Source organism: uncultured Aquabacterium sp., assembly GCF_947366995.1.
Classification (GTDB): domain Bacteria; phylum Pseudomonadota; class Gammaproteobacteria; order Burkholderiales; family Burkholderiaceae_C; genus Aquabacterium.
Genome location: NZ_CANBCC010000023.1, coordinates 1 through 51,637, shown reverse-complemented (window position 1 = coordinate 51,637; position 51,637 = coordinate 1). Strand labels below are relative to the sequence as shown.

The 51,637-nt window shown below is 62.4% G+C and carries 46 protein-coding genes and 1 pseudogene; 28 read left to right on the top strand and 19 right to left on the bottom strand.

What is annotated here, in order from left to right; genetic code table 11:
• From Q0Z44_RS08530 to Q0Z44_RS08515, 4 genes are all read left to right on the top strand, one after another.
• The coding region (locus tag Q0Z44_RS08530) for a hypothetical protein (RefSeq protein ID WP_298011756.1) at positions 1-1,319 on the top strand (1,319 nt) is incomplete at its 5' end.
• Positions 1,316-2,560 carry a WcaI family glycosyltransferase gene (locus Q0Z44_RS08525; protein WP_298011755.1) on the top strand — a complete coding sequence of 415 codons (1,245 nt, stop codon included), beginning with the start codon at positions 1,316-1,318 and terminating at the stop codon, positions 2,558-2,560. The genes Q0Z44_RS08530 and Q0Z44_RS08525, both read left to right, overlap by 4 nt.
• Before the next feature lie 9 nt (positions 2,561-2,569).
• Positions 2,570-3,706 carry a glycosyltransferase gene (locus tag Q0Z44_RS08520; protein WP_298011754.1) on the top strand — a complete coding sequence of 379 codons (1,137 nt, stop codon included), beginning with the start codon at positions 2,570-2,572 and terminating at the stop codon, positions 3,704-3,706.
• Position 3,707: 1 nt separating this feature from the next.
• Entirely contained in the window at positions 3,708-4,274 is a 567-nt protein-coding gene (locus tag Q0Z44_RS08515; protein WP_298011753.1) for a putative colanic acid biosynthesis acetyltransferase, read from the top strand.
• A 128-nt stretch (positions 4,275-4,402) separates the two neighbouring features.
• Here Q0Z44_RS08515 and Q0Z44_RS08510 read toward each other — a convergent pair whose 3' ends face one another.
• From Q0Z44_RS08510 to Q0Z44_RS08465, 11 genes are all read right to left on the bottom strand, one after another.
• Positions 4,403-4,633 (bottom strand): hypothetical protein, encoded by a 231-nt coding sequence (locus tag Q0Z44_RS08510; RefSeq protein WP_298011752.1) that lies wholly within the window; start codon positions 4,631-4,633, stop codon positions 4,403-4,405.
• Between the two features lie 185 nt (positions 4,634-4,818).
• Entirely contained in the window at positions 4,819-5,097 is a 279-nt protein-coding gene (locus tag Q0Z44_RS08505) for a hypothetical protein (RefSeq protein ID WP_298011751.1), read from the bottom strand.
• A 217-nt stretch (positions 5,098-5,314) separates the two neighbouring features.
• Positions 5,315-6,322: an acyltransferase gene (locus Q0Z44_RS18305; protein ID WP_366517590.1), complete on the bottom strand. Its 1,008-nt coding sequence runs from the start codon at positions 6,320-6,322 to the stop codon at positions 5,315-5,317.
• A gap of 5 nt (positions 6,323-6,327) precedes the next feature.
• Positions 6,328-7,395, bottom strand: a complete 1,068-nt coding sequence (locus Q0Z44_RS08500; RefSeq protein ID WP_298011750.1) for a hypothetical protein — start codon at positions 7,393-7,395, stop codon at positions 6,328-6,330.
• Between the two features lie 246 nt (positions 7,396-7,641).
• The gene (locus Q0Z44_RS08495; RefSeq protein ID WP_298011749.1) at positions 7,642-8,463 is read right to left on the bottom strand and encodes a glycosyltransferase family 2 protein; all 822 of its coding nucleotides are present in this window, start codon (positions 8,461-8,463) and stop codon (positions 7,642-7,644) included.
• A complete protein-coding gene (locus Q0Z44_RS08490) occupies positions 8,460-9,830 on the bottom strand; it encodes a hypothetical protein (RefSeq protein WP_298011748.1) in 1,371 nt (456 codons plus the stop codon). Before Q0Z44_RS08490 ends, Q0Z44_RS08495 begins: the two co-directional genes overlap by 4 nt.
• Before the next feature lie 182 nt (positions 9,831-10,012).
• Positions 10,013-11,485, bottom strand: coding sequence for a DUF1501 domain-containing protein (locus Q0Z44_RS08485; protein WP_298011747.1), 1,473 nt, complete (start codon positions 11,483-11,485; stop codon positions 10,013-10,015).
• Positions 11,486-11,493: 8 nt separating this feature from the next.
• A complete protein-coding gene (locus Q0Z44_RS08480) occupies positions 11,494-13,323 on the bottom strand; it encodes a DUF1800 domain-containing protein (protein WP_298011746.1) in 1,830 nt (609 codons plus the stop codon).
• Positions 13,324-13,403: 80 nt separating this feature from the next.
• A complete protein-coding gene (locus Q0Z44_RS08475; RefSeq protein WP_298011745.1) occupies positions 13,404-14,582 on the bottom strand; it encodes a glycosyltransferase in 1,179 nt (392 codons plus the stop codon).
• Positions 14,583-14,676: 94 nt separating this feature from the next.
• The gene (locus tag Q0Z44_RS08470; protein ID WP_298011744.1) at positions 14,677-15,690 is read right to left on the bottom strand and encodes an NAD-dependent epimerase; all 1,014 of its coding nucleotides are present in this window, start codon (positions 15,688-15,690) and stop codon (positions 14,677-14,679) included.
• A 30-nt stretch (positions 15,691-15,720) separates the two neighbouring features.
• Positions 15,721-16,824, bottom strand: coding sequence for an NDP-sugar synthase (locus Q0Z44_RS08465; protein WP_109037460.1), 1,104 nt, complete (start codon positions 16,822-16,824; stop codon positions 15,721-15,723).
• A 221-nt stretch (positions 16,825-17,045) separates the two neighbouring features.
• Here Q0Z44_RS08465 and Q0Z44_RS08460 point away from each other — a divergent pair, with 221 nt between their 5' ends.
• From Q0Z44_RS08460 to Q0Z44_RS08435, 6 genes and pseudogenes are all read left to right on the top strand, one after another.
• A complete protein-coding gene (locus tag Q0Z44_RS08460; RefSeq protein WP_159098982.1) occupies positions 17,046-18,143 on the top strand; it encodes a glycosyltransferase family 1 protein in 1,098 nt (365 codons plus the stop codon).
• Positions 18,144-18,202: 59 nt separating this feature from the next.
• Positions 18,203-19,294 (top strand): annotated as a pseudogene (locus tag Q0Z44_RS08455) (glycosyltransferase family 4 protein); the annotation flags it as partial.
• 67 nt (positions 19,295-19,361) lie between these two features.
• Positions 19,362-20,777 carry a chain length determinant protein EpsF gene (gene epsF / locus Q0Z44_RS08450; RefSeq protein WP_109037463.1) on the top strand — a complete coding sequence of 472 codons (1,416 nt, stop codon included), beginning with the start codon at positions 19,362-19,364 and terminating at the stop codon, positions 20,775-20,777.
• Positions 20,778-20,792: 15 nt separating this feature from the next.
• On the top strand, positions 20,793-21,662 hold the full coding sequence (locus tag Q0Z44_RS08445) for a polysaccharide biosynthesis tyrosine autokinase (RefSeq protein WP_109037464.1): 870 nt from the start codon (positions 20,793-20,795) through the stop codon (positions 21,660-21,662).
• A 10-nt stretch (positions 21,663-21,672) separates the two neighbouring features.
• Positions 21,673-23,061, top strand: a complete 1,389-nt coding sequence (locus Q0Z44_RS08440) for a hypothetical protein (protein ID WP_298011743.1) — start codon at positions 21,673-21,675, stop codon at positions 23,059-23,061.
• Positions 23,062-23,064: 3 nt separating this feature from the next.
• On the top strand, positions 23,065-24,420 hold the full coding sequence (locus tag Q0Z44_RS08435; RefSeq protein ID WP_298011741.1) for a hypothetical protein: 1,356 nt from the start codon (positions 23,065-23,067) through the stop codon (positions 24,418-24,420).
• Positions 24,421-24,424: 4 nt separating this feature from the next.
• On the opposite strand, the gene Q0Z44_RS08430 is transcribed toward Q0Z44_RS08435, so the two are convergent.
• Positions 24,425-26,452 (bottom strand): cellulase family glycosylhydrolase, encoded by a 2,028-nt coding sequence (locus Q0Z44_RS08430; RefSeq protein ID WP_298011740.1) that lies wholly within the window; start codon positions 26,450-26,452, stop codon positions 24,425-24,427.
• A gap of 253 nt (positions 26,453-26,705) precedes the next feature.
• Between Q0Z44_RS08430 and Q0Z44_RS08425 the strand changes: the two genes are divergently transcribed.
• From Q0Z44_RS08425 to Q0Z44_RS08415, 3 genes are read left to right on the top strand one after another with little or no spacing between them, the layout of a single operon-like run.
• Positions 26,706-27,779 (top strand): hypothetical protein, encoded by a 1,074-nt coding sequence (locus tag Q0Z44_RS08425; RefSeq protein WP_298011739.1) that lies wholly within the window; start codon positions 26,706-26,708, stop codon positions 27,777-27,779.
• Positions 27,780-27,798: 19 nt separating this feature from the next.
• On the top strand, positions 27,799-29,295 hold the full coding sequence (locus tag Q0Z44_RS08420; protein ID WP_298011738.1) for a lipopolysaccharide biosynthesis protein: 1,497 nt from the start codon (positions 27,799-27,801) through the stop codon (positions 29,293-29,295).
• Positions 29,285-30,286, top strand: coding sequence for a polysaccharide pyruvyl transferase family protein (locus tag Q0Z44_RS08415; RefSeq protein WP_109037470.1), 1,002 nt, complete (start codon positions 29,285-29,287; stop codon positions 30,284-30,286). Before Q0Z44_RS08420 ends, Q0Z44_RS08415 begins: the two co-directional genes overlap by 11 nt.
• Here Q0Z44_RS08415 and Q0Z44_RS08410 read toward each other — a convergent pair.
• Both Q0Z44_RS08410 and Q0Z44_RS08405 read right to left on the bottom strand, forming a co-directional pair.
• Positions 30,267-31,646 carry a hypothetical protein gene (locus tag Q0Z44_RS08410; RefSeq protein WP_298011737.1) on the bottom strand — a complete coding sequence of 460 codons (1,380 nt, stop codon included), beginning with the start codon at positions 31,644-31,646 and terminating at the stop codon, positions 30,267-30,269. The genes Q0Z44_RS08415 and Q0Z44_RS08410 overlap by 20 nt on opposite strands.
• 36 nt (positions 31,647-31,682) lie before the next feature.
• Entirely contained in the window at positions 31,683-32,711 is a 1,029-nt protein-coding gene (locus tag Q0Z44_RS08405; protein WP_298011736.1) for a hypothetical protein, read from the bottom strand.
• A 206-nt stretch (positions 32,712-32,917) separates the two neighbouring features.
• Here Q0Z44_RS08405 and xrtB point away from each other — a divergent pair, with 206 nt between their 5' ends.
• The 12 genes from xrtB to Q0Z44_RS08345 all read left to right on the top strand — a co-directional run bounded on the left by xrtB (position 32,918) and on the right by Q0Z44_RS08345 (position 44,800).
• Positions 32,918-33,808 carry an exosortase B gene (gene xrtB, locus Q0Z44_RS08400; RefSeq protein WP_109037473.1) on the top strand — a complete coding sequence of 297 codons (891 nt, stop codon included), beginning with the start codon at positions 32,918-32,920 and terminating at the stop codon, positions 33,806-33,808.
• Positions 33,805-34,497, top strand: coding sequence for an exosortase C-terminal domain/associated protein EpsI (locus Q0Z44_RS08395; RefSeq protein WP_109037474.1), 693 nt, complete (start codon positions 33,805-33,807; stop codon positions 34,495-34,497). The genes xrtB and Q0Z44_RS08395 overlap by 4 nt, the downstream gene beginning before the upstream one ends.
• Before the next feature lie 8 nt (positions 34,498-34,505).
• A complete protein-coding gene (locus tag Q0Z44_RS08390; protein ID WP_298011733.1) occupies positions 34,506-35,528 on the top strand; it encodes a glycosyltransferase family A protein in 1,023 nt (340 codons plus the stop codon).
• Positions 35,529-35,546: 18 nt separating this feature from the next.
• Complete coding sequence (gene rfbB, locus Q0Z44_RS08385; RefSeq protein WP_109038408.1) at positions 35,547-36,632, top strand: dTDP-glucose 4,6-dehydratase; 1,086 nt, start codon at positions 35,547-35,549, stop codon at positions 36,630-36,632.
• Between the two features lie 11 nt (positions 36,633-36,643).
• Positions 36,644-37,561, top strand: coding sequence for a dTDP-4-dehydrorhamnose reductase (gene rfbD / locus Q0Z44_RS08380; protein ID WP_298011731.1), 918 nt, complete (start codon positions 36,644-36,646; stop codon positions 37,559-37,561).
• A 5-nt stretch (positions 37,562-37,566) separates the two neighbouring features.
• Positions 37,567-38,454 carry a glucose-1-phosphate thymidylyltransferase RfbA gene (gene rfbA, locus Q0Z44_RS08375; protein WP_298011730.1) on the top strand — a complete coding sequence of 296 codons (888 nt, stop codon included), beginning with the start codon at positions 37,567-37,569 and terminating at the stop codon, positions 38,452-38,454.
• Between the two features lie 13 nt (positions 38,455-38,467).
• On the top strand, positions 38,468-39,031 hold the full coding sequence (gene rfbC / locus Q0Z44_RS08370; RefSeq protein WP_298011728.1) for a dTDP-4-dehydrorhamnose 3,5-epimerase: 564 nt from the start codon (positions 38,468-38,470) through the stop codon (positions 39,029-39,031).
• Positions 39,032-39,101: 70 nt separating this feature from the next.
• Complete coding sequence (locus Q0Z44_RS08365) at positions 39,102-40,073, top strand: lysylphosphatidylglycerol synthase transmembrane domain-containing protein (protein WP_298011727.1); 972 nt, start codon at positions 39,102-39,104, stop codon at positions 40,071-40,073.
• Positions 40,070-41,494, top strand: a complete 1,425-nt coding sequence (locus tag Q0Z44_RS08360) for a UbiA family prenyltransferase (RefSeq protein ID WP_298011726.1) — start codon at positions 40,070-40,072, stop codon at positions 41,492-41,494. The genes Q0Z44_RS08365 and Q0Z44_RS08360 overlap by 4 nt, the downstream gene beginning before the upstream one ends.
• A gap of 6 nt (positions 41,495-41,500) precedes the next feature.
• On the top strand, positions 41,501-42,847 hold the full coding sequence (locus Q0Z44_RS08355; protein WP_298011724.1) for an FAD-binding oxidoreductase: 1,347 nt from the start codon (positions 41,501-41,503) through the stop codon (positions 42,845-42,847).
• A complete protein-coding gene (locus tag Q0Z44_RS08350; protein ID WP_298011722.1) occupies positions 42,844-43,581 on the top strand; it encodes an SDR family oxidoreductase in 738 nt (245 codons plus the stop codon). Before Q0Z44_RS08355 ends, Q0Z44_RS08350 begins: the two co-directional genes overlap by 4 nt.
• 25 nt (positions 43,582-43,606) lie before the next feature.
• Entirely contained in the window at positions 43,607-44,800 is a 1,194-nt protein-coding gene (locus Q0Z44_RS08345) for a glycosyltransferase (protein ID WP_298011720.1), read from the top strand.
• Between the two features lie 19 nt (positions 44,801-44,819).
• Here the strand turns inward: Q0Z44_RS08345 and Q0Z44_RS08340 are convergent, their stop codons facing one another.
• The 4 genes from Q0Z44_RS08340 to Q0Z44_RS08325 all read right to left on the bottom strand — a co-directional run bounded on the left by Q0Z44_RS08340 (position 44,820) and on the right by Q0Z44_RS08325 (position 48,880).
• Positions 44,820-45,911 (bottom strand): NDP-sugar synthase, encoded by a 1,092-nt coding sequence (locus Q0Z44_RS08340; RefSeq protein ID WP_298011719.1) that lies wholly within the window; start codon positions 45,909-45,911, stop codon positions 44,820-44,822.
• A gap of 157 nt (positions 45,912-46,068) precedes the next feature.
• Complete coding sequence (locus Q0Z44_RS08335) at positions 46,069-47,511, bottom strand: HAMP domain-containing sensor histidine kinase (protein ID WP_298011717.1); 1,443 nt, start codon at positions 47,509-47,511, stop codon at positions 46,069-46,071.
• Positions 47,508-48,224 (bottom strand): response regulator transcription factor, encoded by a 717-nt coding sequence (locus Q0Z44_RS08330; RefSeq protein ID WP_109038409.1) that lies wholly within the window; start codon positions 48,222-48,224, stop codon positions 47,508-47,510. The genes Q0Z44_RS08335 and Q0Z44_RS08330 overlap by 4 nt, the downstream gene beginning before the upstream one ends.
• A 26-nt stretch (positions 48,225-48,250) precedes the next feature.
• On the bottom strand, positions 48,251-48,880 hold the full coding sequence (locus tag Q0Z44_RS08325; protein ID WP_298011716.1) for a Spy/CpxP family protein refolding chaperone: 630 nt from the start codon (positions 48,878-48,880) through the stop codon (positions 48,251-48,253).
• A gap of 325 nt (positions 48,881-49,205) precedes the next feature.
• Between Q0Z44_RS08325 and Q0Z44_RS08320 the strand changes: the two genes are divergently transcribed.
• The 3 genes from Q0Z44_RS08320 (at position 49,206) to Q0Z44_RS08310 (ending at position 51,400) form a co-directional block, all read left to right on the top strand.
• Complete coding sequence (locus Q0Z44_RS08320) at positions 49,206-50,420, top strand: site-specific integrase (protein WP_298011714.1); 1,215 nt, start codon at positions 49,206-49,208, stop codon at positions 50,418-50,420.
• 90 nt (positions 50,421-50,510) lie between these two features.
• Entirely contained in the window at positions 50,511-50,822 is a 312-nt protein-coding gene (locus tag Q0Z44_RS08315; RefSeq protein WP_298011713.1) for a hypothetical protein, read from the top strand.
• 242 nt (positions 50,823-51,064) lie between these two features.
• Positions 51,065-51,400 carry a hypothetical protein gene (locus tag Q0Z44_RS08310; protein WP_298011711.1) on the top strand — a complete coding sequence of 112 codons (336 nt, stop codon included), beginning with the start codon at positions 51,065-51,067 and terminating at the stop codon, positions 51,398-51,400.
• Between the two features lie 22 nt (positions 51,401-51,422).
• Here Q0Z44_RS08310 and Q0Z44_RS08305 read toward each other — a convergent pair.
• Positions 51,423-51,637: hypothetical protein (locus tag Q0Z44_RS08305; RefSeq protein ID WP_298011710.1), on the bottom strand; the 215-nt coding region annotated here is incomplete at its 5' end.

Sequence of the window (51,637 nt, the reverse complement as noted above, 5' to 3'; positions counted from 1 at the left end):
TTGAACCGTTTGCGAAAAATCTCAGAGCGCCGGAGTTAACGTTTCAGACGCTGGCGGTGATGCACATAGTCGCTGCTTTAGGTCATTCGCTCTCGCTTAACTTTCGGCCATTAAACCGCATTTCAGATTTCGTGTCTACGAAGCTACTCCTGCCTTTGGGCGCGCTGAAGACGAGAGAGCCGCTATACCTTTGGCTTTTGGCTCTACCGGGCCTATTTTCGCTGGTGGGACAGACTGCGTCTTTCGGAAACGTTTTTGGCAAGTTTCTCGAGGCAACAGAATTCCTTACATGGCTCCCTTTTCTCATAGTGGCATACTACAAAGCAGAGGGAGATACATATTGTGATATTCGACGGCAAGCTCCGCTACTGATTGGTTATGCCCTTCTCATTGCGGCACTTGGTTTAGCGCGTAATGCCCGAGGACTGATGTTCACCGGCCCCGCTACCGTGACGTTGATTTATCTTGTCATCAGCCTCCGCGCGCCTCAGGGGATGACACGAAAGTCTCTAGCGCGGTGGCTGATCGCGCTTTCGGTCTTAATAGTATCCGTTTTTTCCCTTTCCAACCTAGTGACGGCAATGGCAATTGCACGGGAAAATCGGGAAGATGCCACCCGCGTCGAAATGATCCGGCTTACGGCCGAAGCGTTGATGGACGATCAGAAGATGCAACAGCATCGGGATACTGGGTATCTGAAGCGGCTCACCACCATGTACGATGAGACATATCTTGAGAACCCAATTATGTCTCGCCTTACAGAGACAAAATTTCATGACAACATTTTCTTCCTCGGCGGGCTAATGGGGGACGAGCAAATATCGCGCATAGTCGATGAGGAGATAAGAAGCATCATTGTCTTATTACCTCAACCAATGCTCGACGCCCTTGATATCGACATACAGAAGTTTGAGCACCTCTACTCGATCGGCGATGTCTATATACACCTCGCGTATGGATACCCATTAGGCGGCTTCGTCACGGGGTCGGTGTTTGGTGACGTTTACACATTGTGCGGACCATACTGGCCAGTTGCTGCGCTATTGCTCTTCACGGTTACCTTTATTGCATTGAACTCGCTCAACACGCCGACGGGTCTTCATATATCGCCGGTTGCATTATGCTTGGCGTGGCCCATCTTCCTCTACGGGGTAGGGGGCGAATCTATAGCGGCGAAAGTTGGCTTCCTCCTTCGCGCGTTGCCGCAAAAAGTGCTGGTATTTGTTGTGCTTGTGGGAACACTGAACGCGATCGCAGCACTGTTTCGCACGACACCCTACCAAGTTAAGACGACAGATTCGGGAGCAAAGGCGCCGTGAAGATTCTTATATATTCCGCGAATTTCTTCCCTGAAGAGACCGGCATCGGAAAGTATTCCGGGGAAATGGCGCTCTGGTTAGCGAAGAGTGGGCATGAGGTCCGCGTCATCGCTGCCCCGCCGCATTATCCTAGCTGGAAGATTAAAGGCGAATACTTGCTCCGCCCGTTTGCCACCGATCGATTAGGTGATATCACGGTATACCGGGCCCCTCTTCTCCTCTTTGGCAAGCCTCGTGGAGCATCCCGAGCACTGAGCATGCTGAGCTTCTCATTGCTATCCATCCCACAGCTTCTTAGGCAGGTTATATGGCGCCCCGATTTGGTTTTTACTGTCGCCCCTTACATCTCCTGTGCGCCTGGCGGGCACGTCTTTGCGAAACTCGTGAGAGCACGCTCCTGGCTCCACGTCCAAGACTTCGAAGTAGACATTGCTTTTGGAATGGGGCAACTCAGGGGAAAGCGACTCGAACGGCTTTCTAAGCGAATCGAAACGGCAATATTCAAGCGCTTCGATAGGGTTTCAACGATATCTTCGGCAATGCTCTCACGACTTCATGCGAAAGGCGTGGAGGCGTCCAGAACAGTTCTGCTGCCCAACTGGGCCGACACGGAGGGCATCAGGCCGCTCCAGAGCCGGAGCTCATACAGAGATGCTCTTTGCATCAGCGCGGAAGCAAAGGTTTTTCTTTTCTCCGGGACATTGGGTGAAAAGCAAGGTTTGGACATTATCCCTGCGGCCGCTGAGATACTATCTCATCGCACAGACATTATTTTTGTAATCTGCGGCGACGGTGTGATGAAGCCTTTTTTGCAGGAGAAAGCAAAATCGTTAACGAACATACGAATGCTGCCCTTACAGCCAGTGAATAAGCTGGGAGAACTGCTTGGGCTGGCAGACGTACATCTCCTTCCGCAGTCAGGCAATGCGGAGGATCTCGTACTTCCTTCGAAAATAACGGGGATGCTCTCAAGTGGACGCCCCGTGGCAGCCGCTTGCTCGCCTTCATCAGAGATCGCAAAAGTTATATCCGGGTGTGGGCTTATCTCCCCACCAGGGGATGCTGCATCCCTTGCGAGAAACCTAGTGCGACTTGCTGACGATCATAAGCTTTGCGTTGATTTCGGTGCGAAGGCCCGACACTATGCTGAGCGACACATATCTATTTCCTCCGTGTTGGGGTCTTTTGTCGACGAGGCGACCAGATTAATAATGGACCCTCGCGAAAGCCTAGCCGAGTGAGGTTAACGAGTGCGCGACTATATCTTCTTTCTGCCTAACCTTGCGCGGGGTGGGGTTGCTCGTACTGTTGCTTGTCTGGCGGAAGGACTAGCTGCAAAAAATATTAATGTCACGGTAGTGATTCTCCATGAGCAGCTCGAACAGCTAAACGAACTTAAGCCAGGGCGGATACGATGCCTACTTCCAGGCATTCCAGCCTATGCGAAGGCTTTAGTTTTTGCGCCCCTTGCGCTGGTCCGTCTGTTTAAGCTGCTTAAGGCGCAGCCAGGAGCAACCGTGTCTGCCCATGGCCTTCTTCCCAACTTGATGGTGGCAGCGTGCAAACACCTGTTAGGGGCACAACTTGACTACGTCGGCTTCCAGCACGATAGCCCTTCCGGCCACTATGCCTCTGCAAGCGGATTGGTAAAGAAGCGAATACTCCAGTGGAGCTTCCGAAGAAGCAAGATGGTTGCATGTGTCTCAAGCGGAGTTTCAGAGGAGCTAATTAAGGAGCGCGTTTGCTCTGCGAGCAAAACCGTTGTCCTTTATAACGGACACAATATAACTCGCATAAGAGAGCTTGCCCACGGCGGTGTGTCCCCGGCATTCCAGGAACTTCGCTCACATTATTCTCATGTGGCTTTAATGATTGGGCGTCTAGCTCCTCAGAAAGATTACGACACTGCGATTCAGGTCGCCAGAATACTTGCTCCGGAGCGTTTCGCCATCGCGGTTATTGGCGATGGACCGGAACTCAGCAGACTTCAGGAAGTTGTCCAGCAGGCGGGCGTCTCGAACTTTTACTTTCTCGGGGCAAGAAGCAATCCTTTCCCAGAGTTGGCCAACTCCGACCTATTGCTCTTAACCTCGCTGCACGAGTCGTTTGGGAATGTCATCGTGGAGGCCCTTGCATTAGGCAAACCAGTCGTCTCCACCGACTGCCCTTCGGGCCCGCGCGAGATCCTTGACGGCGCACGTTATGGAGCGTTGTGCCCCGTTGGCGACGCCGAGGCTCTTGCGAATGCAGTGAAGCTTACTGTTCAGTCCAATAGTCTGCAGTCCGACGCCCGCCGCCGCGCGATTTTGCAAAGATCGCAAAGTTTTGACGTCAGTCGCCAAGTGGAGCGCTATATCCAGTTGCTCGGCCTTCAACAACAAGTATGAGATGAGCGATCCTGCAAAGCCATTACAGGTTGATTTACGGAAAAGCCGAACCAAGTGGGCAAAGGCCACACTTTTAAAGCGCATTGCGTGGAACGTGCTGGGTCAGCCCTGGCTACTCGTTCTTCCTAGACCGCTTCACCGTGTCAACTCCTACATTCTCAGATTGTTTGGCGCCAATCTGGGGAAGAAGTGTCTTGTGATGCCAGGCGTTCGTGTTTTAATGCCTTGGAATCTCACTGTAGGGGACTATTGTGCGATTGGCAGGGATGCAGAAATTTACAATTTTGCGACCGTGACGATCGGGAATATGGCGGTCATTTCCCAATACGTTTTCCTATGTACTGGCACGCACGACTTCACCGATAGTGCCATGCCGTTGACGTACAAGCCAATTTCGATCGGCTCACATAGCTGGGTGGCAGCTGGCGCATTTGTAGGGCCCGGCGTCTTCATCGGCGACGGAGCCGTCGTTGGAGCGCGCTCAACCGTAGCTAAAGACGTTCCCCCTTGGACTGTTGTGGCGGGCTCCCCTGCTCGCGTCTTGAAGCGCCGCGAAATTCTCCGGTAAAGAACAACTGCAAGCAGGCGCGCGAGCTGCAAGTCTTGATAGAAGCGGTCATTTCAGCGGCTTGCTGTATTGACCCAGCGCTTTCTGCGCAAATCAGGCAACCAAAGTATAAGCCTCAGCGGGGGTCTTCATGCCCAGCGCCTGTTGAGGGCGCCGGTGGTTGTAAAAACCGATCCCGTCGCCATTACGTGGCTGGCGTGCTGTTGGGTCTCGCCCCGGTGGCAGTACACGCGTTGGTCTTTGAGCGTTTTGATCACGGGCTCGACCAAGCCGTTTTGCTCCGGGCTGCACGGGGTGATGAATTCCTGCTGCAGGCCATAGCTCTTGACCCGGGCCGTGTAACTGCGGCTGGTGAACACCACTCCGTTGTCTGACCTCAACAAGAACGGATGCTTGACCTCGCCCCGGTCAGCCGTAGCGGGCGATCAGGGCTTGCTAGAGGGCCGCCTCAGCGGTTTGGATCGGCCGCTGTGGCTGAGAGGTGGCAGCTCTACAGTTCGCGGCTCTAGCAGTCAATCAGCAGGGCCACAGCGAAGCATACCCATCACGCAACGTCCATACGCGGCACAGATCTGTCGCGGACCGCTCGTATTGTACTTTGGCTACCGATGGCAAGGCCCGGATGCGAAGTCGAAGCCCACCGGGCGCTTGCGCACTGCCATCCATTAAGCTGGAAGACGCGCTGCACGGTGTTCTTGTTCAAGCTAAGCAGGCGCGCCACGGTGCGATAACCGAACAACGGGTTCTCTTCCATCATCGCCTTGATTGGCTTGACGGAGTGATCCTGAACCTTCGGCGCGGCCTTGGTGCTGCGGTAGTACACCGTGCGCCGAGGCATATCGCACGACCGCCACTGCTCGATCAGGCTGAAATTTTGCGCCTTGCAGACCGGCGCCTAATGGCGTCTTCCGTGAAAGTGCACATCGTCGTTTCGGTCAACGTTTGCACCAGAGAGGGCCGCGCCGCTGCGACTAAACCGCCTTTTTCCAGTGAAAATAACAGCCCCGTCCATATGCCAATACTTCGTTAGGCCGATGCCTTTAGGTTCTCGCTCGGGCCGGACTCGTCGTGTCACGGTTAAACCCTGCGCCTCGCATGAGAAATCGCAGCGCAAACTTATGAAGACGCTCATCCAATATTTTGTGGACCGCATAACCAACCATGATCGCCAGCGTTAACGCGACCGGCTTACTTAGCCACGCCTTTTGAGAAAAAAACACTTGTTGCCATAAATAGACACTATAAGAAGCTAGGCCGACCTCTGCAACGAACCTGTTATTAAAAAACGAAATATGATGGGGAGCGTTCCGCAGCTGCACACAGGCGATCGCAATCAAACCGGAACCGAAAGTGTATCTGACTGCGTCTGGCACCAAGTCAACAAAAAATAGACACCCTAAAAATAAAAAAACCCACCATGGCGGCAACCGCCGAATTCGGGAAACGCCATAGCTGACCAAGGCAGCCGCCAACAGCATTGAGGTGCATCTGAACTCGAATCTCCAAAATGTACTGTAATACTCCAACGTTCCATTTAGAGCAGCGATACACACGGTCAACCACGAGAAGGCAACCAGCGTAGAAATAACAAAGTGCGCGACGAGCCGCGAGGATCTACATATATAGGCCACCAATCCCAAGACAACGTACCCCTGCATTTCGACGGACACAGACCAGAGGTGTTGAAACGTAAGCGTATGTGGCCTGTGATAATTCGCAAATCCCAGACCCGCGGAAAGCACGTCGATCCAAGGAAATGATATGTTGAACCACCAAGATCCGACGGAAATCAACGCAAGAAACACCCACAGTGAGGGGACTATTCTGGCAAAGCGCTTCAATGCGTATGCCGCTAGAGCGTCCCTTTTCACGAAGAGGATGTCACCTATCAAACTTCCCGAGAGCGCAAAAAACAACTCGACGCCCAACCTCCCAAAATTTATGCCACTCGCAACCACGAAGTGGCCCACCAGAACGCTAATAATTGCCCAGCCTCGCCAGGCATCCAAATAACTTACCCTTTGGCCGGAATCATGAGCGTCTCTCATAGGCATCAATTCGGCGCCTCTAATGGAGCCACTGTGTTCCGCCTAATGAAGGCGAGGAGATATAAAACGGCAGGAAGCGCGAGGACGCTTACGTGCCGCGTGTACGCGAAACCGACGAGGTATGGGAGCAGCAATCCCCCGACAAATAGAATATATGCGATCCCAAGCGCTCTCTGTCGTCGAACAAACGAATCGGCAACTGCGGCGCCTAAGCTCAGCCAAAAAACAACCCTAAAAAGTATCATGCTGCCCAGTTCGTAGTATTTACGGACACCTTCCGATGAAGTGGACCCGTACTTCTCAACCGAGAAAAAACACACCCAAAACTTTTTCTTAAGGGCCGCGACCGCCTTCTCCTTGTTATTTAAAATATAAGCAAAAGACTTTTCCCTGTAAAAATCGTTCACAACCCACTCCCCACCGGCAGGGGAATCCTTAAACAGATCGTCATCGTACATATCCAGGCTGGTACCCGGAGTCGGCGGATACCGTTCCAAAAAATAAGGATTGTTCCCTTTGTATAAATTCCATCCATCCAAACTGGTCCCGATTGTGAATCTTCCGGATCCTGCGTACTGATAAGACGCCCAGGCCACTCCTGAAGTCGCAACAACTAGGAGACATGCGAGGAAATACCGAAGGCCGAACTTATAACCGAAAGCAACGAGCAACACAGCGACACACAGCACAAATGAACTCTTGGACAGCAGTGCAATTGCGGCCGAGCATCCGAAGAGGATTGCAATAGAGTGCTTATGGTATCCGCGTCCTCCGAGGTGGCCTTTTCTTTCGGGTGATGCGCCATAAAGCAGCACGGCCCAGCAGACGGCCAGCCCCACGAAACCGAACCCTTCTTCAACTTGGATATTGACAATATTGGCTACCGTGTAGGACGACGTACTGATGAGGAGAAGCGCGAGAAAATCAAGGATCGACTTCTCCCCGCGGCTTCGAAACACAAGCCACGCAATCCAGGCTAAAGCCGCAACTACCAACAGAACCTTAAGAAAAATTATGTATGCCACCTTATCGCCAAAGGCGATGTACCCTAAAACGGCGTACAACGTTGCCACGGGCATCCTAGCTCCGTAGTACCCTGGCATCGCCTCCATCCATCCGTTTGCCAAAAAGCTGCGGACCGTCGGACCGACAAGATTGGCCAAATCAAAAACTGAGTAGTGGTTCAATCCACTTCTTGACGCGCCGTACAGCGCTACTACCATAGTGGTTACAACGTAACCGATGATCGGCCACAACGTCGCGCGATCTCTTACGCACATTTCCCCCTCCTTATATCCGTCATTGAGAAAGTTCGTAGATTAGCGATCAGCGGCCGCCTTTCGTTCCTCGGTCTTAAGGACAATCAGGTACTCGTAAATCGACTGCAGAATGGCGTACCTGAGACCCGCCCGCCCGTCCATAAAGCCTCTCTTGGCAATATACAGCAGGGCAAACTTGACTAGTGGGCGGAGAGGCAACCGGTAAAAAAGCTCCTTTTGGTGATATCGCTTAGTGTGGAAGTCTGCTGCCGTAAACGCCTTTACGACAGAGAACGGTTCACGAGACGCAGCATTCGCCACTATCTGCTCTGCCTCCAAATCACTATATGAGTTGTGTCTTGCCACCCAGTGCGCAATTCCCTTGCTGAACGGAAAGTGATCGAGATATCCATGCAGTGTACCCACCGGTCCACTAGCGATCGAAACCGGATTTACCAGTCGCTCATACCTTATGGCCTCCGGCTTAAACAGTCGCATATAGTACGGCGACGCTTGGACGTGCCTAAGCCAAGTTCCCATGAAAAAGTCGCGACGCTGGACGCTGAAGGCAACAACACCGCTCTCTTCTGCGACCGCCAGTTTAACGTTCAACGCAAGTTCCGGCGTAACCCTCTCATCGGCGTCTATATAGAAAACCCAGTCATGTTTGAATTTTATGTTCTTGAGACCCCAATTTTGATGTGCGGCCCAGTTATCAAAAGTGCGCTGCGTCACAGTTGCACCAAAATCTTTAGCTATTTCGACCGTTTTATCTGTGCTAAAGGAATCGTAAACGTGGATATCGTCGCTCCAAGCAACGGATCGTAGGCAACCGGGCAAATCGGCTTGCTCATTTTTCGTCAGCACAAGCACTGAAATCATGTTTTTTTCCTTTTAAGAACCACACCCATTGAAGCTCTCTTCAATGCTGTGGACGGCAAAGCGAGGATGAAATCCCAAAGGTAATCTCGCGTCAGATTGAGCACTGACAAAAGAGCGCAGACTAGCAAAACTACTTCGACGAGCCAAAGAGAAGTCAGAAGACCTAGCCAACCAGAAAGAGAAGCTAGCAACCCGGCCAATATTAGGCCGACTGAATTCGTCACAACATAAAGCAGGCCAAACTTAGCATGCAAGTTCACGGCAGAAAGAAAAACTGCGCTAGCGTTCCATAAAGAAGAAGTTGTGGCGATAAGCAGCAACCCAGCGAGAAGCGATCTATCCACGGAAATGGCGCGATGTAACCAAATCTCAGCCATCATAGGCCCGAATATGCACAATATTGTTGCGGCCACCATAGCCACGATGGCAGTTATCCCCCACGAGGCCCTGTGCATTTCACGAAGCATGGACTCGTCGGACTCACCATAAGCCTTGGATATCTCCGGCCATATGGAGAAGCTCAACACATTTGTAATCTGATTAGGTACACGGGCGACCGTCCTCAGCGCGGCAAAGGTGGCCGATGAAGCTGGCCCCATGACTACACCGATTAGCATGAGCGGCCCCTGCAATGCAAGTGCGTTGCCCAAAGGGTAGGCCATGAAGCCCAGCGCTGGGCGCAGCAATCGGCGAACGGCACCTCGTTCCCTCTTGGCGCCCGGCAATATTAGCCATTGACTAATCCTCCCAATATGCCAGCGTTGAATAATCAACGACGCAGTGCGGATAAAAAGGCCGCATAGACACAAGTCTATCGGACCAGCACCAAGGAGGAGCAAAATACCTAGTGCAGATATCTCCACCATGCGGGCCAGGTTAGCGATTAATACACCCGCGGCATTTCTCCCCACCGCCCTGTATACACCCGAGGCCACACTCGAAAAGAAACCTACCCCTACACCTACCCCTAAGAGCGCAGTTGCGGCAGAGGCCTCTCTTACCGGGATTTGGCTGGTGTGCAGAAAGGGTATTGACCAAATCAAGCCACCCGCGAAAACACCGACCGCTATAACCGCTGCCGCTGCACAAGCACTGATGTACAGCATAGCGCGAAGCACTGATCTAGCTCCTTCTTTGTCGCCAGCCGCCACCTTCATTGCCATGTCGTTGCCAGCTGCAGAGCCAATCCCTAAGTCCGCCATCACCAGATATGCAGGTATGGTCGAAAGCATCAACCATTCGCCGTACATCGCCGCGCCCCAAGACTTGAAATAGAGTGGCGTTAAAGCAATTTGACCAAAGATCGTTACTAATTGGCCGAACGCGTGAGCGCCAAGCCCTGCGATAATGCGGTTCCTAGCGGACATGGCGAGCGAGGTGAGGTGAGGTCGTTTTCGATAAAGTCACAGACGTAACCATAATATAACGGGGGCCGATGTGCGACCTGACCCGGCTTCAGAAGTTCCCAGGAACGCGCCAACCCCCTTAATCGAGGGGTAAAAAAAAGCGCGCCTACGGCGCGCATGAGATCGAGCAGATGAGATCTAAGTTACAGCCCAAATGGTCGCGGAATCCCGCCTCCCGCGAAATTTCCGAGATTAGGAAAGACCGTTGTAAGCTGTGAATCAGTGAGCCCCATCCACCGGCCCAATGAAGCACCGTATTGCTCCACGGACGTGGTCGGGAGCAAGGCACCGTTATAAACTTGGTTAGGGCTAGAGTCGAACCAGTTATCCTTGGTGTTCTTTACGCCAATAACCGGGAAGTCCCCCAGGACTCGGCCGCCTTTTACCGCTCCACCAACGATAAAATGATGGCCGCCCCAACCATGGTCCGTCCCGTCGCCGTTGCTGGTGAAGGTACGACCGAAGTCCGACGCGGTAAAGGTCGTGACCGACTCCCGTACGCCAAGCCGCCCTAATGTCTCGTCGAAATAGTTCACCGCGTGATCTAGCGCGGCCATCAACTCGGCGTGACGGCTAATCTGCCCGTCGTGAGTGTCAAAACCCGTGGCTTGGACGAAAAAGACTTGTCTCTTAAGACCGAGCGTATCTCTAGCGCCCAGCATTCGGGCAACAACTCGGAGCTGTTTAGCTAACCCGCTAGCCTTACTCTGCCCTGTCACTGGCGAGATATAACTCATATCAGACTCCGCCCCCAGCCTAGCATCAGATGCTGAGAGCAAAGCGTTGCTGAGAGACTGTTCAGCGGCGATACTTCTGGCTGCTGTCGCAGAAAGATCCGCACCAAACGGACCGACGTTAGCGCGCTTTGCAATTCTAAGCATTGCGTCTGCAGCGACAGTCGAATTTTGGATCACGGGCCTTCCCTCATTATTGAGGCGGTAACCATATCGAACCGGGCCGTTCAGCGAAAGCTGATATTGCTTAATTGATGTCCCGGAGAGCCAAACCGCGTTCCCGGCAGCTGATACAGCAGTGAAAAGACTTCCGGAGTTGCTTCCAGCTAAAACATCTGCGATTTTCCCGCCCCAGCCAACTGACGTTCCTTCGGGCCCTAGCGCCTGCCAAGTAGTCGCCTGATCGTTATGCGAAAAGAGCTTACTGGGTATACGGCGCGTCTTCTCTACGTACTGAGCTTTGGTGAGCGGTTCTATCAGGGTTCCGACGTTCGGGAGGATCGCCAGTCTTCGATCGGTGTTAAACAGACGCTGCAACTGCTTCAGTTGGGGGTTTAGTGCCAAGGGTCTGCCGTAGCCGTCGGCGGGGGTCAGCGACAGTAGCCGATCCCTTGGGAGCACGATGCTCTCGGGCACTTGATTGCGGACTGCGTTGTAGCTGGCCCAAGACGATTCATCGGTCGCAAGCACCGTATTGAACGCGTCATTACCGCCTGCCAGAAAGATGCAGACAAGAGCTTTGTAATCCGTTGCGGATTGAGCAGATGCACTTCCGATCGCGGCCAAATTCAGTGCTACCCCGCTGCCTGCCCCAAGACCCATGGATGCGAGCGCTCCAGCCTGCTGAAGGAAGAGCCGACGTGACTGTTTATTGCTGCTCATTGGGGAACTCACTTTTGAACGATGTACTCAGGGGATGCTACGGCGAGCGCGAGTGCTGACCAGATCCGAGCTTTAAAAGTTGATTCGATTTGAGATGGGGTCGGATTCACCTGCGCGCGGTATTCAATGGAGTTCATAGCTGCAGAGATATCGTTCTTGAGGTCTACAGACATGGTGCCGCCGAAGAGCTTGCGGTTGATGTCGTCGATCAACGCGCTAGGGCTACCAGCCAGTTTTAGCGTGTCGTTAGCCGGGTCGATCGTAAAAGGGAATTGAATGTCGGCCCTCGCTGCAGTGCCGTTATAACCATTCCGCCCGACCCCAGCCCAGAGCGATGTGGAAGCGAATCCGACATAGCCCGCCATGCTCGTTTCGTCCGCAATCTGAAGCTCTGGCGCAACCATCCCTGCAGCAGCTGTAGCGGAACCTGGCAACGTGTAGCCCGGCCGATAGAAATTGAAGACCGAAGGTGCGAACAGCGGACTCTGATTCAAGCCAAACGCTGCCTCACGTGTATCGCCGATGAGGTAATAGCCAGAATCGGACTTCGCGCCATAAGCTCTAAGGAGAGCTGAGAACCGTACGATAGGCTCTTTAACCTTACCGAAGTTGGAACGGGTCACAAAATCCGGATTGCGGGCTTCGTCATCAAGGAGAACCGCCTTGACGGTCTGGCCGATATTCCCGCCGGAACTGATGAACTTGGCCGCAACACGAGCGACGTATTCCTTGGAAGGATTGCTCGTCACGAAACGCTGGATCAGCTGCTTGCTTATAAAAGGGGCGACGTTGGGGTGAGACGCTATGATGTCCAACGCCTGCTTCAAAGTTGCAGCCGGATCTGTCTGCGCAGAAACCGATTTGCCCAAAACCACCTTGGCGGCACTATCATGAAATTTCGGGTAGCCCCGCATCGGAACGGTCCAAGGATCAGCGTAGCCTGGCCGACTTGTAGCACCCCAATATTTGAAACAGTTGTCTGCCGGGTAATCCGGGCAGTCCCAGCTAAACCCCGTGAAAACCCGCGCCAACTCTGCAACATCCGAAGGGCTGTATGTCTCAACTTCCCGTCCCTGTGCATCCCTCTTCGGCGTACCGTCAGAGTTAAGCTGGACCAGTCCAATAGAGAAAAGTTGAAGAATCTCACGGGCGAAGTTTTCGTCCGGCACACGCCCGGTGATTGGATCGGCCTTCTGGTTGCGCAGGTGGGACAGGTAGCAACCCATCATAGGGTGTAACGCGACTGCTTGCAGCAAGTCTCGGTACGAGCCGAAAGCCTGCTTGGTGAGCATGTCGTAGTAGGACGCCATGCCCATCGCGGAACTGAGTCCGCACTGGTCGGCAAACGAGACAACAAATATCTGCGATAGCGCAAAAGCGGTTCGCTGACGCAGCTGGTCAGGGGCTGTCAAAGCCTTTTGCCAGAACCCAAAGAAAAATTGATGCTTCCCACCCGTGGCCGCATTCCGCTCCGTGGCGAGTTGTTGATGACTGATGCCAGTGGGGGTAGCAAGTTGACTGTCGATCCACGCGCCATAGGTGGAAGACTGGATTGCAGTGACGGCAGAGGGAGTTGGCCCGAACGTTGCTTGCGTAAGAAACCGGTGCGCATCCAGGAGCGTTGCTGGGCTTTTTGCGCCAAAGTCTGATAAGACAACGCCGGTGGAGCGCACCACTCCAGCTGCTTGGACGGACTCGTCAGAAGGAGTAGCGCTGTTAAGTGCTGCGGCAGTGGAGCCGCCACCACCGCCGCCGCAGGCGACTAGCGCGGCGGCGACAGTAAGGGCTGCACCGCCAACTAAGAGACGGGAGAACAGGCGGTTGACTGCGTTTGACATGGCGATCTCAGAAGCTGTGCCAGTATTGTCGGCGCCCGCTCGGCAGCGCCTGTGTGCGTATGTCACAAGGGGCGCTCAGCTTACAGCGCCTTACATCTTGCATCAGACTGATGCAGTAGCGCTATTAAACGACTAGGCAAACGGTCTATCAAAAAATTCTCTAAGAAACATTTATGAGCGTTGACCCTCTTTCGACCCATCTCATCACTTGGCGCTTTTAACCAGTTGCTAAGAAGACGCTCGGTGCCCGCTATGGTGGCGGGCGCAACGAAGCCCGCATCTGCCTCTTCAATTTCTCGCCATATGTTGACTTGATCGGAGATCAAAACAGGAACCCCACATGCGGCCGCCTCGGCGACCGCAATACCGAAGTTTTCTTGAAAGGAAGGCAAAATGAATGCGTCTGAAACTCTGAAAGCACCCCACTTCAGCTTGTCGCGCAGCATTCCAGTCCACAAAATTTGATCTGCGACTCCCAATTCGCGCGCTAGGGCCTTCATACGCACAGCATAATCGCCGTCATCTGGCCCAGCGATCACGAGAGCAACAGAGTTTTCACGCATACTTTCGGCATGCGCGGCAAATGCCCTGATAAGCATCTCCACACCTTTTTTCTCGTGAATTCTCCCCAAAAAAAGAAGCACTCTTTTCTTCTTCAAGCCCGGAAAGCGTTCTAAAAACAGCGCCTTTTGAAGGTCGTGCTCGCCCGGAGGCATCGAGGTGCCAAATGGAACAACCACCCCGCGAGCCTTATAAAGCCAGAAAGAACGCCGAGCCAATCGGCGCTCCTCTTCACAGGTAAAGAGGACGGCCTTTGCATCCCTTAGAACGCGATAGTCTGCCCACGGCCAGAACATCCATTTCCTAAAATGCTTGAGCGGATAACGCCGTTTAAACCATGGATCGAGCATTCCATGCGTAAAGACGACGTACGGAACGCCCGTTCCCTTTAGCGCACTCCAAGCACCAAATGAGTGGTATTGCCATATACCGTCAATAACAATCAAATCATATCTAGAAGCGTTAGATTTAATCCAGCCTCTATATGCCGGAGCGTATCCCCACTTGCCAAGATAACGGGGACCCAAAGCGAACACGGGAAGCCCGGCATCCTTTATCCACGGGGCACTCGGTTCGTCCAGGGTGGCTACATGCACCGTGCAACCGCTTGCTTCATACGCACCGGAGAGCTGCTTTAGTGCCTCCACAGGCCCGCCACCGGCTGGATTCATTGATGAAATGCAATGCAGGATCCGCATGAAGTGTTTGAACCTTACAGCTGACTTGTTGACGAAGGCGCGCCCATTCTTCTCAGATTGACATGAGAAAAATACCCTTACATCAGGGGGCTAGTCACACCTTGTAGAACGATCTGTACCAGCATACGAACTGCGACAGTCCGACCGAAAGGCCGGTCTTCGGGATAACTCCAGTCCATTCCTCAAGATTTCGTACTGAAGCAAACGTGGCGGCAACATCTCCGGCTGCCATGGGCTGTAAATTCATCTCTGCACGCACTCCTAGCGCGCCCTCTATGCCGCGAATGAAATCCGTCAACGCCACCGGCTCGCTGTGCCCGATGTTGAACACCCTGTACGGCGCCCATGACGTGGCAGCCGACGGGTTCATCCGGTCAAAGCCCGCATCAGGCTGCGGCGGTCGATCGGCCGTCGCCACCACGCCCGCCACAATGTCATCGATGTACGTGAAGTCGCGCTTCATGTTGCCGTGGTTGAACACCTTGATCGGCTCGCCGGCTAGGATCGCCTTGGTGAACAGGAAGGGCGCCATGTCGGGCCGACCCCAGGGACCATACACCGTGAAGAATCGCAACCCGGTGGTGGGGAGGCCGTAGAGGTGGCTGTACGTATGGGCCATCAACTCGTTGGCCTTCTTGGTGGCCGCGTACAGGCTCACGGGGTGGTCCACCGGGTCGGTCTCGGCAAACGGCATCTTGGTATTGCCGCCATACACGCTCGAGCTGCTGGCATACACCAGGTGCTTCACGCCATGGTGCCGGCAGGCCTCCAGCACGTTCACAAAGCCCACCAGGTTGGACTGCGCGTACGCGTGAGGGTTGGTGATCGAGTACCGCACGCCGGCCTGGGCCGCCAGATGGATGACGGTGTCGAACTGCTCAGCCTCAGCGAGCGCGGCCAGGGCCGCGTTGTCCGCCACGTCCATTTTCACAAACCGGAACGTGCCGCCCGCGGCCTGGATCTCGGCCAGCCGGGCGTGCTTGAGCGCCGGGTCGTAATAGTCGTTGAGGTTGTCGATGCCCACCACTTCGTCGCCCCGCGCCAGCAGGGCGAGCGTGACGTGCATGCCGATGAAGCCGGCCGCGCCGGTCACAAGAATCTTGCTCATGACCCGGATTGTCCGGCACTTCGGTGACACTCAGGCGCGGGCGTCCCCCCAGCGCAGGGAGGTGGTCTCATCACCCTGGTAGGTGGTGCGGCCGTGGCGGTCAACGCAATACACCGGCGAGGCCACCACTTCATCAAACACGGCCCCTTCACCCAGGCGCGTGTACTCGAACAGCACGCTGCGCACCACCTTGCTGCCTTCACGCAGACGGCAGCCGTGGCCGATCCAGGCGGGCCCCTCAATGGTGACGCCCTTCTCAACGCAGGAGCCCGAGCCGATGTACACCGGCCCGGTGATGTTCACCGAATCCCAGTCAACGCTGGTGTTGAGGCCCACCCACACGCCCGGACGCACTTCCTTGCCGGGCATGTCCATCTGGGCGATTTCACCGCGCAGCACGCGTTGGCACACGGCCCAGTAATCGGCCACACGGCCGATGTCGATCCAGTTGAAGAAGCGGCTTTGCGCGTAGAACGGCAGGCCCTTTTCCACCAGCATCGGGAACAGCTGGCTGCCGATGTCGAACTCCTTGCCCGGGGGGATGAGGTCGACCACGGCCGGCTCGAAGATGTAGATGCCAGTGCTGGCCAGGTTCGAGCGGGCTTCTTCGGGGGAAGGCTTTTCCTGGAAGGATTCGACCTTGCCGTCCTTGCCGGCCACGACGATGCCGTAGTTCTTGACCTGATCGCGCGGGACTTCCAGCGTCACGACGCTGGCCAGGGCCTCCTTGGCCTTGTGCTCGAACAGGGCGGCCTTGATGTCGAGGTCGATGATGGCGTCGCCGCACAGGACGATGGTGGTTTCGTCGAAGAAGCCGGAGAAGTCCTGGATGCGGCGCATGCCGCCAGCGGAGCCCAGCGGCTTGGGCACGATCTCGCCGTGCTCACGAACACCTTCATAGGCGTAGCCGATGTTGACGCCGAAGCGGTGACCGTCGCCGAAGTAGTTCTCGATCTTCCAGTGGTTGAACGCCACGTTCACCATGATGTCGGTGACGCCGTAGCGGGCCAGGTGCTCGATGATGTATTCCATCACCGGCTTGCCCAGAATGGGCACCATGGGCTTGGGGGTCTGCTTGGTGAGGGGGCGTACGCGGGTCCCTTGCCCGGCCGCCAGGATCATTGCTTTGGCCATGACGCTGCTTTCAGTCTTGTATGAACGGCCCTGCCGCAACCGGGCGCGGGCCACGGCGAGGCCATGCACGCATCATGCCACCAGCACGCCACAGCGACGAGTAGCCAAACGTGGGACCGGGTGAACGGGTGATTGCATTTGTGAGCGGGCGCTAATGAAGCCCCTTCAGCCCCCGCTCTGAGGGGGCGGCGGCGAGAGGACGGTGTGATTTGATGAATCGCATGAGTGTTCTCCCTCACCGTCGTACTTTTGTTGTCAACGGGCGCTTCATGGGCCGGCCCGTGACCGGTGTGGAGCGGTTTGCCCACGAAACGCTGCGCGCGCTGGACCAGGCCATGCCGCACGCGCTGCCTCACACCGAGTTGCTGGTGGCCGTGCCGCAAGGCGTGCCGGACAAGCTGGGGCTCAAGCATGGCCGGGTGGTGCAGGTGGGTCGACGCCAGGGCCACGCCTGGGAACAGATGGAGCTGGCGCGCTTCCGGCCCGAGTTGCCGTTGCTGAACCTGTGCAACACGGCGCCGCTGCGACGCACCGGGCAGCTGGTGGTCATCCACGACGCCGCCGTGTTCGCGCTGCCGCAGGCCTACAGCTGGCGTTTTCGCCTGGCTTACCGGGTTCTGCATCGTTTACTGGCACATTCCGCCGCGCGCATCCTCACGGTGTCGGCGTTCTCGCAGCAGGAGTTGGCTCGTCATCTCAATGTGCCGGCAGAGCGCATTGGTGTGCTGGCAGCGGGCGGCGACCACATGCTGCGCGTGACGCCCGACGACGGCGTACTGGATCGCCACGGACTTCGCCAGCGGCCGTACGTGCTCGCCGTGAGCAGCAACCACCTGGGCAAGAATTTTGCTGTCGTGGCGCAGGCCATGCTGCGCTTGCAGCGGCCTGACTTCGACGTTGTCATCGCAGGCGGCTTGAACCATGCCGTGTTCTCTCGCTCCGAGCAGTCGCTGCCGCCCTTCATCAAACGGGTGGGCTACGTGTCGGACGGCGAGTTGAACAGCCTGTATCAGCACGCAGCCGTCTTCGTGTTCCCGTCGGTGTACGAGGGATTCGGGCTTCCTCCGCTGGAAGCCATGACGCTGGGGTGCCCGGTGGTGTCGTCGCACGCGGCCTCAATGCCCGAGGTGTGCGGCGATGCCGCCGTGTATTTCGACCCGCATGACCCGGACGCTTGCGTTCGGGCGTTGGATCAGGTGATGAAGTCGGGCCAGGCAGGCCGACAGGACCTGGGTGCACGCAGTCTGGCACGCAGCAAGGAATGGAGTTGGCAACGTGCTGCACAGGCGCTTGCCCATCATCTGAAGGAGATGGCATGACAGCGCAGATCAGACGCGCAGTGCTGGTGGAGCGACCAGCCCCCCGCGTGCGCCCCCTGGCGGGCAAAGCCCCCCGGGTGGCGATCGTGCACGACTGGCTGGAGGTCTATGCCGGCGCAGAGCGGGTGCTCGAGCAGTTGTTGAAGATGTGGCCGGGAGCAGATGTGTTCACGCTGGTGGACTTCCTGCCCGACCAGCACCGCGGCTTTCTGGGTGACAGCACGGTGCACACGTCGTTCATCCAACGTCTGCCTGGTTCTCGCAAGCGTTTCCGGCACTACCTGCCGTTGATGCCCATGGCCATCGAGCAGTTCGACCTCTCGTCGTACGACATCGTGATGTCGTCGAGCTACGCCGTGGCGAAGGGCGTGATCACGTCGGGCAACCAGCTGCATGTGAGCTATGTGCACTCGCCCATCCGCTACGCGTGGGACCTGCAGCATCAGTATCTGCGTGAGGCCCATCTGCAGCAAGGTTTCAAGTCGATGCTGGTGCGGGCCATCCTGCACTACATGCGGCTGTGGGATGTGCGGACCGCACCGAACGTGGACGTGATGCTGGCCAACTCGCGCTACATCGCGCGACGCATCGAGAAGTGCTACGGGCGCGAGGCCGAGGTGATCTACCCTCCGGTGGACACGTCGGGCTTCTCGCTGGTGACGCGCAAGCAGGACTTCTATGTGACGGCATCCCGGCTGGTTCCCTACAAGATGATTCCAGTCATTGCCGAGGCCTTCCGCCTGCTGCCGGACCGCAAGCTGGTGGTGATCGGTGACGGGCCGGACATGGCCCGGCTGCGCGAGGTGGCCGGCCCGAACGTCGAGGTGATGGGGCACCAGCCCGGTGACGTGCTGCGCGCGCATATGCAGAACGCGCGGGCCTTCGTGTTTGCCGCAGAAGAGGACTTCGGCATCACGCCAGTGGAGGCACAGGCCTGTGGCACGCCCGTGATCGCCTATGGCCGTGGCGGCACGCTGGAAACGGTGCTGGCGGTGGGTGAGTGCCCCCGCCCGACCGGCGTCTTCTTTCATGAGCAGACGCCCGAGAGCATTGCCGCGGCCGTGCGGCGCTTCGAATCCATCTCGGATGAGATCCGGCCGGTGGACTGCCGCGACAACGCGCTGCGCTTCTCGACCGAGACGTTCCGGCAATCGATGTCGCAGGCCGTCAACGGTGCGATCCGTGAGTTTGGCTATTGAACCGATGAGAAGGTGAACCATGAGTTTTGCCCAGTTTCTTGCCATCCTGCGTGCGCGCTGGAAGGCGCCCGTCTTCACGCTGGTGTTCCTCGTCACGGTGGCGATGCTGCTGGCGTTCCTGCTGCCGAAGAAGTACACGGCCGAAGGCAGCGTGGTGGTCGAAAGCCGCACGCCAGACCCCATCAACGGGACCCTGATGCCGCAAACAAGCCAGTACCTGTCGACGCAAGTCGACATCGTGCGCAGCGACCGCGTGGCGAAGCGCGTGATCCGCAACCTGAAGCTGCATGAAAGTCAGATGCTGCGCGCCAGCTGGCAGGAGGCCACCGAGGGCCGGGGGGATTTCGAAACCTGGATTGCGGAAAGCCTGCTGAATTCGCTGGAGGTCAAACCCGAGCGCAATTCGAACGTGATCGGCATCAGCTATGTGGCATCGGACCCGAACTTTGCCGCGGCGCTGGTCAACGAGTTCATCAAGGGCTATGTGGACGTGAACCTGGAGCTGCGGGTGTCGCCGGCGAAGCAGTATTCGTCGATGTTCACGGACCAGCTGGCCCAGGCGCGCGAGGCGCTCGAGACGGCGCAGCGCAAGCTGTCGGCCTTCCAGCAGCAGAAGGGCATCGTGGCCACGGACGAGCGCATCGACGTGGAAACGGCCCGGTTAGGTGAGCTCTCGGCGCAGCTGGTGACCTTGCAGGCCGTGACGGCCGATGCGGTCAGCCGCAAGTCGCAGGCCGGCATCAACAGCCCGGATGCGATGAACAGCGCCGTCATCATGGGCCTGAAGGCCGACCTGGCGCGGCAGGAAGCCCGGCTGAAGGAAGAAGGCGACCGCTACGCGGACAACCACCCCGCGATGGGCCGACTGAGGGCCGGCATTGACGAGCTGAAGGCGCGCATCCAGGCGGAGTCGGCCGCGGTGGGGCGCACCAGCGGGGTGTCCGCACAGATCGCGATGCAGCGTGAAGCCCAGACGCGCGCGCTGCTGGACGCCCAGCGCGACAAAGTGCTCAAGCTGAAGGCCACCCGCGATGAGGCCATGCTGCTGGCCAACGATGTGGCCAGCGCCCAGCGGGGCTTCGACGCCATCCAGGCCCGCGTGCAGCAAAGCAGCCTGGAGAGCCGGCTGGATCAGACCAACGTCGCCGTGCTCAAGTACGCGACCGCACCCTACCGCCATTCGTCGCCGCGCAAGCTGCTTTACCTGTTGCAGGCCCTCTTCGTCGGCCTGTTCGTGGGCATCGGCATCGCCGTGGTGCGTGAACTGCGCGACCGCCGCGTGCGGGTGGATCAGGACCTGAGAGAGCTGGTCGGGGCAACGAGCCTGGGCAGCATGCCCGAGGCGCTGACCCGCGCAAGCAAGGCCCTGCCCATGCGCTTTCTCCCCCTGCCCGGCAGCAAGACCTCGGTCCGGCTGCCCAGCCCCTCTGTGTAACACCCTGGCCTCACCATGACGAACCTCGCGGATATGCCGACGCAGACCATCGGCGACATCATTGCCCGCATCAACAGCCTGGATGCGGCGCAGATCGAAACCATCGTGCAGTACCAGAAGAAGCACGGTGTGAAATTCGGGGAGGCGGCTGTGGCCCTGCGCCTGGCGCGGCCGGAAGACGTCGCCTGGGCGCTGTCGGTGCAGTTCAACTACCCCTACGAGGGGCGGGAACCCCAGACACTGGCGCCCGAGCTGGTGGTGGCCACGCGGCCCTTCGAGGCGGCGGCAGAGTTCTTTCGCGACATGCGGTCTCGCCTGCTGTCCACGGTGTTTGCACCTCGCCCTGCCCGCCGTCTGGCACTGGCGGTGTGCAGCACCAACATGGGCGACGGCAAGACGTTCTTCGCCGCCAACTTGGCGGCGTCTTTCAGCCAGCTGCCGGGCCGCACGCTGTTGATCGACGCCGACTTGCGCACCAGCCGATTGCAGTCGCTGTTCGGCACGCCAAACGACGTGGTGGGGCTGAGCTCGACCCTGGCCGGCCGAGGCGAAGTGGATGTGCTGCGTCCCCTGCCCTCCTTGCCCAATCTGTTCCTGCTGCCCGCCGGCGTCACACCGCCCAACCCGCTGGAGCTCGTGCAAGGACATCCGTTCGACGGGCTCATGCAGGAAGTGCTGACCCAGTTCGACCACGTGATCGTCGACACACCAGCCGCTGCACACGGCGCCGACGCCCGCGTGATTGCAGAGAAATGCGGCGCAGCGCTGATGGTGGCGCGCCGGGGCGTGAGCGCGGTGTCCACCACCAAGGCGCTGGTGGAAAGCCTGCAGAAATCGTGTGAGGTCTTCAGTGGCGTGCTGTTCAACGACCACGGTCGGCGCTGAGACACCGCGCGTGCCCCTCATCCGCTCGCTCTGGTTGCGACTGTGGCTGTGCCTCGCCTGCATCCAGATGGGCTTGCCGGCCCACGCTGCGCCAGCGCTGTCTGATCGCCCGATGCGCGCCGGCTTCGGGCTGGTGGTCAAGTTCGACCAGGGCCAGCCGATGGCGCAGCTCGACCTGCTGCCCGAACTGGGCGTGCGTTGGGTTCGAGACGCCGTGCAATGGGTCGACATGGAGCCTCGCGCAGGCGAGTACAAGCCGTTTCCACCCGCCTTCTCGCAACGACTGCAGCGCTATCGGCAGCAGGGCATCGGGGTGATCTACATGCTGGGCTATGCCAACGGCAAGGCCTACCCCGCCACCAAGGAGGCCCCCCGCGCACCGATCGACCCCGAGGCGCTGGGGCGTTATGCAGCCCATGTCACGGGCCTGCTGAAAGCGGCTGGGGTCGACTTCGCCGTCCAGGTGTGGAATGAACCGCACAACTTCCAGATCCTGAAGATGGTGGGCGGGGCCTGGAACGGGCGACCGCCTTCACCCTGGGTGGACCACTATGTGGACATGCTGCGCGCCGTGAGCGAGCACGTGCAGAAAAAGGCGCCCGGCACGCCGGTGATCACCAGCGAGGACGTGCTGGTGAACCACTACTGGTTTGCGCAGCACCCGCGGCTGCCGCAAGGTTTCAAGGGCATCGGGCTGCATGCGTATGCGAACGAGAGCTCGTCCGGCCCCGAAGTGGTCGCGCCGTACGCCGACAGCGAATGGGCCCGGCCATTTCAATTGGTGGACCGCGACCGTGCCTTCGCCACCGCGATCGACCGCCTCAAGCGCCACACCCGCAAGCACACCGGCGTGGAGCCCGAGGTCTGGATCACGGAATGGGGCTTCAAGGTGGACGGCCGCTTTGCAGGCGGGCGCGTCACCGAAGAACTGGTGGCGGCCTTCCTGCCGCGCGCCTATGTGCTGGCCGAAGCGGCCGGTGTGAAGGTGTTGTGCTGGTTCAGCATGCAGGACGCGAACGACGGAGCGTATGGCCTGATCGACCGCGCGGGGCGGCAACGACCGGCCTTCAGGACCTACGTGGCCATGAGCCGCATCGTCGGTGACCTGCGGCTGACGCGACGACTCAGCCCCGGGGGCCAGCAGACCCGCGGCACGCAGGCCTATCTGTTCGAGCACGGAAGCCGTCGCACGCTGATGGTGTGGAGCGCCGACAACGCGTCACGCACGCTGCCGCTGGACCCCGCGTGGTCCGCCACACGCATCCTGGATGCCTACGGCGAGCCAGTGAAGTTGGACGCCAGGGAGGACGTTCGGCAAGCCGAGTTGGGGGCCGCCCCGATCTACATCGAGTTGGGGGCAGGCGGCACGCCGCGCTGGCCTCCGCGCGCGGGAGACTGACGCATGGTCCCGACCCTTTATGGTCTGTTGATGTTCCTCGTGGGCCTGTTCGTCAGCGGACAGGGCATCCTGTACATGGCGGTGATCGCGACGCTGTTCGGCGGCACGGCGGTGGCCTTTGCCACGGCGCTGGGCGGCGCCAACGTGACACCCGCCATGCTGGCCCAGGGCTTCACCGGCCTCAACCTGATGCGACGTGAAGGGCTGCGCGGCTTCCTGCGTCCCGTCGAGTTCGCCACCCCGACGTTCTGGCTGCTGCTGCTCACGGTGTGGGCCATGGCGACGGCCTTCGTCATGCCGCGGCTGCTGCAGGGCCAGTTGATGGTGGCAGGCTTCGACCGCAGCGAGAGCGGCGGCGCGTATCTGGTCGGCCCGCTAGGGCCGGTGTCAATGAACATCACGCAGGCCATGTATGCGTTCCTGGCCTTGATGACCTTCGTGATGACTCGCACCCTGCTGACCCGACCCGGAGCCGGCCTGGCTGCGGCGCGCGCGGTCTTGTGGGCTGCCGGGCTCAACGTGGTGGCCGCCTTGCTCGAAATGGCGCAGTACCAGCTGGGGCTGGTTCCGATTCTGGCCTACCTCAAGAATGCGAACTACGCGATGATGGGTGGCGAGGTGGCCGGCCTGATGCGCATCACGGGCACCTTTCCTGAGACGTCGATGTTCTCGCAGTACACCCTGGCGCTGGTGGCGTTCACCCACACGCTGTGGATGCACGGCGTGCTGCGCGGCTGGGCGCGCACGCTGACGCTGGCCAACCTGTTGCTGTTGCTGCTGTCCACCTCCGGGACCGCCTATGTCAGCCTCGCCATCTGCACGACGGTGGCCTTGCTCTACACCTTCCTGCGCTTGATGCGCGTGGGGCAGATCGGCCCCTACAGCCTGTATCTCAAACTGACCGGCAGCGGCCTGGTGCTGGCCGTGGGGGTGCTGTTGTTCGTGCCGCCGGCACTGGACGCCGTCAGCGACTTTTTCTCGGTGGTGATCGGTCAGAAGCTCACTTCCGACTCCGGGGCCATCCGCGGCGCACTGAACGCCCAGGCCCTGCAGACGTTCGTCGAGTCATTCGGGCTGGGCGCAGGGCTGGGATGCTGCCGGGCATCCAGCTTTGCGCTGGTCGTGCTGTCGAACCTGGGATGGGTGGGGGCCGTGCTGTTCGTCTTCTTCGTCACGCCCATCCTGTTCGGCCGGATTCCCGAGCATCTGGCGTCGACCGACCGGGTCATAGCGATCGGGGCGCGCCGCGCGGTGTTCGCGACGCTGGTCTCCGCCTCCCTGATTGCACTGGTCTACGACCTGGGCTTCCTCTTCTACATCATGGCCGCGCTTGCGTATGTTCCGAAACGGCAGCCCTGATTGCTCAGAAGGCGATGTAGACAGGCCCCATGTCGTGCGTGAGGGTCAGCTGGCGGGTGTTCGAGCTGCCCGCAGCGGTCGTCGGCAGGCTGCCGTCCCAGGCGATGACCTGGGCGGTGGCGGGCACCGAAACCTGCGCGCTGATCTGGTTCGAGTCGAGCCACACCGCGTAGACCACCTTGCCATCGCCCTCCCACTTGAGCCCGTGGACGCGGGCGGGCAAGCCGGTCACAACCCCCCGGTAATCCTTACTTCCGGTCATGGTCTGCAGCTGCTTTGCCGCAACATAAGCCGGCTTGGGTGTGAGACTTGGCGTCAGCATGCCGTAGTTGTACTCGGGGTTGGCCGGGTCGTTGCCCCGGTCCAGCAGCTCGAAGGTCATCATCATCGGCAAGTTCATCGAGATCTGCGTGAGCATGGTCCGCAGCACCATGCGCGCCTGCCAGGTACGGGCACGGATGTCGTGGCCATCGCCAAACGTGGCCGCATTCAGGCCGCCCGACGAGTAGCCCCATTCGGTGCTCCAGACCGGCGCGTTGACGCCTTGCGACTTCAGCAGGTAGCGCAGCGCCGTGAGGTCGCCGGCAAAGGTTTCGGGCGCACCGGTGCGGTACGGGTGGATGGCGAAACCGTCCACATTCGCCAGCTGGCCGGTGCGGGCCAGTTCCAGCACGTAGGGCAGATTGATCCACGACGGACCGCCGTTGAGCACCTTGCGGTTCGGGTCGATGGCCTTGATGGCAGCGACCGTGGGACCCAGCAGGGCGGCATAGGTCTTGGGGTCGCCATCGCGCCAGAAGACGGCGTTGTCCGGCTCGTTCCACACCTCGAACGCCACCACGTTGCGGCCCATCGCGAAGCGGGTGGCCTGACGGGCAAACTCGATGTAGGCGGCGCGGTTGGCCTCGGTGACGGGCGCGCCCCCGCCAAAGTCGGGGTGGCCGTAGTCGAGAATGAACAGCGCCTTCATGCCGTACTTGGCCAGGCGGGTGAGCGCGGTCTCGTAGATCGAGAAATCGAACCGGCCGCCGCTCTGTACCATGTCCCAGAACAGGTCGAAGCGGATCACGTTGAAGCCCGCTTCGGACGCCAGCTTCATGCTGGCGTCGGAGATGCGATAGAACGATGCACCGGTGGCCATCCGGTCGGTGGTGCGGGCCACGACGCCCTTGGACAGCACGGCCTCCTGCCCGGTGAGGCCCACCTCGACAGTGTTGCTCCGCACGAGGCGCACATCATCGAACTGCACCGTGCCGCGCGGACCGACCAGCGCCTGCTGGCCCACCGTGAGCGACACGCCACTGACGCCGCCCTGCAGCACCCCGTTGTTCACGCCCCCCCAGTAGCTGGCAGGCGCCCGCACGGGCACGGAAACCTGGGCCCAGCCGTCGCCCTGCACGCTCTCGATGGTCTGAGACGCGAAGCTGTATTGCAGCGTCTGCCCCGAGGTGTCACGCAGGCGCATGCCCGTGCCCAGCAGCGGTTGCGTCTGGCGCACACGCATGAGCACGCGGGTGCTGTCCGGTGCGGTGACGGCAAACGGCACGCTGAAGTTGCGGGTGCCGGAGACATAACGACCGCAGTTCCATTTCGGAGCGGCGATCACTTCGAGCGTGCTGCAACCGAAGTCGGCGACGACATCGGCATGGCGGTTCTCGAGCGTGCTGCTCATGGCCATCGTGCCGATGGCGCCGGTGAACTCGGGGCCCAGCGAGAACTGCCACTTGGGGACGAGCGCACCGTCGAGCGCGGTGTACGCATTGAAGTCATCCATCACCTCGCCGGCATTGGCCGTCGTGGTGGTGATGTTGTTGAGATAGGTGCGCGTGGTGGAAAGCGTCGAAGAAGCCAGGACAACACCTTGGGCGTCCACGCTCACCTCTGCTTCGGAGGCCGCCAGTTGCGGCGACGCGATCTTGCTTTCGGACCCGCCCCCGCCACCGCCACAGGCGGTCAGACAAGCACAGACAAGGGCCGTGAGCGCCAGCTTCAGCCGGACCGGCGATGAGAGATTCAGGGAGGGTACAGACATGGCAATACAAAATCGAAAGAGCGACGCGGATGCTAAAGACGCACCGGGTGCCGCGCGCACGGGCTTGTATCGCCTTGCAAGTCAGGGTGGACGCCCGCCACGCCGACCATTCGTGCAAGGCATCACGGCCGGTGCCCCGTCGATCGATCCGGGCCGTGCGCCCCGCGGATTCCGGCACGGCCGTTTGCCCAGCACGGATTGGCTCACTGTTACGTCCGGTTTCGGCGTCGGGCAAATCACACGGTAAGACGTCATGAGCGCCCTGCCCTTTCTCCCCGACGCTTGCGTGCAATGGTTGCGCGACCGCGTCCGTGCACGCCGCTTCGACCGCGAACTGGCTCACAGAATGAGCCGACTGGACAACGCCCGCGCCAACCCTGCGGCGGCGCTCGACGCGGTGCTTCTTCAGATCGTTCAACGGCCCGCCATGACGAACCTGCGCAAGGGGGCCCCGGACACCACCTCCGTTCTGAAGGACAAGGCTGAACAGGCGCGATCGCTGCTGGGCAACATCCATATGGAAGACACGCCTGGGGCACTTCTGGCGCTGACGCGCTGGATGGCCTCCGCCGACGCGCGCGATGCAGACTGCTTCCACGCCTACGGTCTGGCGTTCTGCCTGGTGCATGCACCCTTGCTCGATGCCCTGCGCAAAAGGCTCACGCCGCAGGTTGTGATGCACATGACGTGCGAAGCCCGCATCGCGCGCGCGCGGCAGTCAGCCGAAAGCTTTACCGAACTGCAGGCGCAAGGTGTGAGCCAGATCAATGTGGTCGGAAGCGACACTGAGGTACATCGATTCACGTGGGATGACGAACTTGACGCCCTGCGCGTGCCAGTTCCGGACACCTACGATCACCTGGCTGGCAAAGTGGCTGCGGCCTACTTTCTGCTGGGCCTGCTGCCCCATGTGCGCGTTGTCATGAAGGTCGATGACGACCACCGCGCCGGGCATGTTCTGCCGCTGAAACGGGTCCTGAACCGTGCAGCCCGCTGCGAGGCACCCACGCAATGGGGCCACCGTTATCACAGCCCCTATCCGGCAGGGCATAACCGCATCTGGCATCTTGGCAAATGCGGTGAGGCGCACATCAACCACGTGCCGCACACCTACATGGGCGCCATCACCTGGTGTACGGGCGAACACGGCTACGTGCTGAACCGCGCGGCGCTGCTGCGTTTTGTGTGGGCGCATGTTTATTTCGGTGAGCTGGTGCGCACCGCGCTGTACGAAGATGCCTTCGTATCGGACACGCTGGTGCGGCTGGGTGGCCGCATGCGCCCGGCCCCCATGACGCAGGCGCTGCGCGCCGTCGACGCGTACTGAGCACCGTGGAGACCCGAGCATGAAGGCCCAACTTGCCAGAGGCGTGCTGTGGTTGTCGGCGGCCAAGGTCGCCGTGACCGTGCTCGCCTTGTGCAGCACCTTCATCCTGGCCAGACTGTTGACCCCCGAAGACTTCGGGCTGGTGGCGTTGGCGCTCACGATGCTGGAGGTGCTGGCCGCCATCACCGAGCTCTCGCTCGCGTCCTCGCTGATCCACCACGAACAGCCCACGGAAGATCACTTCCACACGGCGTGGACGATGAACCTCATTCGTGGCGGACTGGTGGGGGCCGGCTTTGCGCTCGCCTCGCCCTGGGTGGCTGATCTTTACCACGACGAACGGCTGATCCCGGTGATGTGCTGGATGGGCCTGTCGGTGTTCATCAACGGCGGTGCGAACCCGAAGGTCATCGTGCTGACCCGGCAGCTGGTGTTCTGGCAGGAATTCGTCGTGCTCGTCACGCAGAAGCTGGCGGGCGTCGTTGCCAGCATCGTGGTCGCGCTTGTCTTCCGAAGCCATTGGGCGTTGGTGGTGGGGCTTCTGTGCACACAGGTGGCCGGCGTGGTCAGCTCCTATGTCGTCGTCCCCTACCGTCCTCGGTTCTCACTGATCCATGTGCGGGATCTGTTGTCGTTCTCGGTGTGGCTGTCGCTCGGGCAGATCGTCAACACGCTGAACTGGCGACTGGACCACCTGATCATCGGTGCCCGCATGGGCGCCCGTGCACTGGGCCTGTACACCGTAGGCGACAAGCTCGCGGCCCTGGCCACACGCGAGACCATCGGCCCGATCGAGCAGGCACTGTTCCCCGGTCTGCGCGCCGTGGTGCACGAGCCCGAGCGGCTCAAGCGGGGCTACCTGCGCGCCCAGGCCGTCATTGCCGCCGCCGCGATGCCGGTCGGAATGCTGTTTGCGTTGCAGGCCGAGGTCGTGGTTCGATTGGTGCTGGGCGAGAAGTGGCTGGATGCCGTGATCGTCGTGCAGATGCTGGCCGCTGTGTTTGCCTTGCAGACGGTGGCCTCGCCCGTGCGCCCCCTGGCCATGGCGCTCGGCGCCACGCGCCTGCTCTTCATGCGCGACCTCGCGATGTTCGCCGTGCGTGTGCCCATCATCGCCGCAGCAGCGTGGTATGGCGGCCTGCTGATGGTGCTGCAGGCGCGGGCGATCACCGGCCTGGCCACCATCGTGCTGAACATGACCGTGGTCCGCCAACTTGCGGGCCTCTCGCTCACAGCCCAGCTGCGCAGCACCGAGCGCTCCCTGGTCAGCGCGGTGGTGGCGGGCGCCGTGGTGTGGGCCGCGCAAACCCCGAGCGGGGCCGGATGGAGCTGGCTCCACCTGGCCGGTGAACTGGCTGCTGTCAGCGCGCTGGGTGTGGCGGTCTACGGCGCCATGCACCTGGTGCTGTGGTCGCTGGCCTCGCGTCCCCCCGGGCCCGAAACCGAATTGCTGAGCCTGCTCGACAAGCTGCGCCACAAGTTCCTCCCCCATCAGGTGAGCACCCATGACCAATGAGAACACCCCGTTCATCCAGTCGCAGATCGCCTTGTTGCGCAAGACCTTCCGCACCCTGCTGGCACCCGGCGAAGACTACGCACTGGTCGACTTTCCAGACCACGGCAACGTCGGAGACAGCGCCATCTGGCTCGGCGAAATCGAGGTGTTGCTCGACCTGCAGGGCAAGCCGCCGCGCTACGTGTGCGAATGTGAAAGCTACGACCCCGCTGCCCTGCGCGCCGCACACCCGGAAGGCCCCATCCTCATCCACGGCGGCGGCAATCTGGGCGACCTGTGGATGCGGCACCAGAGCCTGCGCGAACGGGTGATCCAGGACTTCCCTGGACGTCGCATCATTCAGATGCCCCAGTCGATCTTCTTCCAGAGCCCCGACCGCGCCCGGCATTTCTGGGATCTGGCCCAGCGCCACGGGGATGTTCATGTGCTGACACGCGACCAGCGCAGCCATTCGGAGGCGCGGGCGGCACTGGGCGACCAGTGTGGGCTGTGCCCCGACGCCGCATTCGGGCTGGGTGAGCTGTCGGCCCACCATCCGCCCAAAGCCGGGGTGTTCTGCCTGATCCGGCAGGACGCCGAGCAATCGGGCTTCGACTTCGCGCCGGTGCTGGCCCGTCCGGGCGTCATGGCGGCAGACTGGCTCGATGAGCCAGCGGCGATGTCACGCATGGTGAAGATGCACTCCGCCCTGAAAGCGTTGACGGCCGGTCGGAGCGGTGCACAGCGCGTGCGTCTTGCCAAATACCAGCGGCTCGCGCAGGCGCGTCTCGACCGAGGCGTGCGCCTGCTCGAACAGGGAGAGCACGTGCTGACCGATCGCTTGCATGCACACATCCTCTCGGTGCTGCTGGGCAAGCCCCACGCGGTGCTGGACAACAACTACGGCAAGATCCACGGCTACATGGCCGCGTGGACACGCGAAGCGCCCACCGCCCGGCCCGTGCACTCGGTAGACGAAGCGCTGGCCGTGTTCAAGGCGTGGGGGGTGTAAGCCTCGCGACAGGGTGCATGCCGATCAGGCTGGTCGTGAAGGTGATCGGCATCTCGGGCGCCCGGCCCTGGGTGTACCGCTCCACCATGTGGTCCTGCATCGCAATGAACTGGTAGGGCCGATGCCAGTAAAAGCGCTCGGCATACCCTTGCTGTGCGCTCTGGAAGGTGTCCGCGCTCACCCCGCGATAGCCCTGCGCCTCGGTGCTGCCCATGAGGTTGACGAGACTGAGCAGCGCCACCCCCACCGCCATGCTGGCGGCCACGGGAGCCCAACGGCGACGGGCCGGGAGCCCCCCTTCGTCGGGCCGCCTGAGCGTGAGCACGAACACCACCAGCAATTGCGGATAGAGCAAGCGCTCGCCCGGGTTGACGATCTGCAGCGCCGTGGCCGGCACCAGCAGGTACGCCGCCCCGAGCACCACCGCGACGGCGCGCAGCGCGGCATGGTGCGCCACCGCGGGGCGCTTCAGCGCCAGCACCTGCATCCTCAGCAGCACAACGGCCGCCGCCAAGTTGGCCGCGCACCCCAGCCAGAACAGGGACGGCAGACGCCCCAGATCGGAGAGGTCGCCGATCATGAAATTCTGGTAGGGGCCGGCCTTGCTCAAAGTGTAGAACTTGTACGCCAGGAAGCGGACATCGCCATAGCTGACGGGCGTGTGCAGGGCCGGCATGGCATCGTTGGATTTGGCCAGCAGGTACCACAGCGTGAGCAGGCCGGCAGGGACCATGGCAATCACGTAGTGCAACACCGCACGACGCGAGCGGTACAGCGCCTGCATCCCCGACAACACGCCGAACGCCAGCAGGCAGAAGCCATGGCAGGCAAAGGCGAGCAGTGACACGCCGCACACCACACGCGGATCCCGCTGACGGTCATCGGGAAGGGAGAGATAGGCCATCAGAACCAGCAAGCCACACTGGTAGTTCAGATAGCCGCTCCAGAAACTGGAGTTGCACACGATGCACACCAGCAGCGCCGGGTAGGCCAATTCGGGCCGCAATCGGTTGGCCTCGACAAAGCGATAGGCCAGCCATGCCGCCACCACCAGATACGCCGTCACGGTGCACCGCGCCGCAGCGACCGGGCTCATGAAGAAGTTGAGGCCCGTCATCCACAGCTGCGAGGTGATGTACGGAACGGGGTAGTCGCGCAGATAGAACACCGCGCTGCCCGTGCCGTCCAGCAAGGTGCGCGTGATGAAGGCCTGGTAGGCCCATTCGTTGAAATCGGCCAGCGGCAGATAGCGAAACCACCAGATCACCAGCAGCAGAACTGCGCCATACGCACCGGGCAACAGCATGCGGGCGTGGCGACGGTCGACGGTGGGGACGAAGGTGGTACCGGGTGCCTGCATGATGGGGTTCTGGGGTCGCTCGGGTCGGGTTGCGCCTCACGGGCGTTCGATCGCCTGCTTGTAGCGGGCAACGCAAGTTCCAAGCCCGAATAACTCTTCCGCACGACGTGCGCTGACCGGCAGACGCTCGGCCATGCGCGCCTGCAGTGCCTGCGCCTGCTGCACCGCCGCCACGAACTCCTCGTCCGTGTCGAACGACAGCACCCCCTCGAATTGTCCCTGTACCCAGCGGATGAACGGGCTGGTGCGTGCAATGACAATGGGCACCGCCCCGATCGCCTCGAAGAAGGCACCACTGACGAGCGCCGACTCGTCGGCATGCGGCAGGATGAGGACATCCAGGCGGGCCAGGGCGGCCGCAAAGTCCTCACGGCTCATGAAGCCCGTGGAGAGCCGGATATCCGGTGCGGGATCACGGCGTGCCATGTGGCTTCGCAACAGCGCTTCGTAAGCCGGGTCGGCACGCCCTCGGATGGCGAGTTCCGGCCCCACCGGCCACAGGTCGATGATGCGCTCGATGCGCTTGTAGGGCCGAACAGCGCCCAGGATGCCGGCACGCATCGGCCCCGGCGCGGTTCGCCCTCTGACGAGAAGCTCATCGAGTGAGCCATCCCGATACAGCGGGTGCGGGAGGTAATCGGCACGGTATCGGTCGGCAAAGCTCGGATCGTGCACCACGCGCACATCGGCCAGCCGGCTCAGCAAGCGAATCAGCCATACCGAAAAGCCGCGGCGCCACCCACTCAGGTCATGCACCGCATGGTCGTGCACGAAATACACCAGACGCGCCCGCATCAGGCTCAGCACCAGGGCGTACACCGCGAACTGCGCGAGTCCCGCCCAGCGGATACTCGCCCCGGCATGGCCTTCGGAAAAAGCCCGCGCCTCGAGCCAGTGCAGCAGCACCACGTTGTCACGCTGGAACAAGCCCAGAACCCTGCGTGACAACAACGTGCGAAACGACAGCGGCTGCACGTCGTAACCGCAGGCCGCCACAATGGTCTTCACCCGGTTGATGTAGTCGTTCGTGTGGTTGGTGAAGGGCGACACGAAGGCGGTTTTCATCCGGCCCAGTCTATCGGCCTGAAGGGCAGCTTCATCCCCCATCAACAGGGGTCAGTTGTGACAAGCCTGTGTGCGCCGTGTATGTGATTTTCACAGGGGTAACAGCCTGCCTCACGCCCCCCCTCGTCTCAGGGAAAAAGCCACCATGGCGCACCTGGAAGGCCCACCAGTTGCTCTCCAGGGCACGGCTTCTCTCCTGGAACCTCATGAACGCACCGCCTCTGACCCATACCCCCTGGCGCGCCGATCCACGCGCCGTGCGGTGGGCCCCCGCGCTGGCCGGGCTGGCCCTTCTCATCATGTACCTGCCCACCTACCGGGCACTGGACCAATTCGTATGGGGCCTGGTCGGCCAAGGCCATGGCCCCGTGATGCTCGCCCTGGTGCTGTGGCTGGCCTGGCAGCGCTATCCGAAGCTCGCCACACTGGAAGGCCCACCAGCCACCCTCGCTGGCAGCTTGCTGCTGCTGCTGGGTGGCCTGATCTACGTGGTGGGCCGCTCACAGGACGTCCTCTTTCTCGATGCCATCTCGCAGATCCCGGTGCTGATGGGCGTGCTGCTCCTGCTATGGGGCTGGCAGGGCCTGAAGACGATGTGGTTCCCGCTCTTCTTCATGCTGTTCCTGGTGCCCGTGCCGGGCTCGATCGTCGACGTGGTCACCGCCCCGCTGAAGATGGGCGTGTCGTACGTGGCAGAGCACATCCTGTATGCCCTGGGTTACCCCATCGGACGCATGGGCGTCACGCTGCACATCGGCCCCTATCAGCTGTTCGTGGCCGACGCCTGCGCTGGCCTGAACTCCATCTTCGCGCTGGAGGCGATCGGCGTGTTCTACATGAGCGTCGTCCAGCACACCAGCCGCCTGCGCAACATCCTGCTGGCCGCGCTGATCATCCCGATCTCGTTCGCCTCCAACGTGCTGCGGGTCATGGCACTGGTGCTCATCACCTACTACTTCGGGGATGAAGTGGGGCAGGGCTTTGTTCATGACTTTGCCGGCATCCTCCTGTTCCTCGTGGCCACCTGCCTGACCATCGGCACCGACTCGGTACTCGGGTTGTTCTTCGGTCGAGACAAGTCCCGGGAGCCCACATGACGAGCTGGACACGTTCAACGGTCGTCGCCACCACACTGCTGCTGTTTGCGCTGGCCGCGGTGCTGATCCGGCCGGACATCAACAGCAGCGCGCCCGACCCGCATCTGGAGGCCAGCGTGCCGCAGTCCTTCGGGTCGTGGAAGATGTTGCCGAACCCGCTGCAGCAGATCTCGGTGGCCACCCAGGGCGCCACCTCCACCGACCAGCCTTACGACGAGGTGGTGTCCCGCACCTACGTCAATCCGCAGGGCGACATGGTGATGCTGGCCCTTGCCTATGGCAAGAACCAGCGTCAGGAAGTGAAAGTGCACCGCCCGGAGCTGTGCTATCCGGCACAGGGCTTCAAGGTGATGTCACTCCAACCGGTCACTTTTACCGGCATTGCAGACAGCGCATCCGGTAAGAACGTCACAGGGCAACGCATGGTCGTCAACGCCCGAAGCAGCGCGGAGGTGGTGAGCTACTGGATCCGCATTGGCGACACCTACAGCAGCAGCCCCTGGCAGGTACGTTGGCAAATCATGAAGGAAGGTCTGCAGGGCCGCATGACTGACGGCATGCTGGTGCGGGTGTCGCAGCGGGTCAGTCCGGGCGAAGACCCGGCGCCCCATCATGCCCTGGTGGAGTCCTTTGCCCGAGACTTGCTTGCGGCGGTGCCGCCTGCCACGCGCAGTTACCTGGTCAGATGAGCCCTTCCATGTCCTTGCCCCGCGTTTCCGTGGTCGTGTGCAATCACAACTACGGCCATTTCATAGCCGACGCCATCCAGTCCGCACTGAACCAGACGCTGGCTGCGCACGAGGTCATTGTGGTCGACGATGGCTCGACCGATGAATCGGTCGCGGTCGCCTCCCGCTTCGCGGACCGCATCCGGCTGATCACGCAACCGAATGGCGGGCAGATCTCGGCCTACAACACCGGCTTTGCTGCCGCCTCAGGCGACGTTGTGGTATTCCTGGATTCCGACGACCGCCTGTGCCCCGAGGCCATCCAGGTGGTGTCCCAAGCCATGGCAGACCCGGCGGTGGCCCGGCTTCAGTATCGGCTCGGGTTGATTGACGCCTCGGGCACCGCCACAGGTGCCGTGATTCCGACCCTGCTGGCCGACGGCGATCTGGCCGATGAAGTGCGAAGCGGTCGCCTCTTTCTGGCATCGCCCGGCAGTGGCAACGCCTACCGCGTCGCGGCGCTGCGCCGCATCATGCCGCTGCCCGTGAGCCAGGAGGAGCGACACGGCGCCGACTTCTTCGCGGGCTACGGCACGGCCCTGCTCGGGCGCGTGAAGGCACTGCCAACCGCGCTCGCCCAGTACCGCGTGCACAAGGCGGGCGATGAAACCAGTCTCTGCTTTGGCAACGCCCGCGCCACAGCCCCTCAGACGCGGATCCTGCAGATGCGCTACCAGCGGCTCGCAGCATGGCTGACTGCAGCGCTGCCCGGGGAACGCCTCGCACACGACGTCTTTCCCGACTTTTCGCTGCAGAAGCAGGATTTCGCCAATGCGGTGTTCTCGGCCCCGAACTACGGGGCGGGCTTGCGAGCCGGGCTTGCGCAGTTGCCGCCCATGTTGCACTCCATCCGACTGCGTCATTGCGCGCTGCCCATGAAGCTGGGGCTGGCGGCGTGGGGCGTGCTGGTCTGGCTGCTGCCCAGGCGACTGGGGATGCCTCTGGCGCGGCACGTCTGCAACCCGTCCAGCAGGCGGTCTGCCGTGAACTGAGTGGCATACTCGGCCGCCATGATCCTGATCACTGGCGGCGCCGGCTTCATCGGCGGCAACTTCGTGCACCACTGGTTTGAACGCGCGGCGGCACAGGGCCTGCCGGCCGAGCCCGTGGTCGTGTTCGACAAGCTGACCTACGCGGGCAATCCGGCCACCATCGCCACCTACCTGCGATCGGGCCAGGCAACCCTGGTGCACTCCGACATTGCCGACCGCGATGCGGTCCGGCAGGCACTGGCCACGCACCGCCCCAGGCTGATCGTGCACTTTGCAGCCGAGAGCCATGTCGATCGCTCCATCCACGGCCCCGGCGAGTTCGTGCACACCAACATGGTGGGCACCTTCAGCCTGCTCGAGGAAGCCCGCGCTTACTGGGGCGGACTGGACGGCGAGGCCAAGTCCGCCTTCCGCTTCCTGCACGTGAGCACCGACGAGGTCTACGGCTCGCTCTCTGACACCGACGCCGCCTTCAGCGAAACGACGCCCTACGCACCCAACAGCCCGTACTCGGCCAGCAAGGCGGGCAGCGACCACCTGGTGCGGGCATACCACCACACCTACGGCTTCCCGACGCTGACCACCAACTGCAGCAACAACTACGGGCCCTACCACTTCCCCGAAAAGCTCATCCCGCTGATGATCCTCAACGCGCTGGATGGCAAGCCGCTGCCCGTGTACGGCGACGGCCTGAACATACGCGACTGGCTGTTCGTGCGCGACCACTGCGAGGCCATCTGCCAGGTCATCGAAAAAGGCACCTGCGGCGAGACCTACAACGTGGGCGGCATCAACGAGATCCGCAACATCGACGTGGTGACCACCATCTGCCGCAAGCTCGATGTGCTGCGCCCGCGTGCGGACGGCACGAAGTACGAAAGCCTGATCACCTACGTGACCGACCGCCCGGGCCACGACCGCCGCTACGCGATCGACCCCACCAAGATCCAGCGCGAGATCGGCTGGCAGCCGGCCGAAACCTTCGAATCGGGCATCGACAAGACGGTGCGCTGGTACCTTGAGAACACGGAGTGGATCGACACCGTGCGCTCGGGCGCCTACCGGGACTGGATCGCGAAGAACTACAGCGGCCGCGCCGTCTGAACGAGGTCGCCATGCACATTCTTCTGCTCGGCAAGGGCGGCCAGGTCGGCTGGGAGTTGCAGCGCGCGCTGGCGCCGCTCGGTCAGGTCACCGCCCTCGATTTCGACACACCCGGACCCGCCGCGGCCCCCGATCTGCGTGCTGATTTCAGTCAGCCCGAGCAAGTGGCTGCCCTGGTGCGCGCCGTGCGACCCGACGTGATCGTGAACGCAGCGGCGCACACCGCGGTCGACAAGGCCGAGAGCGAGCCGGATCTGGCACGGGCCATCAACGCCACGACGCCGGGGCTCGTGGCCCGGGCGGCAGCCGACCTCGGTGCGCTCCTCGTGCACTACAGCACCGACTACGTCTTCGACGGCAGCGGCACGGCGGCGCGCGACGAAGCCGCCGCCACAGCGCCCCTGAGCGTCTACGGCCGCACCAAGCTCGAAGGCGAACAGGCCATCCAGGCCAGCGGCTGCCGCCACCTCATCTTCCGCACCAGCTGGGTCTACGCAGCACGCGGCGGCAACTTTGCCAAGACCATGCTGCGCCTGGCCGCCGAGCGCGATCAGCTCAAGGTAATCGATGACCAGATCGGCGCGCCCACCGGGGCCGACCTGCTGGCGGACGTCACCGCGCATGCCATTCGCACCGTGGTGGCGGGCCGTGACGACCTGCTCGGCCTGTATCACCTCGTGGCCGCCGGCGAAACCAGCTGGTACGACTACGCGCGCTTCGTCATCGAATGGGCCCGCGAGCGCGGCCAGCCGATCCAGGTGGCGCCCGAGGCGATCTCGCCGCTGCCCACCAGTGGCTACCCCACGCCCGCGCAGCGCCCGCTGAACTCGCGGCTCGACACCCGCAAGGTCCGCGAGGCCTTCAGCGTGAACCTGCCGCCCTGGCAACAAGGTGTCGAGCGCATGCTCACTGAAATCCTGGGGAGGTAATCACCATGAGCAAGACCCGCAAGGGCCTCATCCTGGCCGGCGGCTCGGGCACGCGCCTGCACCCGGCCACGCTGGCCATCAGCAAGCAGCTGCTGCCGGTGTACGACAAGCCGATGATCTATTACCCGCTCAGCACCCTGATGCTGGCAGGCATCCGCGACATCCTGGTCATCAGCACCCCGCAAGACACCCCGCGCTTCCAGGCCCTGCTGGGCGACGGCAGCCAGTGGGGCTTGAATCTGCAATACTGCGTGCAGCCCAGCCCCGACGGTCTGGCCCAGGCCTTCATTCTCGGCCGCAACTTCGTGGGCGGTGCCCCCAGTGCCCTGGTGCTGGGCGACAACATCTACTACGGCCATGACCTTCAGCGCCAGCTGCTGAGCGCCAATGAGCGCACGGAAGGGGCGAGTGTCTTTGCGTACCACGTGAACGACCCGGAGCGCTACGGCGTGGTCGAATTCGATCAGGCCAAGCGGGCCCTGAGCATCGAGGAAAAGCCGAAGGCGCCGAAGAGCAACTACGCCGTGACGGGCATGTATTTCTACGACGAGCAGGTGTGCGACATCGCCGCATCCATCCAGCCCAGCCCTCGCGGCGAACTCGAGATCACCGACGTGAACGCCCGCTACCTGGCGCAGGGCCAGCTCAACGTCGAGATCATGGGCCGCGGCTATGCCTGGCTCGACACCGGCACGCACGACAGCCTGATGGAAGCCGGGCAGTTCATCGCCACCCTGGAAAAGCGCCAGGGCCTCAAAGTGGCCTGCCTGGAAGAAATTGCTTACCGTTCGGGCTGGATCTCGGCGGCCGACCTCGAGCGCATGGCCCAGCCGATGCTGAAGAACGGCTACGGGCAGTACCTGCTCAAGGTCATCAACGACAAGGTCTATTGACTCTTCCCACCCCATGAAACTCATCCGCACCGCCCTGCCTGACGTCGTCATCATCGAGCCCGCCGTGTACGGCGACGACCGCGGGTGGTTCATGGAAAGCTTCAACGAAGGTCGTTTCGAAGACGAACTCGGCAAGCTCGGCCTGCCCGTCCCACGCCGTTTCGTGCAGGACAACCACTCCTGCAGCCGGCGCGGCGTGCTGCGCGGCCTGCACTACCAGCTGGCGCCCCGTGCGCAGGGCAAGCTGGTGCGCGTGGTGCAAGGCGCCGCGTTCGACGTGGCAGTCGACATCCGCAAGGACTCGCCCACGTTCGGCCAGTGGGTGGGCGTGGAGCTCACCGCCGACAACCAACGCCAGCTGTGGATCCCCGCGGGCTTCGCCCACGGCTTTGTTGCGCTCGAGGACAACACCCACTTCCTCTACAAGACGACGGACACCTACTCCAGGGAACACGAGCGCAGCATCCGCTGGGATGACCCCGACATCGGGGTGGCGTGGCCACTGGGCGGCCTCATGCCGGTGCTGGCTCCGAAGGATGCAGAGGCCCCGTTGCTGAGCCAGGCCGACACGTTCTGATACGCCACGGGGCCCCCAAAGCGTGGGGAACGTGACCGCCGTGTCACAGACACCCCCGCATAATCCCTGAATGAACTCCAATGCGGCCCCCTCCGCGCCCTCCCACACCCACCTGATGCGCAAGCTGGCCGTCTACGGGCTGTTCGCCGTGTTTGCCGTGTGGTGTGTCACCGCCTTCCGCAAGGACATCGCCCAGGTCGACCCGAGCCAGCTGCAGGCCGGCTGGGGTGCGGTGCTGCTCGCGGGCGGGCTGTCGCTGGTGAACTACGCGCTGCGCGTGTGGCGCTGGCGCCTCTACATGACCCGACTGGGCCACAGCCTGCCCTGGCGCTTCGTGGCCCTGACCTACATGGCCGGGTTCGCCTTCACCCTGTCGCCCGGCAAGATCGGCGAGATGGTGCGCGCCCGCTACTACCAGCCGCATGGCATCGGCCTGCCGGCGTCCGGTGCGGCCTTCTTCGTCGAACGCCTGCTGGACCTGCTAGCCATGATGCTGCTGACGGCCGCGGCGCTGACAGAACTGCAGGCCTACCAGCGTTTTCTGTGGGTGGCACTCGCGCTGGTCGGCGGCCTGCTGGCCATGCTGATGCTGCTGCCCTGGCCCCGCGTGGCGGCCCACCTTGACCAACGCGCCGCACACCGCCTGTTGCGCCCCGCCCAGGCGATCGTGCACACACTGGTGCGCGCCCGCGCGCTGCTGTCTCCCGGCATCCTGCTGGGCGGCATGGCCCTGGGTCTCGCGGCCTGGGCGCTGGAAGCCATTGGCCTGAAGCTGGTGGCCGACGTGCTGTCGCCCGAGCCCCTCGCCATGGCGTCCGCCATGGGCATCTACGCGGTGGCCATCATCGTCGGCGCCCTGTCCTTCCTGCCCGGCGGGCTGGGCAGCACCGAGTTCGTGATGGCCGGGCTGCTGTATGCGCACGGCTTCACCATGCCCCAGGCCATCCTGCTGACCCTGGTGTGCCGACTCCTGACCCTGTGGCTCGCCGTGGTGATCGGCTGGTACTGCGTCTGGGTTCTTCGCCATACAAAACTGACATGAATCAGAGAGACGTTCCGCTTTGCGTTGACCTCGACGGCACGCTCATTCACAGCGACCTGCTGCTCGAATCCTTCCTCCTGCTTGTCAAGCGCAACCCGCTGTACCTGCTGCTCGTGCCGTTCTGGCTGCTGGGCGGCAAGGCCCGACTCAAGCGCGAGATCGCCAGCCGCGTCACGCTCAACGGCGCGGCCCTGCCTTATGCAGCGCCCTTTGTCGACTGGCTGCGAACGCAGAAGCAACTCGGCCGGCCGATCTGGCTCGTGACCGCCTCGGACAGCCGCCTGGCCCACGCCGTGGCCCAGCACTTGGGCCTGTTCGATGGCGTGCTGTCCAGTGACGGCCAGACCAACCTGTCGGGAAGCAACAAGGCCGCCGAACTGGTCAAGCGCTTTGGCGAAAAGCGCTTTGACTACTGTGGCAACGAGGCCGTCGACCTGAAGGTGTGGCCACATGCCCACGCGGCGGTGGTGGTGCACGGCGGCAAGGCGCTGGAAGCACGTGCCCGCGCGGTCACCCAGGTGGCAGCCACCTTTGCCCCGCAGCCCACCACCTTCAAGGTGGTGACGAAAGCACTGCGCGTTCACCAGTGGGCCAAGAACGCACTGATCTTCGTGCCGCTGGCAGCCGCCCACGTGCTGGGCGATGCAGCCCGGATGCTCGACGGCCTGACGGCGTTCGTCGCCTTCAGCTTGTGTGCCTCGTCGGTGTACCTGCTCAACGACATGCTGGATCTGGAGGCGGATCGCGCGCACCACAGCAAGTGCCGTCGGCCGTTTGCGGCCGGCACCTTGAGCCTGCTGTTCGGACTGGTGGCCGCACCGCTGCTGCTGCTGCTGGCCTTTGGCCTGGCGCTGCTGCTGCCCGCGAAGTTCCTGGGCGTGCTGCTGGCCTACTACGTCGTCACGCTGGCCTATTCTTTCCTGCTGAAACGCCTGGTGATGATCGACGTGCTGACTCTGGCCGGGCTGTACACCGTGCGCATCGTGGCGGGCGCGGCGGCCACGGACATCCCGCTGTCGTTCTGGCTGCTGATGTTCGCGATCTTCATCTTCCTGAGCCTGGCCATCGTCAAACGCTTTGCCGAGCTGCACGCCATGCGCGTGCAAGGCAAGGACAAAGCCTCCGGTCGGGGCTACCAGGTCAATGACATCCACCTGCTGCAGAGCCTGGGCACGGCCAGCGGCTACCTCAGCATTCTGGTGCTGGCCCTGTACGTGAACTCGCCCGACATCGCCAGGCTCTACAGCCATCCGAAGCTGGTGTGGCTGCTGGTGCCGGTGATGCTGTACTGGATCAGCCGCATCTGGATGGAGACCTACCGCGGTCACATGGATGACGACCCGCTGGTGTACGCGCTGAAGGACCGCACCAGCCTCGCCACCGGTGTGGCGGCGGCCATCGTGCTGTGGGCCGCCACCTGACACCGTATGGCGGTCACCTCGTCGTACACCTCCTGGGGCCGGGTACTGCGGCCGCAGCACGAACTGCTGCCCCTGGCCAGCCGCCATGCGCCCTTGCCTGCCTTGCCCGATGGCAGCGCGACCATGCTGCCCTACGGCAACGGCCGCAGCTACGGTGACAGCAACCTGAACCCGGACGGCGCCCTGCTGCCGGGTCGCCAACTCGACCGCTTCATCGCCTTCGATCCGGCCACGGGCGTGCTGCGCTGCGAGGCCGGTGTGCTGCTGTCCGAGATCCTCCGCCTGGTTGTGCCCCAGGGGTGGTTTCTGCCCGTCACGCCCGGCACCCAGTTCGTGACGGTGGGCGGCGCCATCGCCAACGACGTGCACGGCAAGAACCACCATGTGGCAGGCTCGTTCGGCAACCATGTGCGGTGCTTCGAGCTGCTGCGCTCGGATGGCACCCGGCACGTGTGCAGCCTGACCGAGCATGCCGACTGGTTTGCCGCCACGGTGGGCGGGCTCGGCCTGACCGGCCTGATCACCTGGGCCGAAATGCAGTTGCGCCGCGTGGCCAACCCCTTCATGGTGACCGAATCCATCCGCTTCCGCAGCCTGGAGGAGTTCTTCGAACTGAGCGCCGCCTCGGAGGCCGACCACGAGTACACCGTGTCGTGGATCGACTGCGCGTTTGGCGGCAAGCGCCTCGGCCGCGGCCTGTTCAACCGGGGCAACCATGCCCCCGCGGCGATGGAGATGGCTTGGGTGCCGCGGGGCCTGACGCAAGGCGGAGACCCCCACACGCGCACCGTGCCGATCACGCCCCCGCTGTCGCTGGTCAACAGCCTGTCGCTCAAGTCGTTCAACACGCTGTACTTCCACAAGCAGCGGCGTGATGTGGTCAGCGGCATGCAGCACTACCGGCCGTTCTTCTATCCGCTCGATGCCCTGCTCGAATGGAACCGCATCTACGGCCCGCAGGGCTTCTACCAGTACCAGTGCGCCATCCCGCCCGAGCGTGCGCTGCAGGCCACGCGTGCGCTGCTGGAAGCGATCTCGGCCAGTGGCATGGGCTCGTTCCTGGCGGTGCTCAAGCAATTTGGCGCGCCCGCCTCGCACGGCATGCTGTCCTTTCCTATGCCCGGCACCACGCTGGCGCTTGATTTCCCAAACCAGGGCCCTCGGCTGCACAAGCTTTTCGAGGCGCTGGACCGCATCGTGCTGGAAGCGGGCGGGCGGCTTTACCCCGCCAAGGATGGCCGCATGGGCGCGGCCCTGTTCAAGGCCGGCTACCCGCGCTGGTCCGAATTCACACCGTATGTCGACCCTCGCTTCAGCTCCGGCTTCTGGCGCAGGGTCATGGAGCAAGCATGAGAAAGATCCTGATCGTCGGGGCCACGTCGGCCATTGCAGAGGCGACGGCGCGCGTTTGGGCCCAGCGGGGCGACAAGCTGTTTCTGGCGGCCCGCCGGGAAGCGCCGTTGCAGTCTGTCGCAGACGACCTGCGTACGCGCGGCGCGGCCTATGTGGGCACGCAGATGTTCGACGCCAACGCACTGGATCAGCATGTGAGCCTGCTGCAGGCCGCCACCGAAGCGATGGGCGGGCTCGACACCGTGCTGATCGCGCACGGCACCCTGTCGGACCAGACCCGGGCGCAGACGGATGCGGCCTACGCCATGGACGAGATTCACACCAACGGCCTGTCCGTGGTTCACCTCATGGGCCTGGCGGGTGAGCAACTGGCCAGCCAGGGGCATGGCGCCATCGCCGTGATCTCGTCGGTGGCCGGCGACCGCGGGCGGCAGAGCAATTACGTGTATGGCAGCGCCAAGGCCCTGGTGTCTGCCTTTGCCTCCGGGCTACGGCAACGGCTCAGCAAGCAGGGCGTGCACGTGGTGACGATCAAGCCCGGCTTCGTCGACACGCCGATGACGGCGTCCTTCAAGAAGGGCGCGTTGTGGGCCAAACCCGAGAAGGTGGCGGCCGACATCGTGAACGGCGTGGACAAGGGCAAGTCGGTGGTCTACACCCCGGGCTTCTGGGCCTTGATCATGCTGATCATCAAGCACATCCCGGAGTTCGTGTTCGTGAAGCTCGCGCTCTGAGCGACCACACCGGACGGAAGCCTGCATGCGCATCGCCATCTTCACCCACCCGCCCTTCATGAACTCGCAGAGCATGCCGCGGTTCGCGCGCATGCTGGAAGAGGCTTACACCGCACGCGGTCACACCGTGAGCCTGCACTCGGCTGTGCCGGTGATGCGCCGCTGGATCACCCATCCCAAGCTCGCCAAGTGGGCGGGCTACGTCGACCAGTACCTGCTGTTCCCGCGGGCCTTCCGCAAGACGCTGCGGACCCTCCCACCGGACACCTTGTTCGTGTTCTGTGATCAGGCGCTGGGCCCGTGGTGTCCGCTGGTGAACGACCGGCCGCACGTGGTGCATGCACACGATCTGCTCGCGCTGCGCTCGGCACTGGGCGACATCCCCGAGAACCCGACGTCGGCCACGGGCAAGGCCTACCAGCGCTACATCCGGCAGGGCTTTCAGCAAGCACGGCGCTTCATCGCCATTTCCCGGCGCACGCAGGACGATCTGATCCGCTTTGCCGGCATCCCGCGTGAACGCATCAGCGTCGTTTACAACGATCTGAATCACCGCTTCGCCCCGATGCCCGACGGCGAGGCGCGCGCTGTGCTGACCCGGGCGAACCTGCCGGCAGACAAGGGCAGCATGCTGCTGCACGTGGGCGGCGGCCAGTGGTACAAGAACCGCGTCGGCATCGTCAGTCTGTATGCAGCATACGCCCGACGGTGTGCGCAAGCAGGCGCCGTGCCCTTGCCGCTGCTCATGGTGGGCCCGCCTCCCTCCGGCGCACCGTTGCAGGCCGCGTTGGCCTCCGTGCCGGCCGGCGCGCAGGTGATCTTCCGGCAGGGGCTGGACCAGCCGACCCTGGTGGCTGCCTATACACAGGCTGCCGCTTTTCTGTTCCCGAGCCTGGCAGAGGGATTCGGATGGCCGATCGTCGAGGCCCAAGCATGCGGCACGCTGACCCTGACCACTGACGAGGCACCCATGAGCGAGGTGGGCGGGCCTTCTGCCTTCTACGTGCCCCGACTGCCTTACGGCGCCCCGGTGGGCCCGTGGGCTGAAACGGCGGCCGAGACCTTGATCGGCATGCTGGCCCTGTCGGGGGCCGAGAGGGAACACCGCGTTCAACAGGCGCAAACCTGGGCCAGCCAGTTCAACACCGGGGCCGCCATTGAAGGCTATCTTGCGGTGTATGCCGACGTCTTGAAGCAGGCGGGCTGCGCACCCGCCTGACATCCGACAGCGACCGGGATCAGGCCCGCGCGTCGCCCCAGCGCAGCGCGGTGCCTTCCTCGCCCTGGTAGGTGGTGTGCCCGCTGCGGTCCACCACGTAGAGCGGCGAGGCGATCACGTCGGTGAAGGTCGCGCCCCCGTTGAGGCGGGTGTAGTCGAACAGCACGCTGCGAACCAGGTGGCTACCGGCACGCAGCTGGCACCCATTGCCCAGCCAGGCCGGGCCTTCGATGGTGACACCATCCTCGATGTCGCTGCCCGAGCCGATGTAGACCGGGCCGGTGATGTTGACCTTGTCCCAGTTCACGCGGGTATTGAGCCCCACCCAGACGCCCGGGCGCACTTCCTTGCCAGGCATGCGCATGTCGGCGATCTCGCCTTTCAGCACGCGCTGCAGCACGGTCCAGTAGTCCGTCACCCGGCCGATGTCGATCCAGTGGAACGGGTGGCTTTGGGCAAAGAACGGCAGCCCCTGCTTCACCAGCAACGGGAACAGCTGGCTGCCGATGTCGAATTCGACGCCGCGCGGCACCAGTTCGAGCACCGCCGGCTCGAAGATGTAGATGCCCGTGCTGGCCAGGTTGGACAACGCCTCTTCGGGCTTGGGCTTTTCCTGGAAGGACTGCACCCGACCGTCCTCACCGGCCACCACCACGCCGTAGTTCTTCACTTCATCGCGCGACACGGGCAGAGTCACGACCGTCGCCATGGCCTTCTTGGCATGGTGCTCTTCGAGGGCAGCCGTGATGTCGAGGTCGATGATCGCGTCGCCGCACAGCACCAGGGTGGTGTCGTCGAAAAAGCCCGAGAAGTCCTGGATGTGGCGCATGCCGCCCGCGGAGCCCTTGGGCCGGGGCACGATTTCGCCATGCTCCCGCACGCCCTCGTACGAATAGCCGATCTCCACACCCCACCGGCTGCCGTCGCCGAAGTAGTTCTCGATCTTCCAGTGGTGGTAGGCCACGTTGATCATGATCTCGCGCACACCGTGGCGGGCCAGGTGCTCGATGATGTACTCAAGGACCGGCTTGCCCAGGATGGGAATCATCGGTTTGGGCATGCCCTTGGTGAGCGGGCGGATCCGGGTCCCTTGACCGGCCGCCAGGATCATGGCTTTTGTCATTTTCGTTGATGTGTCGTAAGAGGCAGACCGCCCGATTGCACCACAAGGAGGATGACAGCCAAGCGACCGCCCCCCAAGAGGATGCCCCCTCACATCAGTTTGAAAGCTCCGCGTTGCAGAAGTTGCACGGCGCCGACCTGCCCCGTCAATTTGTCACAGGCAGGTGGATGACAAAGCAACTGCCCCCACCCTGGCGGGCCTCGCACCGCACCTTGCCGCCGTGCCGCTCGGCGATCTGCCTCACCAGGCTGAGGCCCAGCCCGACGCCGCCCGCGTACTCGGCATGCCCGGGCAGCCGGTAGAAAGGCTCGAAGATGCGGTCGCGCTGCTCAGGGGGCACCCCGGGCCCCCGGTCGCAAACACGCAATTCGACAAACCGGGGCTGGGCATCCAGCTCAAGCTCGATGTCCGGGCCTCCGTAGCGCCGGGCGTTCTCGAGCAGGTTGCGCACGGCACGGCGCAGCAGGCGCTCGTCCCCCGGGTAAGAGTGGGCTGGCACCTGCACCGGAGACACTTCGGCATTGACGCGGCGCGCCTCCTCGATGGCCAGCCCGAGCAGGTCGACCGGCTGGCGCTCGATGTCCGTGCGCGCATCGAGCCGGCTGGCGAGCAGCACCTCTTCGACCAGCGCATCGAGTTCGCGGATGTCCTGGTGGATCTCTTCCTTGATCTGCGCGGCGCGTTCGGGCGGCATGTCGGCCATGATGGACACAGCCATCTTCAAGCGGGCCAGCGGCGAGCGCAGTTCGTGGCTGGCGTTGGCCAGCAGACTGCGGTTGGCGGTGACGAGGTCCTCGATGCGCTGTGCGGTGTCGTTGAAACTGGCGGCCAGCGCAGCGACTTCGTCGCGCCCCTCTACGGTCACGCGGTGCTGCAGTTGCCCGGAGCCAAACGCCTCCACCCCATCCCGCAGGGCCTTGAGCCGCCGGGTGAGCCGGTTGGCCACGGGCCATGCGCCAACGGCGACGGCAATGAACAACAGCACCAGCGAGGTGATGAGCGCGGGCACGCCCTCCACCAGCCACAAGGGCAGGAACGCGGGCGGGAAGTCGGACCACCAGCCGCCATGCGGTGCGCCACGCGGCTCACCGGGGCTGGCCTCCCGCGCGAACGGCGGCGGGCCTTCGGCTCCGTGGCCCATACCAGGCGGGGGCGGGGGCCCCATTCCACCGGGCAACACACGCAGCCGCAACGCGCCGGGCCGCAGCATCCACAAGGTGCGGCCGTCCGACAGACGCGACTGCTGCAGGCGGCCACGCATGTCGGGCGCGCGCCGCAGGATGTCGGCCAGCAAAGGCGAGGTGGCCAGGCGCTCGCCACGTGCGTCATCCAGGGCCATGGGCATGCGCAGGCGCTCCGACCAGTCCAGCAGCGCGTTGGCCTGCTCGTCGATCGGTGCCGTGATGGGCGGCAGGCTGTTTTCCAGCAGTTCGGCCCAGGCGGCCGCGCGCTCGGCGTGAAAAGCGCGCGTCTGCAGCTGTTCACGCTGGTGCTCGAGGTTGCGCTGCGCCAGCCAGCCGGACACCAGCGCAAAGATCAGCAGGACCGCGACGACGGCCAGGTAAATGCGCAGCGCAAGCGTCTTCATCGGGCGTCGACGTCGGCGTCCTGTTTCTTCGCGAAGACGTAGCCCACGCCCCGCACGGTCAGGATGCGGCGCGGCTCCTTGGGCTCGTCCTCGATGGCGGCGCGAATGCGCGAGATGTGGACATCGATGGAGCGATCGAAGGCTTCCAGCGGATGCCCTTTGAGCGCGTCCATGATCTGATCGCGGCTCAGCACCCGACCGGGATGCTGCGCGAGCACGGACAGCAGATCGAACTGGTAGGACGTGAGGTCGCACGGTTTGCTGTCGAGGCGCACCTGGCGCAGGCCGGTGTCGATCTCGAGGCGGCCGAAGCGCCAGACATCGTTGTCGTCGGTCGCCGGGCCGGTGCGCCGCAGGAGGGCGCGCAGGCGGGCGAGCAGTTCGCGCGGCTCGAAGGGCTTGGGGAGGTAGTCGTCTGCGCCGATCTCCAGCCCCACGATGCGGTCGGTCGGTTCGCCGCGCGCGCTCAGCATCAGCAGCGGCAGGCTGCGTGTACGTGGCGAGGCGCGCAACTCCCGGCACAGGTCCAGGCCGTCGCCGTCTGGCAGCATGAGATCCAGCACCAGGGCGTCGAAGGCCTGGCGGGCGATCAACTCGCGCCCCGCCGCCAGACTGGGCGCACAAGACACCAGGTAGCCGTGGCTGCGCAGGTAGTCACCGACCATGGCACTGAGGCGAAGGTCGTCGTCAATCAGCAGGATGTGCTCGCTCATGTCCGGCATTGTCGCGCGCTCCATGCTCACCGTGCGTCAGGGCGCTCCGCGCCGTCGCGGCCGTGATGCCGGTGAGGCATGCGGTCACCGCCGCGACGGTCCATGCGCGCCTGCACTTCCTTGGCAAAGGTGGCACGCTGCTCGGGCGTCAGCACTTTCGCGATGTCGACCGCGGCCTGCAGCATGCGCTGGCTGACCTGATCGTGATGGGCATGGAGTTGCTGGCGTAGCTTTTCTGCGCCAGCGGCATCGACCTGGGGCTGTGCGAGCAGCGCCAGCATCGCGCGGTACGGATGAGCCGGCTGGCCGTCTGCCCCTTGCGGCAACTTGCTGTGCAGCGTCTGCACGTCAGCACGCGCCTTGTCGGCGATGTCGCGGATCTGCTTGCGCTGGGGGTCGGTTGCCTTGACGGCATCGAGCATGCGGTCCAGGCCGCGGCCTGCGAAGGGCATGCCCATCATCATGCCGCCGTGGCCATGCGGCATCACGGCGTGGGCAGCGGGCGCGTTGGCGGCCCCCTGGCCACCAGGCGCGGCAGCCCAGGCGTGGGCCGACCACACCGTGAGGGCCGTGGCGCCGGCCAGCAGCATGCCCAGGGCCCAGCCCTGGCGGCCAAGGGGCTGGCTGGCATGCGCGGTGCGAGAGGAATTGGTCATCTGCTTCTCCTGGTTGAAAGCCGTTGTGGCTGTGGAGAAGAGCATGCGTCGCGGGGGTAAAGCGGCTGTGGCTTGAGGGTAAAGATCTGTGAAAACCCGCCACGCCCGGCGTCCAAAACAGAAAAGCCCGCTGCCTTTCGGCAAACGGGCTTTTTGTATGGCGGAGAGGGTGTCCGCACGCAGAGCGTCTCAGGTCATCTCAATTGCGCTCAGTTTGCGGCGTCTGCGCCGGGAGAGACGCCAAACAGTTGACTCATAGCGGCTCAAGTTCTACCATCGCATCTCCTGTTTTTTGATGGGTCTTTTGATGGGCCCAGAGAACACGATGCCGAAGAAGGCCAAAGAGATGTCCGCGATCGAGGTACGCAACCTCGCCGAGCCCGGCACGCACTTTGTCGGTGGGGTAGCGGGCCTCGCACTGCGGATAAAGGACACCGGGGCGAAGTCATGGGTGCTGCGTGCGACGATCGGCAGTAAGCGGCGCGACTACGGGCTCGGTGGCTTCCCTGACGTGCCTTTGGCGTCGGCACGAGAGGCGGCCCGCGAGGCGAGAATGAAGATCAAGGCGGGCATAGACCCCGTCGAGGAGACACGAAAGGCGCGCAGCGCGCTGAAGGCATCCCAAGCCGTCGCACTGACCTTCAGGAGGGCGGGAGAGGCGTACATCAAGGCACACAGCGAAGGCTGGCGCAACGAGAAGCACGCCGACCAGTGGACCAACACGCTGGCCACCTACGCTTACCCAAAGATTGGCGACCTGCTGGTGCAAGACGTCCAGCTGCCCCAGGTGCTCGCGGTGTTAGAACCGATCTGGACTACCAAGACGGAGACTGCATCGAGAGTGCGCGGCCGCATCGAGGCCGTGCTGGACTGGGCAACCGCCCGCGGTCATCGTGAGGGCCTCAATCCAGCGCGCTGGCGCGGGCATCTGGACAAGCTTCTGCCCAAGCCCTCGAAGGTTGCCCGCGTCGAGCACCACACCGCCCTCCCCGCCTCGGAAATGCCATCGTTCATGGCTGCACTACGAGGGCAGCCCGGCGCCGGTGCCAGAGCTCTTGAATTCGCCATCCTTACGGCAGCCCGCTCCGGTGAAGTGAGAGGCGCGACTTGGCGAGAAATCGACCTTGATGCCGGGGTGTGGTTGATCCCTGGCGAGCGAATGAAGGCAGGACGCGAGCACCGTGTCCCCCTGTCCCCTGAGGCAGTCGCGCTACTCAAGGCATTGCCGAAGCACGGGGAAACCGACCTGGTATTCGTGGGCGCCAAAGGCGGGCAGCTCTCCGACATGACGCTGCTTGCGGTGGTCAGACGGATGAAGGCACCGTGCGTGCCCCACGGGTTCCGGTCCACCTTCCGCGATTGGGCTGCCGAGCACACGAACTACCCCAGCGAGATGGCCGAGATGGCACTGGCGCACACCATCAGCGACAAGGTCGAGGCGGCCTACCGTCGCGGCGACATGTTCGAGAAGCGGCGCCAGATGATGGCCGACTGGGCGGCGTTCTGCGCTGCCGGGTCGAAAGAGAAACCCGACGCCTGACGGAATCAGGCAAACAAGCGGGGCCCGAAGGCGTTGCAGCGCCAGCGAGCCCCTGACCACAACGCACACACCATCGAAAGGACGTGCACCATGGCTACCTCTGATCTTACCCACGCTCGCCAAACCACCAACCCCGCAACGCAGGGCCCGAATACCAGGGATATCAACTTGGCCGCCGATGCACTCCGTGAAATCACAGACAAAGCACGAGCGATCAGCGTGGGCACCGAGTCGATCGACGATAACACCCTGGAGCTTTTCACCATCCCTGCTATGCGCGCGCTTGCGCAACAAATCGGCTGGCTCGCCGACGCGGCGCTGCAGCGGCTGCACCAAGAACCAGCTTTGGGCGGCGCGAGCGCGTGGATGTTCCCGGACCTTGAAAGGTCGAAATCTTGTTAATTTGACGCCGGATTACCACACGGCTACCCGTGGACAGGTAATCTAGCGCCTCGCTCTACCCGTTTACGGATAGAGCTTTTTCAGCCTTCGCGACGATACAGAATGGCGATTTAAAACCGCTGTACGCCGATGCTCACTGAAAATAAATACCCGCGTTCTGCGCCTGCCATCCGCGCCTCCGCGGACGACTCTTGCGGTGGACTGGCAATCCCTACCCTGTGCCTTCGCCGGAGCCGCGACTCATGAGCAAGCGCCTGCAACCTTACGAGCCGCTGACTTACGCCAACATGACGCCAGAGGAGCGCGCCAGGCGTCAAGCCATCATGGACATGATCCTGGAAAAGCACGCCCGAGAAACCCGTGCATCCGCCTGGCTCAAGGAACAACGCCCCAAACTGCTGAATGAGGTGAAGGCTTGGGAGGATAGCGTTTTGATCCGGAACTACGTCGCTATGCTGGATCAACGCGCCGCCGATGGCGGCGAGGCCGTAGAGGGCTTCGAAGCCTGGCGCACGGACGCCCTGAAAGTCGCGGACGCGCTGGATCCAACGCAGTTGCGTGTGCGTCCTAAGCCCTGACCGACACCCCGAAGCACACAGCTCACCGGCTCTCGGGACTGGCAACGCCGGTGACAGCGCCCCGGACAGCGTCCATGGGCCCGGCCGGATCCAATTTGCCCTCTGCGACCTCCGCTGCATAGCCAAGCGGCCTGCTCAAAGCGGACACGGGAATGCCCGTCAGCATGCTGGTGAGCGTCAGTGTGTCGCGCAGTGCCCGCTTGGCGCTTCCGTCCTCCAGCACAGCGTTGTAGACCG

Bases quoted from the DNA above. Each gene is read 5' to 3' on its own strand.
- Q0Z44_RS08515 (WP_298011753.1), top strand. From the start codon at position 3,708: ATGAGCGATCCTGCAAAGCCATTACAGGTTGATTTACGGAAAAGCCGA.
- Q0Z44_RS18305 (WP_366517590.1), bottom strand. From the start codon at position 6,322: ATGAGAGACGCTCATGATTCCGGCCAAAGGGTAAGTTATTTGGATGCC.
- Q0Z44_RS08495 (WP_298011749.1), bottom strand. From the start codon at position 8,463: ATGATTTCAGTGCTTGTGCTGACGAAAAATGAGCAAGCCGATTTGCCC.
- Q0Z44_RS08490 (WP_298011748.1), bottom strand. From the start codon at position 9,830: ATGTCCGCTAGGAACCGCATTATCGCAGGGCTTGGCGCTCACGCGTTC.
- Q0Z44_RS08485 (WP_298011747.1), bottom strand. From the start codon at position 11,485: ATGAGCAGCAATAAACAGTCACGTCGGCTCTTCCTTCAGCAGGCTGGA.
- Q0Z44_RS08480 (WP_298011746.1), bottom strand. From the start codon at position 13,323: ATGTCAAACGCAGTCAACCGCCTGTTCTCCCGTCTCTTAGTTGGCGGT.
- Q0Z44_RS08475 (WP_298011745.1), bottom strand. From the start codon at position 14,582: ATGCGGATCCTGCATTGCATTTCATCAATGAATCCAGCCGGTGGCGGG.
- Q0Z44_RS08470 (WP_298011744.1), bottom strand. From the start codon at position 15,690: ATGAGCAAGATTCTTGTGACCGGCGCGGCCGGCTTCATCGGCATGCAC.
- Q0Z44_RS08465 (WP_109037460.1), bottom strand. From the start codon at position 16,824: ATGGCCAAAGCAATGATCCTGGCGGCCGGGCAAGGGACCCGCGTACGC.
- Q0Z44_RS08460 (WP_159098982.1), top strand. From the start codon at position 17,046: ATGAGTGTTCTCCCTCACCGTCGTACTTTTGTTGTCAACGGGCGCTTC.
- epsF (WP_109037463.1), top strand. From the start codon at position 19,362: ATGAGTTTTGCCCAGTTTCTTGCCATCCTGCGTGCGCGCTGGAAGGCG.
- Q0Z44_RS08445 (WP_109037464.1), top strand. From the start codon at position 20,793: ATGACGAACCTCGCGGATATGCCGACGCAGACCATCGGCGACATCATT.
- Q0Z44_RS08435 (WP_298011741.1), top strand. From the start codon at position 23,065: ATGGTCCCGACCCTTTATGGTCTGTTGATGTTCCTCGTGGGCCTGTTC.
- Q0Z44_RS08430 (WP_298011740.1), bottom strand. From the start codon at position 26,452: ATGTCTGTACCCTCCCTGAATCTCTCATCGCCGGTCCGGCTGAAGCTG.
- Q0Z44_RS08425 (WP_298011739.1), top strand. From the start codon at position 26,706: ATGAGCGCCCTGCCCTTTCTCCCCGACGCTTGCGTGCAATGGTTGCGC.
- Q0Z44_RS08420 (WP_298011738.1), top strand. From the start codon at position 27,799: ATGAAGGCCCAACTTGCCAGAGGCGTGCTGTGGTTGTCGGCGGCCAAG.
- Q0Z44_RS08415 (WP_109037470.1), top strand. From the start codon at position 29,285: ATGACCAATGAGAACACCCCGTTCATCCAGTCGCAGATCGCCTTGTTG.
- Q0Z44_RS08410 (WP_298011737.1), bottom strand. From the start codon at position 31,646: ATGCAGGCACCCGGTACCACCTTCGTCCCCACCGTCGACCGTCGCCAC.
- Q0Z44_RS08405 (WP_298011736.1), bottom strand. From the start codon at position 32,711: ATGAAAACCGCCTTCGTGTCGCCCTTCACCAACCACACGAACGACTAC.
- xrtB (WP_109037473.1), top strand. From the start codon at position 32,918: ATGAACGCACCGCCTCTGACCCATACCCCCTGGCGCGCCGATCCACGC.
- Q0Z44_RS08395 (WP_109037474.1), top strand. From the start codon at position 33,805: ATGACGAGCTGGACACGTTCAACGGTCGTCGCCACCACACTGCTGCTG.
- Q0Z44_RS08390 (WP_298011733.1), top strand. From the start codon at position 34,506: ATGTCCTTGCCCCGCGTTTCCGTGGTCGTGTGCAATCACAACTACGGC.
- rfbB (WP_109038408.1), top strand. From the start codon at position 35,547: ATGATCCTGATCACTGGCGGCGCCGGCTTCATCGGCGGCAACTTCGTG.
- rfbD (WP_298011731.1), top strand. From the start codon at position 36,644: ATGCACATTCTTCTGCTCGGCAAGGGCGGCCAGGTCGGCTGGGAGTTG.
- rfbA (WP_298011730.1), top strand. From the start codon at position 37,567: ATGAGCAAGACCCGCAAGGGCCTCATCCTGGCCGGCGGCTCGGGCACG.
- rfbC (WP_298011728.1), top strand. From the start codon at position 38,468: ATGAAACTCATCCGCACCGCCCTGCCTGACGTCGTCATCATCGAGCCC.
- Q0Z44_RS08365 (WP_298011727.1), top strand. From the start codon at position 39,102: ATGAACTCCAATGCGGCCCCCTCCGCGCCCTCCCACACCCACCTGATG.
- Q0Z44_RS08360 (WP_298011726.1), top strand. From the start codon at position 40,070: ATGAATCAGAGAGACGTTCCGCTTTGCGTTGACCTCGACGGCACGCTC.
- Q0Z44_RS08355 (WP_298011724.1), top strand. From the start codon at position 41,501: ATGGCGGTCACCTCGTCGTACACCTCCTGGGGCCGGGTACTGCGGCCG.
- Q0Z44_RS08350 (WP_298011722.1), top strand. From the start codon at position 42,844: ATGAGAAAGATCCTGATCGTCGGGGCCACGTCGGCCATTGCAGAGGCG.
- Q0Z44_RS08345 (WP_298011720.1), top strand. From the start codon at position 43,607: ATGCGCATCGCCATCTTCACCCACCCGCCCTTCATGAACTCGCAGAGC.
- Q0Z44_RS08340 (WP_298011719.1), bottom strand. From the start codon at position 45,911: ATGATCCTGGCGGCCGGTCAAGGGACCCGGATCCGCCCGCTCACCAAG.
- Q0Z44_RS08335 (WP_298011717.1), bottom strand. From the start codon at position 47,511: ATGAAGACGCTTGCGCTGCGCATTTACCTGGCCGTCGTCGCGGTCCTG.
- Q0Z44_RS08330 (WP_109038409.1), bottom strand. From the start codon at position 48,224: ATGAGCGAGCACATCCTGCTGATTGACGACGACCTTCGCCTCAGTGCC.
- Q0Z44_RS08325 (WP_298011716.1), bottom strand. From the start codon at position 48,880: ATGACCAATTCCTCTCGCACCGCGCATGCCAGCCAGCCCCTTGGCCGC.
- Q0Z44_RS08320 (WP_298011714.1), top strand. From the start codon at position 49,206: ATGCCGAAGAAGGCCAAAGAGATGTCCGCGATCGAGGTACGCAACCTC.
- Q0Z44_RS08315 (WP_298011713.1), top strand. From the start codon at position 50,511: ATGGCTACCTCTGATCTTACCCACGCTCGCCAAACCACCAACCCCGCA.
- Q0Z44_RS08310 (WP_298011711.1), top strand. From the start codon at position 51,065: ATGAGCAAGCGCCTGCAACCTTACGAGCCGCTGACTTACGCCAACATG.